The sequence below is a fragment of the Methylobacterium sp. JK268 genome, from assembly GCF_054052225.1.
On sequence record NZ_JBSVZN010000012.1, the window covers coordinates 168893 to 217127 of the forward strand.

At 72.2% G+C, this 48235-nt stretch carries 50 protein-coding genes and 1 pseudogene (1 of these 51 only partly in view); 43 read left to right on the forward strand and 8 right to left on the reverse strand.

The window, feature by feature from the left end:
• The 4 genes in view from ACW9J6_RS15365 to ACW9J6_RS15380 are tightly spaced (at most 60 nt apart) and all read left to right on the forward strand, a layout consistent with a single transcriptional unit that may run on beyond the window.
• Nucleotides 1–13: the end of a DMT family transporter gene (locus tag ACW9J6_RS15365; RefSeq protein ID WP_457117352.1), read on the forward strand. 845 nt of this gene lie to the left of the window's left edge; 13 of the gene's 858 nt are visible here — the last part of the coding sequence; the start codon falls outside the window, past its left edge; the stop codon is at nucleotides 11–13.
• Between the two features lie 60 nt (nucleotides 14–73).
• Entirely contained in the window at nucleotides 74–964 is an 891-nt protein-coding gene (locus ACW9J6_RS15370; protein WP_457117353.1) for a 2OG-Fe(II)-dependent halogenase WelO5 family protein, read from the forward strand.
• On the forward strand, nucleotides 961–1731 hold the full coding sequence (locus ACW9J6_RS15375) for a 2OG-Fe dioxygenase family protein (protein ID WP_457117354.1): 771 nt from the start codon (nucleotides 961–963) through the stop codon (nucleotides 1729–1731). The genes ACW9J6_RS15370 and ACW9J6_RS15375 overlap by 4 nt, the downstream gene beginning before the upstream one ends.
• Complete coding sequence (locus tag ACW9J6_RS15380) at nucleotides 1728–2465, forward strand: SDR family NAD(P)-dependent oxidoreductase (protein WP_457117355.1); 738 nt, start codon at nucleotides 1728–1730, stop codon at nucleotides 2463–2465. Before ACW9J6_RS15375 ends, ACW9J6_RS15380 begins: the two co-directional genes overlap by 4 nt.
• A gap of 170 nt (nucleotides 2466–2635) precedes the next feature.
• On the opposite strand, the gene ACW9J6_RS15385 is transcribed toward ACW9J6_RS15380, so the two are convergent.
• On the reverse strand, nucleotides 2636–3136 hold the full coding sequence (locus tag ACW9J6_RS15385) for a CinA family protein (RefSeq protein WP_457117356.1): 501 nt from the start codon (nucleotides 3134–3136) through the stop codon (nucleotides 2636–2638).
• Between the two features lie 12 nt (nucleotides 3137–3148).
• Nucleotides 3149–4450, reverse strand: a complete 1302-nt coding sequence (gene ispD / locus ACW9J6_RS15390; RefSeq protein ID WP_457117357.1) for a 2-C-methyl-D-erythritol 4-phosphate cytidylyltransferase — start codon at nucleotides 4448–4450, stop codon at nucleotides 3149–3151.
• A 208-nt stretch (nucleotides 4451–4658) separates the two neighbouring features.
• Here ispD and dusB point away from each other — a divergent pair, with 208 nt between their 5' ends.
• The 4 genes from dusB to ACW9J6_RS15410 all read left to right on the forward strand — a co-directional run bounded on the left by dusB (nucleotide 4659) and on the right by ACW9J6_RS15410 (nucleotide 9542).
• Nucleotides 4659–5717, forward strand: coding sequence for a tRNA dihydrouridine synthase DusB (gene dusB, locus ACW9J6_RS15395; protein ID WP_457117358.1), 1059 nt, complete (start codon nucleotides 4659–4661; stop codon nucleotides 5715–5717).
• Nucleotides 5714–6817 (forward strand): two-component system sensor histidine kinase NtrB, encoded by a 1104-nt coding sequence (locus tag ACW9J6_RS15400; RefSeq protein ID WP_457117359.1) that lies wholly within the window; start codon nucleotides 5714–5716, stop codon nucleotides 6815–6817. Before dusB ends, ACW9J6_RS15400 begins: the two co-directional genes overlap by 4 nt.
• Before the next feature lie 4 nt (nucleotides 6818–6821).
• Entirely contained in the window at nucleotides 6822–8282 is a 1461-nt protein-coding gene (gene ntrC, locus ACW9J6_RS15405) for a nitrogen regulation protein NR(I) (protein WP_457117360.1), read from the forward strand.
• A gap of 822 nt (nucleotides 8283–9104) precedes the next feature.
• A complete protein-coding gene (locus ACW9J6_RS15410) occupies nucleotides 9105–9542 on the forward strand; it encodes a MucR family transcriptional regulator (protein WP_457117361.1) in 438 nt (145 codons plus the stop codon).
• 136 nt (nucleotides 9543–9678) lie between these two features.
• On the opposite strand, the gene ACW9J6_RS15415 is transcribed toward ACW9J6_RS15410, so the two are convergent.
• Nucleotides 9679–9813 (reverse strand): hypothetical protein, encoded by a 135-nt coding sequence (locus tag ACW9J6_RS15415; protein ID WP_457117362.1) that lies wholly within the window; start codon nucleotides 9811–9813, stop codon nucleotides 9679–9681.
• Nucleotides 9814–11006: 1193 nt separating this feature from the next.
• Between ACW9J6_RS15415 and ACW9J6_RS15420 the strand changes: the two genes are divergently transcribed.
• The 8 genes from ACW9J6_RS15420 to ACW9J6_RS15455 all read left to right on the forward strand — a co-directional run bounded on the left by ACW9J6_RS15420 (nucleotide 11007) and on the right by ACW9J6_RS15455 (nucleotide 20148).
• Nucleotides 11007–13277 carry an ATP-binding protein gene (locus tag ACW9J6_RS15420; protein WP_457117363.1) on the forward strand — a complete coding sequence of 757 codons (2271 nt, stop codon included), beginning with the start codon at nucleotides 11007–11009 and terminating at the stop codon, nucleotides 13275–13277.
• A 101-nt stretch (nucleotides 13278–13378) separates the two neighbouring features.
• The gene (ntrX, locus tag ACW9J6_RS15425; protein ID WP_457117364.1) at nucleotides 13379–14749 is read left to right on the forward strand and encodes a nitrogen assimilation response regulator NtrX; all 1371 of its coding nucleotides are present in this window, start codon (nucleotides 13379–13381) and stop codon (nucleotides 14747–14749) included.
• A 148-nt stretch (nucleotides 14750–14897) separates the two neighbouring features.
• Nucleotides 14898–15140, forward strand: a complete 243-nt coding sequence (locus ACW9J6_RS15430; RefSeq protein ID WP_457117365.1) for a type II toxin-antitoxin system Phd/YefM family antitoxin — start codon at nucleotides 14898–14900, stop codon at nucleotides 15138–15140.
• Nucleotides 15140–15628 carry a PIN domain-containing protein gene (locus ACW9J6_RS15435; RefSeq protein WP_457117366.1) on the forward strand — a complete coding sequence of 163 codons (489 nt, stop codon included), beginning with the start codon at nucleotides 15140–15142 and terminating at the stop codon, nucleotides 15626–15628. Before ACW9J6_RS15430 ends, ACW9J6_RS15435 begins: the two co-directional genes overlap by 1 nt.
• 252 nt (nucleotides 15629–15880) lie before the next feature.
• On the forward strand, nucleotides 15881–16135 hold the full coding sequence (gene hfq, locus ACW9J6_RS15440) for an RNA chaperone Hfq (protein ID WP_203158300.1): 255 nt from the start codon (nucleotides 15881–15883) through the stop codon (nucleotides 16133–16135).
• Nucleotides 16136–16279: 144 nt separating this feature from the next.
• Entirely contained in the window at nucleotides 16280–17719 is a 1440-nt protein-coding gene (hflX, locus tag ACW9J6_RS15445; RefSeq protein ID WP_457117367.1) for a GTPase HflX, read from the forward strand.
• Nucleotides 17720–17896: 177 nt separating this feature from the next.
• On the forward strand, nucleotides 17897–18937 hold the full coding sequence (locus ACW9J6_RS15450; protein ID WP_457117368.1) for a hypothetical protein: 1041 nt from the start codon (nucleotides 17897–17899) through the stop codon (nucleotides 18935–18937).
• Nucleotides 18938–19044: 107 nt separating this feature from the next.
• The gene (locus tag ACW9J6_RS15455) at nucleotides 19045–20148 is read left to right on the forward strand and encodes a glycosyltransferase family 61 protein (protein WP_457117369.1); all 1104 of its coding nucleotides are present in this window, start codon (nucleotides 19045–19047) and stop codon (nucleotides 20146–20148) included.
• A gap of 199 nt (nucleotides 20149–20347) precedes the next feature.
• Here ACW9J6_RS15455 and ACW9J6_RS15460 read toward each other — a convergent pair whose 3' ends face one another.
• Nucleotides 20348–21340, reverse strand: a complete 993-nt coding sequence (locus ACW9J6_RS15460; protein WP_457117370.1) for a catalase family peroxidase — start codon at nucleotides 21338–21340, stop codon at nucleotides 20348–20350.
• An 87-nt stretch (nucleotides 21341–21427) separates the two neighbouring features.
• Nucleotides 21428–22276: a nucleoside triphosphate pyrophosphohydrolase gene (mazG, locus tag ACW9J6_RS15465; RefSeq protein ID WP_457117371.1), complete on the reverse strand. Its 849-nt coding sequence runs from the start codon at nucleotides 22274–22276 to the stop codon at nucleotides 21428–21430.
• 829 nt (nucleotides 22277–23105) lie between these two features.
• Here mazG and ACW9J6_RS15470 point away from each other — a divergent pair.
• A complete protein-coding gene (locus ACW9J6_RS15470; RefSeq protein ID WP_457117372.1) occupies nucleotides 23106–24185 on the forward strand; it encodes a replication protein RepA in 1080 nt (359 codons plus the stop codon).
• 232 nt (nucleotides 24186–24417) lie between these two features.
• Nucleotides 24418–24852 carry a winged helix-turn-helix domain-containing protein gene (locus ACW9J6_RS15475; protein ID WP_457117373.1) on the forward strand — a complete coding sequence of 145 codons (435 nt, stop codon included), beginning with the start codon at nucleotides 24418–24420 and terminating at the stop codon, nucleotides 24850–24852.
• Between the two features lie 6 nt (nucleotides 24853–24858).
• On the opposite strand, the gene ACW9J6_RS15480 is transcribed toward ACW9J6_RS15475, so the two are convergent.
• Nucleotides 24859–25542, reverse strand: a complete 684-nt coding sequence (locus ACW9J6_RS15480; RefSeq protein WP_457117374.1) for a S24 family peptidase — start codon at nucleotides 25540–25542, stop codon at nucleotides 24859–24861.
• 246 nt (nucleotides 25543–25788) lie between these two features.
• Between ACW9J6_RS15480 and ACW9J6_RS15485 the strand changes: the two genes are divergently transcribed.
• Nucleotides 25789–25932, forward strand: coding sequence for a hypothetical protein (locus tag ACW9J6_RS15485; protein WP_457117375.1), 144 nt, complete (start codon nucleotides 25789–25791; stop codon nucleotides 25930–25932).
• 22 nt (nucleotides 25933–25954) lie between these two features.
• Nucleotides 25955–26608 (forward strand): transcription termination/antitermination protein NusG, encoded by a 654-nt coding sequence (gene nusG / locus ACW9J6_RS15490; RefSeq protein WP_457117376.1) that lies wholly within the window; start codon nucleotides 25955–25957, stop codon nucleotides 26606–26608.
• A 31-nt stretch (nucleotides 26609–26639) separates the two neighbouring features.
• Here the strand turns inward: nusG and ACW9J6_RS15495 are convergent, their stop codons facing one another.
• Nucleotides 26640–27173, reverse strand: a complete 534-nt coding sequence (locus ACW9J6_RS15495) for a helix-turn-helix domain-containing protein (protein WP_457117377.1) — start codon at nucleotides 27171–27173, stop codon at nucleotides 26640–26642.
• Between the two features lie 94 nt (nucleotides 27174–27267).
• Here ACW9J6_RS15495 and ACW9J6_RS15500 point away from each other — a divergent pair, with 94 nt between their 5' ends.
• The 18 genes from ACW9J6_RS15500 to ACW9J6_RS15585 all read left to right on the forward strand — a co-directional run bounded on the left by ACW9J6_RS15500 (nucleotide 27268) and on the right by ACW9J6_RS15585 (nucleotide 40155).
• Nucleotides 27268–28002 carry a glutamine amidotransferase gene (locus tag ACW9J6_RS15500; protein ID WP_457117378.1) on the forward strand — a complete coding sequence of 245 codons (735 nt, stop codon included), beginning with the start codon at nucleotides 27268–27270 and terminating at the stop codon, nucleotides 28000–28002.
• Nucleotides 27951–28694 carry an MOSC domain-containing protein gene (locus tag ACW9J6_RS15505; RefSeq protein ID WP_457117379.1) on the forward strand — a complete coding sequence of 248 codons (744 nt, stop codon included), beginning with the start codon at nucleotides 27951–27953 and terminating at the stop codon, nucleotides 28692–28694. The genes ACW9J6_RS15500 and ACW9J6_RS15505 overlap by 52 nt, the downstream gene beginning before the upstream one ends.
• A 219-nt stretch (nucleotides 28695–28913) precedes the next feature.
• Nucleotides 28914–29465 carry a helix-turn-helix domain-containing protein gene (locus ACW9J6_RS15510; protein ID WP_457117380.1) on the forward strand — a complete coding sequence of 184 codons (552 nt, stop codon included), beginning with the start codon at nucleotides 28914–28916 and terminating at the stop codon, nucleotides 29463–29465.
• A complete protein-coding gene (gene terL / locus ACW9J6_RS15515; protein ID WP_457117381.1) occupies nucleotides 29437–30858 on the forward strand; it encodes a phage terminase large subunit in 1422 nt (473 codons plus the stop codon). Before ACW9J6_RS15510 ends, terL begins: the two co-directional genes overlap by 29 nt.
• A complete protein-coding gene (locus ACW9J6_RS15520) occupies nucleotides 30858–32117 on the forward strand; it encodes a DUF1073 domain-containing protein (protein ID WP_457117382.1) in 1260 nt (419 codons plus the stop codon). The genes terL and ACW9J6_RS15520 overlap by 1 nt, the downstream gene beginning before the upstream one ends.
• A 271-nt stretch (nucleotides 32118–32388) precedes the next feature.
• The gene (locus ACW9J6_RS15525; protein ID WP_457117383.1) at nucleotides 32389–33321 is read left to right on the forward strand and encodes a DUF2213 domain-containing protein; all 933 of its coding nucleotides are present in this window, start codon (nucleotides 32389–32391) and stop codon (nucleotides 33319–33321) included.
• Complete coding sequence (locus tag ACW9J6_RS15530; protein ID WP_457117384.1) at nucleotides 33321–33758, forward strand: structural cement protein Gp24; 438 nt, start codon at nucleotides 33321–33323, stop codon at nucleotides 33756–33758. Before ACW9J6_RS15525 ends, ACW9J6_RS15530 begins: the two co-directional genes overlap by 1 nt.
• Nucleotides 33759–33769: 11 nt before the next feature.
• Entirely contained in the window at nucleotides 33770–34717 is a 948-nt protein-coding gene (locus ACW9J6_RS15535; protein ID WP_457117385.1) for a DUF2184 domain-containing protein, read from the forward strand.
• Between the two features lie 4 nt (nucleotides 34718–34721).
• Entirely contained in the window at nucleotides 34722–34973 is a 252-nt protein-coding gene (locus ACW9J6_RS15540; protein ID WP_457117386.1) for a hypothetical protein, read from the forward strand.
• Between the two features lies 1 nt (nucleotide 34974).
• Nucleotides 34975–35328 (forward strand): DUF4054 domain-containing protein, encoded by a 354-nt coding sequence (locus tag ACW9J6_RS15545; RefSeq protein WP_457117387.1) that lies wholly within the window; start codon nucleotides 34975–34977, stop codon nucleotides 35326–35328.
• The gene (locus ACW9J6_RS15550; RefSeq protein WP_457117388.1) at nucleotides 35328–35648 is read left to right on the forward strand and encodes a hypothetical protein; all 321 of its coding nucleotides are present in this window, start codon (nucleotides 35328–35330) and stop codon (nucleotides 35646–35648) included. The genes ACW9J6_RS15545 and ACW9J6_RS15550 overlap by 1 nt, the downstream gene beginning before the upstream one ends.
• Before the next feature lie 247 nt (nucleotides 35649–35895).
• Nucleotides 35896–36195, forward strand: a complete 300-nt coding sequence (locus ACW9J6_RS15555; protein ID WP_457117389.1) for a hypothetical protein — start codon at nucleotides 35896–35898, stop codon at nucleotides 36193–36195.
• Nucleotide 36196: 1 nt separating this feature from the next.
• Nucleotides 36197–36610, forward strand: coding sequence for a DUF3168 domain-containing protein (locus tag ACW9J6_RS15560; RefSeq protein WP_457117390.1), 414 nt, complete (start codon nucleotides 36197–36199; stop codon nucleotides 36608–36610).
• Nucleotides 36611–36633: 23 nt separating this feature from the next.
• The gene (locus tag ACW9J6_RS15565; protein WP_457117391.1) at nucleotides 36634–37080 is read left to right on the forward strand and encodes a phage tail tube protein; all 447 of its coding nucleotides are present in this window, start codon (nucleotides 36634–36636) and stop codon (nucleotides 37078–37080) included.
• An 8-nt stretch (nucleotides 37081–37088) separates the two neighbouring features.
• On the forward strand, nucleotides 37089–37658 hold the full coding sequence (locus ACW9J6_RS15570; RefSeq protein ID WP_457117392.1) for a gene transfer agent family protein: 570 nt from the start codon (nucleotides 37089–37091) through the stop codon (nucleotides 37656–37658).
• On the forward strand, nucleotides 37642–38634 hold the full coding sequence (locus ACW9J6_RS15575; protein ID WP_457117393.1) for a hypothetical protein: 993 nt from the start codon (nucleotides 37642–37644) through the stop codon (nucleotides 38632–38634). Before ACW9J6_RS15570 ends, ACW9J6_RS15575 begins: the two co-directional genes overlap by 17 nt.
• Before the next feature lies 1 nt (nucleotide 38635).
• Nucleotides 38636–39271 (forward strand): phage distal tail protein, Rcc01695 family, encoded by a 636-nt coding sequence (locus ACW9J6_RS15580; RefSeq protein WP_457117394.1) that lies wholly within the window; start codon nucleotides 38636–38638, stop codon nucleotides 39269–39271.
• Nucleotides 39268–40155, forward strand: a complete 888-nt coding sequence (locus ACW9J6_RS15585) for a DUF2163 domain-containing protein (protein WP_457117395.1) — start codon at nucleotides 39268–39270, stop codon at nucleotides 40153–40155. Before ACW9J6_RS15580 ends, ACW9J6_RS15585 begins: the two co-directional genes overlap by 4 nt.
• Before the next feature lie 75 nt (nucleotides 40156–40230).
• On the opposite strand, the gene ACW9J6_RS15590 is transcribed toward ACW9J6_RS15585, so the two are convergent.
• On the reverse strand, nucleotides 40231–41223 hold the full coding sequence (locus ACW9J6_RS15590; protein WP_457117396.1) for an ABC transporter substrate-binding protein: 993 nt from the start codon (nucleotides 41221–41223) through the stop codon (nucleotides 40231–40233).
• 152 nt (nucleotides 41224–41375) lie between these two features.
• Between ACW9J6_RS15590 and ACW9J6_RS15595 the strand changes: the two genes are divergently transcribed.
• From ACW9J6_RS15595 to ACW9J6_RS15615, 5 genes and pseudogenes are all read left to right on the forward strand, one after another.
• Entirely contained in the window at nucleotides 41376–41858 is a 483-nt protein-coding gene (locus ACW9J6_RS15595) for an NlpC/P60 family protein (RefSeq protein WP_457117397.1), read from the forward strand.
• Nucleotides 41855–45766 (forward strand): baseplate multidomain protein megatron, encoded by a 3912-nt coding sequence (locus tag ACW9J6_RS15600; protein WP_457115759.1) that lies wholly within the window; start codon nucleotides 41855–41857, stop codon nucleotides 45764–45766. Before ACW9J6_RS15595 ends, ACW9J6_RS15600 begins: the two co-directional genes overlap by 4 nt.
• Complete coding sequence (locus ACW9J6_RS15605; protein ID WP_457115758.1) at nucleotides 45759–47399, forward strand: DUF2793 domain-containing protein; 1641 nt, start codon at nucleotides 45759–45761, stop codon at nucleotides 47397–47399. Before ACW9J6_RS15600 ends, ACW9J6_RS15605 begins: the two co-directional genes overlap by 8 nt.
• A gap of 7 nt (nucleotides 47400–47406) precedes the next feature.
• Nucleotides 47407–47766, forward strand: a complete 360-nt coding sequence (locus tag ACW9J6_RS15610) for a hypothetical protein (protein ID WP_457117398.1) — start codon at nucleotides 47407–47409, stop codon at nucleotides 47764–47766.
• A 139-nt stretch (nucleotides 47767–47905) separates the two neighbouring features.
• Nucleotides 47906–48235, forward strand: a pseudogene (locus ACW9J6_RS15615) (hypothetical protein); the annotation flags it as partial.

Consider the following 48235-nt stretch of genomic DNA (forward strand, 5'->3'; position numbering starts at 1 on the left):
GGCAAACTCGTAGTTCTTCGTGGAGCGATCCGCTCCGCATCACCCAACTGGTCCCCTCGACGAGGAGTTCACGATGCTCACAATCCCGAGTCCAACCCCTGCCGCATGGCCAAGGCCGAGCGGACGCCGCATCCCATCAGGGTTCGGCTACCTGGAATCGTCCCGCTTCGACGCTGAAATCGTCAAGGATCTCCTGACGGATGGGCATCGGGACGGCAAGGTACTGTACATCCTGCGCGATCGGCTGAGCACGAGCCTGTGCGACCGGGTGATTCGAGCCTTTCACGTCATCGCGGACTCCGGAAGGAACTCCCGCCCCGATGATGGTTACGTCAAAGCGCAGCAATTTGGAGCAACGCAATTTGCTAAGACGGGCCGCGACTACATCTTGGACGTGTCGGCGAATGTTCCCGTCATCCTCTCCCTGCTTGACGCCCTGACCCATGACGAAGCCCTGGCACTGCTTCTGACGCGTGACCTGGAAGAGGGCCTCCTGGCGCATGGTCTCCATTTCGGCCCGGCGCAACACAAAGGATGTTTCGCGGCCTCCGCGACGTTCCGCCAATGGCTCGACAACGGCAAGATGTCGCTGATGCCCCACGACGACGTCGCACAATTGGCCGTTGCCCGACGCGATGGTTTCGAGATCGGGACCGTCCGGACTGTTCTGGCTTACAACGCCTGCCTGCGGGCGACCGGGGAGGGCGGCGCTCTGACGGTGTGGAATCTCGAACCGAATGATGGCGACAGGGCGGCATTCGGGGTCGAAGAGACGGGCTATCCCTACCCGCCGGAGCAACTCGGGGACGTCGCGCAGTTCTCCGTGACACTCAACGCGGGCGACGTTTACTTCCTCAATGCCAGTTTTCTCCACGGCGTCGAGACCGTCAGGAACGGCGAGCGCGTCACCGCGGGCCGCTTCATGGGACTGTCTCGCCGCGAGAAAGTGGTGCACTGGACATGAACGCGATCACGGACGCCGCCAAGCGACTGGCCGCCCAGGGCTACGCCGTCATTCGGGGAGACCATCTGCTGCACGCCGTCGAGGAACGACTGCGCACGACCGGCGCACCGATGCCTGCGGCCGCGGCGGCCCCCGGACTTTCCCGGCTTCAGCCATATTTCGCGTATCTTGAGGAGGATCCATATTCACCGGGCCGTCGGTTCCGCGCTTACGCCCAGTGCAGGAAAATCAAGGGTTCGCAGATCACATATGGCCATTTCGAAGACTATATGCAGACACCTGACTACAATCCCGATACCGGTGGGATTGTCCGCTCCTACCCGCTCATCGACGCCCGCGTGACCTCAGATCCGGTTTTCAATGCGCTCATCGAGGCGGATGCGGCCCTGGTCGATGCTTACGGCCGGGTGGGCGATCCCTGGCAACTGACCGTGGGCGTTCACCTGTTCCGGTACGGAGCGAGCCCCGATCGCCCCGCCTACAGTTCGCCGGTCTGGCTTCATCGCGACGACGAGGATGTTGTCTTCGTTCACCTGATCAACCGGTCGGCAAACATCATCGGTGGCGACAGCATCATCGCGACGGATGCGCGATCGATCGAGAGGGTTCTGACGCTGCGGGCCATCGGAGACACCCTGGTCGTCGATCATCAGAAATTTCATGCCGTGACGCCGATAGGGTGCGAGGCTCCGGAGCACAACGGCCAGGATGCCAGCAGTTTCCGCGATATCATACTTGTTACTTTTCAGCGCAGGAGAGATTCTTGACTGCTGATACGGCCGGTGTTGCGATCGTGACGGGCAGCAGCGGCGGCATCGGCCGAGAGATCTGCCGCGCGTTCCTGAACAGGGGATACCGCACGGTCGGATTGGACATTGAGGAGAGCACGCCCGGGACCGACCTCGGGCACTATTTCTCTAGAGCCGTGGACCTGTCGGATCCGCAGCGGGTCCAGCACGCCCTCGACGGGATCGCGTTGGCCCCTCACAATGTGCTGGTGAACTGCGCTGGCATCAGAGAAATTTGCAATCTAGAGGATCTCACTCTGGATTTATGGCAGAGAGTCATGACGGTCAACGTGACCGCGCCATTCCTGCTCTCGAAAGAATTCTTCCGGCGGCTTACGATGGACGGCAAGACGGGCAACATCGTGAACATCGCCTCTGTCTCCGGCCTGCTCGGTGAGCCGAAGCGGACGGCCTATGTCTCGTCCAAACATGCCTTGATCGGGCTGACGAAGCAACTCGCCATTGAGTTCGGAAGGGCCGGCATACGCGTGAATGCCGTCTCGCCAGGCATCGTCAGAACCCCTCTGACAGAGGCATATTACTCCGATGCCGAGACGATGAGAAAGATCAAATCGGGGCAATTTCTATCAATGGATGGCCATCCCGCCGATGTGGCATCGGCCGTGATGTTCCTTGCCGAGAGCAGCTCGCGCTTCATCACGGGAGCGACGCTGTGCGTGGACGGTGGTTGGACGATCGGCAAGCAGCTGTGACGCGGCTCCGCCGCCGCCACACGGGCCCAGCCTTCGAAGCGGGCCTCTCCCCGTCATGGGCCATACCGATGCCGTCTCGAGCACCTTGTCCGATCGGACCGGGCGGCCCCCGCCTCCGGATGCGCCGTCCGCCCGGGGGATCCCGCTACGGGGCCCCGTGACGCCCCCCCTCACACCTCGGTCAGCGCCGTCTCCAGCAGTCCCAGCGCATCCTCGACGGCCCGGCGGCGGACCTCCGCCCGGCCGAGATCGCCGTAGCGGCGCTCCAGGTGGTGGGCGGTGCGCCCGGCCGTGACGAGGCCGAAATGCACGAGGCCCACCGGCTTCGTCGCGGTCGCGCCGGAGGGACCGGCGATGCCCGTAATGGCGAGCGCCACGTCGGCGCGGGAATGGGCCAGCGCCCCGTCCGCCATCGCGCGCGCCACCGGCTCGCTCACCGCGCCGTGCTCCGAGATGAGGCCGAAATCGACGCCCAGCACCTCGGCCTTGGCCTCGTTCGAGTAGGTGACGAAGCCGCGCTCCACCACCGCGGAGGACCCTGCCACCTCGGTGAGCAGGGCCGCCAGCAGGCCGCCGGTGCAGGATTCGGCCGTGACGATGCGGGAGCGGCGCTCCCGGTAGGCGGCGATGATCACGCCCGCACGGGCGATGAGGCCGGAATCGGTGATCACGGGGGGCCCTCCTCAGGCGGCGGGCAGGCGGAGCGTTGCGGCGGCCTGGGCCGCGAGCCCCTCGGCGCGCCCCACGAAGCCGAGCCTCTCCGTCGTCGTCGCCTTGATGGAGACGGCGCCCACGGGCACACGGGCGATCTCGGCGATGCGGGCGCGGATCGCCTCCCGGTGCGGGCCGATCCGGGGCTGCTCGCACAGGACCGTCACGTCGAGGTGGTCGATCACTCCGCCGCGCGCCGCCACCCGGGCCACCGCATCGGCCAGGAATTGGTCCGAGGAGGCGCCGCGCCAGCGCGGGTCGCTCGGCGGGAAGTGCACGCCGATGTCGCCGTCCGCCAGCGCGCCCAGGATCGCGTCGGTCAGCGCGTGCAGCACCACGTCGCCGTCCGAATGGGCGAGCACGCCGCGATCCGCGGGGATCCGCACGCCGCCGAGCCACACGCCGTCGCCCTCCGTGAAGGCGTGCACGTCGAAGCCGGTCCCGAGGCGGGTGACGAGGGTCATGGAATCTCCTGGTACGCGCGAAACCGTGCGCGATGATGCCTCGGCGCCGGGCAGTGCGGCACTCCCCGAAACTGCATCGGCCCCTTGAGCCTGACGCGGGGGAGCGTCAGCCCCCGCGAAGGCCCGGTCCGCCTCGTCGAGGTCGGAGGCCTGCGTGATCTTGCGGTTGCGCAGGTCGCCGGGGAAGACCGCCACGGGCAGCCCCGCCCATTCGGCGAGCGCACCGTCGTCCGTGAAGGCGTCGAGCCCCTGCGCGGCGGCGCGGCGATGGGCGTCGCGCAGGACCGCGAAGGCGAAGGCCTGCGGCGTCTGCACGGCCCGCAGGCGCTCCCGCGGCGGCGTTTCCCGCACCACCTCCTGCGCGTCCACCACCTTGATCGTGTCCGTGACCGGGATGCCCGGCACCGCGGCGCCGTGGGCGCGGGCCGCCGCGACGGCCCGGTCGATCAGCGCCGCGTCCACGAAGGGGCGGGCGGCGTCGTGCACGAGGACGATGGCCGGCGCCCCCGCCCGGTCCAGGGCCTCGAGCCCCGCCCGCACGGAATCCTGGCGGGTCGCCCCGCCCGGCACCGGCGGGAGGAGGCGGGCAGCCTCCTCCGGCGCGAGCTCGGCGCGGCACGTCTCGTAGAAGGCGGTCGCGTCGGGGGCGATCACCACCTGGATGCGGGCGAGGTCGGGGTGGCGGGCCAGGGCCGCGAGCGTCCGGGTCAGCACCGCCTGCCCGCCGACGCGGCGATACTGCTTGGGCGTGTCGCCGCCGACGCGGATGCCGCGGCCGGCGGCGACGACGACCGCGGCGATGTCGGACATGACCTGGATCCTCTCGAGGACGGGACCGCACGGCCCGACGGAATGCGCGTCTCCTAGAGCATTTGCCGAGGAAGAGGAAACCGGCGCGGGCGGACGGGGCCGACAGGGCCGGCGCCCTGCGGTATGATGTGCGCCGCAGCATGAAATCGGCGCTCCGCCCAGCTTCTCCGCTTGCGCGCGGCCGGCTTTTGGCTACTTGTTGTGCAGAATGAAGATTGACCATTCTTTGAGCGGCCGGGGGGCCGGGAACCGGGTGCCAGCGCTGCCGACGGAACCGGGAATCGGCCCGGGGGTGCTGCTGGCTCCCCTGTCGGGCGTGACCGACCTTCACCTGCGCCGGATCGCGCGCCGGCTCGGCGCCACGGCCGTGGTCTCCGAGATGGTGGCGGCGGAGGATTTCGCGCGCGGCACCGCCGAGGCGCGCCTGCGCGCGGAGGGGGAGGGGGTGCTGCCGCATGTCGTGCAGCTCGCCGGCTGCGACCCGGGCTGGATGGCCGAGGGCGCCCGGCTCGCCGAGGCGAGCGGCGCCGACGTGATTGACGTGAACATGGGCTGCCCGGCCAAGACGGTGACGGGCGGGGAGGCGGGTTCGGCGCTGATGCGCGACCTCGACCACGCGGCGCGGCTGCTCGCCGCGGTGCGGGGGGCGGTCTCGGTGCCGGTCACGGTCAAGATGCGCCTCGGCTGGGACCGTGCCTCGCTGAACGCCCCGGAGCTGGCGCGCCGGGCCGAGGCGCTGGGGCTCGCCGCCGTCACGGTGCACGGCCGCACCCGCCAGGACTTCTACACCGGCCGGGCCGACTGGGCGGCGATCCGCGCCACGGCCGAGGCGGTGGCGATCCCGGTGGTGGCGAACGGCGACGTGGGCGGCCTCGACGAGGCCCGCGCCTGCCTCGCCGCCTCAGGGGCGGACGCGGTGATGATCGGGCGGGCGGCGGTCGGCCGGCCCTGGCTCGTGGGCGCGGTGGCGGCCGGCCTGCGCGGCGAGGCGGCGCCCGAGCCGGCCCCGGAGGAGAAGGCGGACCTCGCCGCCGAGCACTACGAGGGCCTGCTCGCCCTCTACGGGCGGGCGATGGGGGTGCGCCACGCCCGCAAGCACCTCGCGGCCTACGCGGACCACGCCGGGGGTCTCACGCCGCCCGAGCGGGCGCGGCTCGTCACCACCACCGATCCGGCGGAGGCCCTCGTCCTGCTGCGGCGGGCCTTCCTCGCCCCGGCGGCACCGGTTGCGGAGCAGGCCGCACGGGTTGCGGAGCAGGCCGCATGAGTGCCCCCACCAGCGACGCGGTCATCAACGCGCTGCCGCTCCCGGTGCTCACCATCGGGCCGGACGAGCGCATCCTCCAGGTCAACATGGCCGCGGAGCACTTCTTCGACTACTCGCGCCGGCTGATGCAGCGCCAGCGCCTGCGCGACATCATCCCGTTCTCCTCGCCGATCATCGCGCTAGTCAACGAGGTGCGGCGGCGGCGCTCCAGCGTCAGCGAGTACCGGGTGGAACTGGGCTCGCCCCGCTCCGGGACCGAGCGCAGCGTCGACGTCTTCGCGACCTATCTCGACGACGAGATGGTGGTCCTGATGCTGCAGGAGCGCACGATCGCCGACAAGATGAACCGCCAGCTCACCCACCGGCAGGCGGCCCGCTCGATGGTGGCGCTCGGCGCCATGCTGGCCCACGAGATCAAGAACCCGCTCGCGGGCATCCGCGGCGCCGCCCAGCTCCTGGAGCAGTCGGCGGGCGAGGACGACCGCTTGCTGACGCGGCTGATCTGCGACGAATCCGACCGCATCGTGCGCCTCGTCGAGCGCATGGAGCTGTTCGGGGACGAGCGCCCGGTGGAGCGCGGGCCGGTCAACGTCCACGGCGTGCTCGATCAGGTGAAGCGCTCGGCCCAGTCGGGCTTCGCCCGTCACATCCGCTTCGTGGAGAATTACGACCCGTCGCTGCCGCCGGTGCTCGGCAACCGCGACCAGCTGATCCAGGTGATCCTCAACCTCGTGAAGAACGCCGCCGAGGCGATCGGGGCGGACGCGGTGGACGGGGAGATCACCCTCTCGACGGCTTTCCGCACCGGCCTGCGCCTGCAGGTGCCGGGCTCCCGCGAGCGGGTGAGCCTGCCCATCGAGGTGGCGGTGCGCGACAACGGGCCGGGGGTCAGCGCCGACCTCCTCCCCGACCTGTTCGACCCCTTCGTCACCACCAAGGCGCAGGGCTCGGGGCTCGGCCTCGCCCTCGTCGCCAAGATCGTCGGGGACCACGGCGGCATCGTCGAGTGCGATCCCGTCCCCCGCCGGACCACCTTCCGCGTTCTCCTGCCGATGTCCCACGCCCGCGACGGGCGCGAATCGGCGCCGGATGTCGAGTGAATCCATGCCCAACGGTCACATCATCGTGGCGGACGACGACGCCGCCATCCGCACCGTGCTCAACCAGGCGCTGTCGCGCGCCGGCTACGAGGTGCGCTCGACCGGCAACGCCGCCACCCTGTGGCGCTGGGTGGCGCAGGGGGACGGCGACCTCGTCATCACCGACGTGGTGATGCCCGACGAGAACGCCTTCGACCTGCTGCCGCGGATCAAGCGGGTGCGGCCGGACCTGCCGATCATCGTGATGAGCGCGCAGAACACCTTCATGACGGCGATCCGCGCCTCCGAGCGCGGCGCCTACGAGTACCTGCCCAAGCCCTTCGACCTGAAGGAACTCACCGCCATCGTCGGGCGCGCCCTGTCGCGGCCCCGCGGGGCCGCCGCCCCGGGCGCCCCGCCGGAGAACGAGGACATCCCCCTGGTCGGCCGCTCGCCGGCCATGCAGGAGATCTACCGCGCGCTCGCCCGCCTGATGCCCACCGACCTCACCGTGATGATCACGGGCGAGTCCGGCACCGGCAAGGAGCTGGTCGCCCGCGCGCTGCACGATTACGGGCGCCGCCGCGCCGGGCCCTTCGTGCCGGTCAACATGGCGGCGATTCCCCGCGACCTGATCGAATCCGAGCTGTTCGGCCACGAGAAGGGGGCCTTCACGGGCGCCACCGCCCGCTCGGCCGGGCGCTTCGAGCAGGCCGAGGGCGGCACGCTGTTCCTCGACGAGATCGGCGACATGCCGATGGAGGCCCAGACCCGCCTGCTGCGCGTGCTGCAGCAGGGCGAGTACACCACCGTCGGCGGGCGCGTGCCGATCAAGACCAACGTGCGCATCATCGCGGCGACCAACAAGGACCTGCGGGTCTCGATCCAGCAGGGGATTTTTCGCGAGGACCTGTTCTTCCGCCTGAACGTGGTACCCCTGCGGCTCCCGGCCCTGCGCGAGCGCACCGAGGACGTGCCCGACCTCGTCCGCCACTTCTTCACGCTGGTCGAGCGCGAGGGCCTGAGCCGCAAGCAGCTCGACGGCGAGGCGATGGAGCGCCTCAAGCGCTACCGCTGGCCGGGCAACGTGCGCGAGCTCGAGAACCTCGTGCGCCGCCTCGCGGCCCTGTACCCCCAGGAGACGATCACCGGCCCGGTGATCGAGGCGGAGCTCGACACCCTGCCGCTGGCGCCGCCCGCCGCCGGGAACGGCCCGGCCCGCAAGGGCGCCCCGGAGGCCGAGGGGCTCTCCGCGGCGGTGGAGCGCCACCTCGCCGACTATTTCTCGGGCTTCCGGGACACGCTGCCGCCGCCCGGGCTCTATCACCGCGTGCTGCGGGAGATCGAGGGGCCGCTGATCGGGGCGGCGCTGGCGGCCACCCGCGGCAACCAGATCCGGGCCGCCGAGCTGCTCGGGGTCAACCGCAACACCCTGCGCAAGAAGGTCCGCGACCTCGACCTGCAGGTCTTCCGCACGCCGCGCTGAACCGCGAGCCGGCGCCGCAGCCGCGCCGTGCCGTGCCGCACTTATCCGTGCGGCATCTCGTCACAGGTAGTCGGACCGCGCAGGGGCCCGACGCCGGGACGGTTTCGATCAGGCACAGGGCAGGGCGGTCTCGTCCCGACCGTTCGGAACACAATACAGGCGCTTGCGGAATTGATTCCGCGCGTTGTCGTTCGCCGCGGATCTGGGTTCACGATGGTACTCATCCGCGATCTCGCCGGCCGTGATCAGTCGACGCCGCATCCGAGAGGCGACGGGCACCGCATTGACCACTTTTCGCTCACGCATCCTCTTGGGACGGCGGATGGGCTGCTCGCCCTTGCGCTTTGACATCTTCGAAACGTCCCCCGACCACGGCATCTCTCACGCGGGCCGACGGTTCTCCGGTTGGTCCGGATGATTCCGCCGCGGATCCCGCGGTTCCGACCCTTGAGACGGTAGACCGGAATCCTGCGCAAAGTCCGGCGACATTTCGCCTTTTCCCAATCTTCCCCGGTCTGCGGCGGCGCCGCCACATGGCCCGATGGAACTAATCCTCTGGCGATCCAGCTTAATCCTTTAGGATTATATCAAACCGTTGAGCAGGAGACCGTTTTTCGCTCTCCGGCGGGCGGCCGGGACAATCCGGCAAGGCCGACCGTGCAGCACTGGTGCAGAGCATCCGAACGGCCTCACTGACGTTACGAAAGGCTCGCCGGCACAAACATATCTCATCAGTTTCCGCCGCCGCAGACCTTGAACTTCAGCGCATCTCGCGTAACATCCGAGCCACTGGATGGGGCAACCCGTTTCAAGAGGATCCTGATGAACTCCGACGACCAGATTGAGGCGCCGCCTACGATTGAGCTCGTGTCCGACATCGTGTCGGCCTACGTTGCGAACAATTCGGTGCCCGTGGGTGAACTCGCCAGCCTGATCCGCAGCGTGCACGATGCGGTGGCGCAACTGAGCGCCCCGCCCGCCCCCGCGGCCGAGAAGCTGGTGCCACCGGTGCCGATCAAGAAGACGGTGACCCCGGACTATCTCATCAGCCTGGAAGACGGCCGTCGCTACCGCACGCTCAAGCGCCACCTCGCGGGCCGGGGCCTGACGCCCGAGCAGTACCGGGCCAAGTGGGGCCTCCCTCCGGACTACCCCATGGTCGCGGCGAATTATGCCGCCCAGCGCTCGGAACTCGCCAAGAGCATTGGGCTCGGCCAGAAGCCGGTCGCCCGCCGCTCGCGGACGAATCAGGCGGCCTGATCCGCCGGCCGTCCCGGCCGGCTCGAACCGAAGTCGCGCCCGCGGCGGCCCACGCCCCGCGGGCGTTCGTCGTGGATGGGTCAGGGACGCGGCCAGCGGAAAGCCGCACCGGCCCGCGGTCGTCTCCCGCCGGCGATCACCGGATCTCCGCGGGCGGGCGCGGCGCCTGAAGGAAGGCGCGGACGCGCGCGAAGGCGTCGGCCCGGGCCTCCTCGCTGGTTCCGACGAGCGGCGCCCAGTTGCCCCGTCGGTAGGCGTCGATGGCGCGCATCGGGCTGGCCGATGCATTGAAGCCATGCACCACACCCGCGTCGGTCCGGACCGTGACCGGAGCGCCACGGTCTCGCGCGCCGCGCAGAAAGGCTTCGCAGGGCGCGGCAGGCGTCCCGTTGTCGGTCCCTCCACGAGGACGAGGTGCGGGATGTCGGTGGTCCACCTTCGCGGAGCTGCGTCGACGAAGGGACGGGACTGCAGGGTCTCGCCGCAAGCGCCGGAGTAGAGCGCGAACGCGCTCGCGACCTCGTGGGCGGGCGGTGAATCGGGCCGTCCGCTGCGCGCGGCCGACGGCGAGGAGCACGACGCCTCCGCCCTGGGATCAGCCCGCGAGGCTGATGCGGGCGGGATCGACGAATGCGTGGGCCTGCAGGAAGGCGAGGGCCGCGGCGGCGTCCGACGGTCGTTCGGCCCACAGGCGTCGGTGGACTTCGCCGGGCGGCATGCCTGGCCGAAACCGCGCGAGGACGCGCTATCGACCATCCGGACGGCGAGGCCCGCCTCGAGGAAGGCATCCCGCCCGTCGCGAGAGAGGGGCGCCGGACGCCCATCGCGGACGAGCCCGCTGCATCCGTGGAGCATGACGACGGCCGGCGCGGGACCCTCCGTGGCCGGGCGGGAGAGGGAGGCGGTGACCGAGAGATCGCGCGGGGGGTTGCGGAATCGGACCCATTCGTCCGCCCGCGACGGAACGGCCGCAACCAGGACGGCAGCACCCGCCAGCCCGCGCAGAGATGCGCGGGCATGCCGGACGGCTCGGATTGCGATCATCCCCGCACCTCGGCGGCTGTTACGGCGCGGAGACCAGGTGTTGCGTCGCTTACGCGATCCTGCGGGCTGTCCAGGGTTGGGCGACGCAATACCTTCAGGGCCATGACGGCCTCTTAGAGCATTTTCCGACGAAGTGGATACTGCTCGTCGCAGAAAATGCTTAAAAAGCAAAGACATAGAGCAGTGTCAGATTGCAACGTGATCGGATACTGCTCTAGCCGGAGGCATGCCGATGGGCGACATCGGACTCCGGCGACGGCGTCCATGCGCGTTCGGGCGTGGTGGGTCCGTTGGGGGCGTCTGCCTCCCGCGACACCGCTCCGGCGGCTGGGCGGATGGCCGGACCTGCACCGGACCTCTCGCCGAAATCGCCCCACCCGCGTATTAGTTTCGCCACACTGTAGTGGCCATGCATCAGGCATGTTCTTGTCGCGCCGCGTTCACGCTCCCGGGACTTCCCTCGCCGGCGTTCCGCCGGAAGCCGCCCCGCGGGGCCCGGGCCTGCTCGGGGCCCTGGTCGTCGGCGTGGCCCTGGCGCTGGCGCTCGCCACCTTCCTGATCCTGGTCGGCGCCACCGCGATCGCGCCCACCCACGACGTCGTCGTCGCCTTGCTGCTGGGCAACGTCGCCCTGGTGCTCGGCCTCGTCGTGGTGATCGCCTGGGAGGCGCGGGTCTTCCTGCGGGCGCGGCGGGCGAATGCCCGGGTGGCGCGGCTGCACACCCGCATCGTCGGGCTGTTCAGCCTCATCGCCACCCTGCCGACGATCCTGCTCGCCGTCGTCGCCTCCATCACCCTGGAGCGGGGTCTCTCGCCCTGGTTCTCGGACCGGATGCGCAACGTCGTGCTGATGTCCGTCGACGTCGCCGATGCCTACCTGACCAACCAGTGCCAGAGCCTCGCCCGCGAGGCCCGCATCCTCTCGGACGACCTCACCCGCGCGCGGCCCGCTTTCGAGGTCGAGCGCGCGTGGTTCGAGAGCTTCCTCACCGCCCGGGCGAGTTCCCTGGGGCTGCCGATCGCCCGCATCATGCGCTCGGCGGACGAGACCGTGGCGCGCGCCAACATCGACATCCTCAAGAACGCACCGCTGCCCTCCGCCACCGATTTCGAGGAGGCCGCCAAGTCGGCCGACCCGACCTGCCTGCTCCCGCGGGAGGGCCGCGTCTTCGGGGCGCTGATGAAGCTGCCCGCCTACGGGGATGCCTACCTGCTGATCGAGCGGGAGGTGACGCGACTCGCCGTCGAGTTCCCGGGCGTGTCGCGGGCCGCCGCGACCGAGTTCCTGACCATCGATGCCGGGCGCCGCAGCGTCCAGATCGCCTTCGCCAGCATGTTCGCGCTGATCGCCCTGATCGCGCTCCTCTCGGCGGTGTGGTTCGGGCTCAACTTCGCCAACCGGTTCGTGGCGCCGATCCGCCGCCTGATCAACGCCGCCGACCAGGTCGCCTCCGGCAACTTCTACGCCCAGGTGCCCTTCCGCAAGACGGAGGGCGACCTCCAGCACCTCGGCGAGAGCTTCAACAAGATGACCCAGGAGCTGCGCCGCCAGCATGACGGGCTGGTGGAGGCCAGCGACCAGATCGACCGCCGCCGCCGCTTCACCGAGGCGGTGCTCGCCGGCGTGCCGGCCGGCGTGCTCGGGGTCGATTCCAGCGGGATCATCACCATCGCGAACCCCTCGACCGAGCGGATGCTGGGGCTGCCCGCCGAGGCCCTGGTCGGCACGCCCCTGCGCCAGGCGGTGCCGGAACTCGCCGACCTCCTGGGCGACCCCGGCGAGGCGCGCCGCCCGCTCCAGCAGCAGATCCAGATCAGCCGCAACGGCCGCGAGCGCACCATCGACGTGCGGGTGACGAGCGAGCAGGCGCCGGGCATCGACCGGGGCTTCGTCGTCACCCTCGACGACATCACCGACCTCGTGACCGCCCAGCGCACCTCCGCCTGGGCGGACGTCGCCCGGCGCATCGCCCACGAGATCAAGAACCCGCTCACCCCCATCCAGCTCTCGGCCGAGCGCATCCGTCGCAAGTACGGCAAGGTCATCACCGCCGATAAGGACGTGTTCGAGCAGTGCACCGACACGATCGTGCGCCAGGTCGACGACATCAAGCGGATGGTCGACGAGTTCTCGTCGTTCGCCCGGATGCCCAAGCCGGCCATCGCCCGCAACGACCTGACCGAGATCGTGAAGCAGAACCTGTTCATGATGCGGGTGGCGCATCCCGACATGGACTTCGCGATCGAGGGCGAGGGCGGCCGGATCAGCGCCGCCTTCGACACCCGCCTCCTCGCCCAGGCGATCACCAACATCCTCAAGAACGCCGTCGAGGCGATTCAAGCGGTGCCGGAGGCGGAGCGCGGCCGAGGCCGCATCGCGGTGCGTCTCCGCGAGCAGGGGGAGGGAGTCGCGATCGAGATCACCGACAACGGCAAGGGCTTCCCGGCCGAAGGGCGCCAGCGCCTGCTCGAACCCTATATGACGACCCGCGAGGGGGGGACCGGCCTCGGGCTGGCGATCGTGAGCAAGGTGTTGGAAGAGCACGGCGGCGGCATCGACCTGGAGGACAATCCGGAGGGGCGCGGCGGCCAGGTGCGGATGCGCCTGCTGCGCGAGGTGCGGCGCGACGCTCCGGCGGCTTCCGGGCCGGCGGGTGGGCCCGTCGGCACCCGGGCGGGCGCGGCCTCGTGAGGTCCCATCCCGGCCGGGCGGGGTCCGGCCCCATCACCATGACGACACACAAGGGTGCGGCGCTGCAGCCGCGCATCCGCAGCGCGGGGAGGCCGTGACCGATGAGCACCGACATCCTGATCGTCGATGACGAGGCCGATATCCGCGACCTCGTGGCGGGCATCCTCGACGACGAGGGCCACCGCACCCGCACGGCCGGGTCCTCCGACGAGGCGCTGGCGGCGATCGAGCAGCGGCGGCCCCACCTCGTCTTCCTGGACATCTGGCTCCAGGGTTCGCGCCTCGACGGGCTCCAACTCCTCGACGTGATCATGGCCCAGGCGCCGGACCTGCCCGTCGTCATGATCTCGGGCCACGGCAACATCGAGACCGCGGTCTCGGCCATCAAGGCGGGCGCCTACGACTTCATCGAGAAGCCCTTCAAGGCGGACCGGCTGATCCTGGTGGCCGAGCGCGCCCTCGAAGCCTCGCGGCTCAAGCGCGAGGTGCGCGACCTCAAGGCCCGCTCAGGGCAGGCGAGCCGCATCGTCGGCGGCTCGGTCGCCGTCAACCAGCTCCGCCAGACCATCGAGCGGGTCGCGCCCACCAACGCCCGGGTGATGATCTCGGGAGCGCCGGGCTCGGGCAAGGAACTCTCGGCCCGCACGCTCCACGCCGCCTCCGGCCGGGCGAGCGGCCCCTTCGTGGTGATCAACGCGGCGACGATCACGCCCGAGACCATGGAGGCGGAGCTGTTCGGGGTCGAGGCCGCGGACGGGCGCCCGCGCCGGGTCGGGGCGCTGGAGGAGGCCCATGGCGGCACTCTCTACATCGACGAGGTCGCGGACATGCCCCGCGAGACCCAGAACCGCATCCTGCGCGTCCTCGTCGACCAGAACTTCCAGCGGGTCGGCGGCACCACGCGGGTCCACGTGGACGTGCGCATCATCTCCTCCTCCTCGCGCGACCTCGCCGAGGAGATCGCCGGCGGGCGCTTCCGCGAGGACCTGTTCCACCGCCTCAGCGTGGTGCCGATCCGGGTGCCGCCGCTCGCCGAGCGGCGCGAGGACGTGCCGGAACTGATCGGTTTCTTCATGGAGCAGATCTCCCTGGCGACCGGTCTGCCCCAGCGCCGGATCGCCGCCGACGCCATGGCGGTGCTGCAGTCGCACGACTGGCCTGGCAACGTCCGCCAGCTGCGCAACAACGTCGAGCGGCTGATGATCCTCACGCAGGGGGATCCCGAGACCGAGGTCACCACCGAGATGCTGCCGAGCGAGGTCGGCGCCCTCGTCCCCACCACCCCGAGCGGGGCCGGCGGCGAGAAGCTGATGAGCCTCGCGCTGCGCGAGGCCCGCGAGATCTTCGAGCGCGAGTACCTGATCGCCCAGATCGCCCGCTTCTCCGGCAACATCTCCCGCACCGCCGAGTTCATCGGCATGGAGCGCTCGGCCCTGCACCGGAAATTGAAGTCGCTCGGCATCGGCGCCTGACCGGGGCGGGCGCGGGAGCCGCGGCGCCATGGATTCAGGGCATGGTGGACGAACGGGGGGCGGTCCATGGAGGCCGCCCCTCTCGCATGCGTTGACCCGGATGCTCGCGATGCCTGTTTATGACGACAGTCGTCGCAGGAAGAGGCCCATGCGGGAGATCCAGCTGCGGGATGCCAAGGCAACCCTCTCGGCCGTCGTCGACGATGCCGTGCGCGGCGAGCCGAGCGTCATCACGCGCCACGGGCGACCGGCGGCGGTCGTCATCGGTTTCGCCGAATGGCAACGGCTCTCGACGGTGCCGAGTTTCGGGAAGCTTCTCGGCGCATCGGGCCTGCGCGACGGCGACCTGCCGGCCCGTGACGGGACCTCGCTGCGCGACATCGACCTCTGATGGACGTGCTCGACACGACCATCCTGTCGGAGGCGGCGCCCACGAAGGACCGGGCGCACACCTTCGCCGAACTCCGTGATGGGCTGGAGGCCGCCACGGATCACCTCTGGCTCTCGGTCGTGTCGGTGGCCGAGATCGCGGCCGGGGCCGAGGAAGCGGATCTCAGGGGCCACCGTCAGAAGGCGATCCGGCTCCGCGCATGGTTGGAGACGGCGGAACACCTGTACGGCAACCGCGTCCTCCCCCTGGATCGCGAGACCGCCCGTCTGGCGGGCAAGCTGTCCGCGCATGCGAAGATGTCGGGAGCTTCGCCGGGCTTCGCGGACGCGGCGATCGCGGCGACCGCCGAGGTGCATGGCCTTCGGCTGATGACGCGCAACACCAAGGACTTCATTCCACTCGGCGTCGCGTGCATCGATCCCGACCGGGACGGGCTGCCGCCGATCCCCGGAACGCTCGGCTCGGGCGGCGCACCGTCCGGGCGCTGAGCGGAACGACGCGGACAGAGTCGTTCCGCGCCCGCATTTGCGAATGCGATCCCGCCGGGACCTTGCTATGAGGACCTTGGCTGCCTCGGCCGGTTCCGCAGGACCGTTCCGTCGCGGCCGGTTGCCCCTTGCGCCGGAGCGAGCTTCGCCGTGTAATGGGCGCCAGGTCCGGGACCGCGCGGCGCGGTCCCCAACAAGCAACGAAGCGACCCGTCCACCGGAGCCGGCAGCGGGTTCACAAGGACAAGAAAAATGGCGGGCGAGCGCGCTCAGAATCTGCAGGACACGTTTCTCAACCACGTCCGCAAGAACAAGATCCCCCTCACGATCTTCCTGGTGAACGGGGTCAAGCTGCAGGGCGTCGTGACCTGGTTCGACAATTTCTGCGTGCTGCTGCGCCGGGACGGACACTCGCAGCTCGTGTACAAGCACGCGATCTCGACGATCATGCCCGGCCATCCGGTGCAGCTCTTCGAGCAGGGCGAGGAGGGCGCCGAGAAGCCCTGAGGCACGGCCGCGCGGGAGGCCGGCGGGCGAATCCCGCCGCCAACGGCTTGATCGCGGCCGCTCCTCATCCAATCTGTCACCGATCGCCGGGCAGCGGACAGGGCCGCCGGCCTGCGGCGGGCCCCTGGTTGAGATCGGTACTTCATGGAATCACGGAATCGGGGCGAGGCGCTGGGCGCCGACGCCCCGCGCGAGACCCTTCGCGAAACTCCCGGCGAAGTCCGGCTGCGGCAGCGGGCCGAGCCCGAGGGTGAGATCGCGGCCGCGACCCGCACCCTGGTGATCGGTCCCTATCCGGCCCGCCGCGGGGATGCCCGCGCGGTGGGGCGACCGCCCGAGGCGCGGCTCGACGAGGCGGTGGGTCTCGCGGCGGCCATCGATCTCGCGGTGGCCGACCGGCTGCTCCTTCCCGTCCAGGCGATCCGGCCCTCGACCTATCTGGGCAAGGGCCGCGTCGAGGAGATCGCCGGGCGCATCGCCGCCGAGGAGGTCCGCCTCGTGGTGATGGATTGCGCGCTCTCGCCGGTGCAGCAGCGCAACCTGGAGAAGGCCTGGGGCGTCAAGGTCATCGACCGGACCGGGCTGATCCTGGAGATCTTCGGCCGGCGCGCCTCGACCCGCGAGGGCACGCTGCAGGTCGAGCACGCGCATCTCGCCTATCAGCGAAGTCGCCTCGTCCGGTCCTGGACCCACCTGGAGCGCCAGCGCGGCGGCTTCGGCTTCCTGGGCGGTCCCGGCGAGACCCAGATCGAGGCCGACCGCCGCCTGATCCAGGAGCGCATGACCCGCATCGAGCGCGAGCTCGAGACCGTCACCCGCACCCGCGGCCTCCACCGGCAGAGCCGGCGCCGGGTGCCCTATCCGGTCGTGGCGCTGGTCGGCTACACGAATGCGGGCAAGTCGACCCTGTTCAACCGGCTGACCCGGGCCGAGGTGCGGGCCGAGGACATGCTGTTCGCAACCCTCGACCCCACCGCCCGGGCGATCAAGCTGCCACACGGCGAGACCGCGATCCTCTCCGACACGGTCGGCTTCATCTCGGACCTGCCGACCATGCTGATCGCCGCCTTCCGGGCGACCCTGGAGGACGTGATCGAGGCCGACATCCTGCTCCACGTTCGCGACATGGCCCACGAGGACGCCTCGGCCCAAGGGGAGGACGTGCAGGCGGTGCTCGCCGAACTCGGCATCGCCCCGGAGGCCGGCCGGATCATCGAGGTCTGGAACAAGGCCGACCTGCTCGCCCCCGACGAGCGCGAGCGCCTGCTCAACCTCAGCCGGCAGACCGGCACGCGGCCGGTCCTGATCTCGGCGCTGACCGGGGAGGGGACGGACGCGCTCCTCGCCCGCGTCGAGGCCCGCATCGCCGAGAGCCGCGCGAGCTTCGCCCTCGTCCTCGACCCCGCCGAGGGCGCGGCGCTGCACTGGCTCTACGAGAATGCCGAGGTGCTCGACCGCCGGGAGGATGCGGGCGGGCGGCTCCACCTGGTGGTGCGCCTCGCCCCCGAGAAGGAGTTGCGCTTCCTCCACCGCTTCGGCACCGCGCGCCGCCTGCGCGCCGCCGGCGAGGCGGCGCCGGCCTGAGATGGGACCGGGCGCGGTCCGCCCTGCCGCGTCGCGTCCGCGTGCGCCGCGACTCCTGGAAGGCGCCGCCCCTCTGCGCTATCCCGCCCTCTCCTCCCCGCCGGGCTGGCGTCCCGGCGGGCAACCGATCGCTCGGGCAGGCCGCGCCGGCGGCCGGTCTTCCGCGGGACAGGACCCATGCTGTTCGGATTGCACGTCCACGACGACTCGCACATCTCGCTCTGGATCGCCCCCGACGACCAGCGCGTCGTGCCACGGATCAAGCTCACCCTCGACGAGACCACGGCGGTGGTCACCGCCGACGTCCATGACGTCAACGTCAAGAACTGGGGCTGGCATTCCACTGGCCTGTGCGGCTTCGCCATCACCGAGGCCGCCTATGCGGGCATGGCGCAGGCCGGCACCCTCGAGATCCGCGACTACGAGACGAACATCCTGCTCTATCGCAAGAGCCGCCTCCTCGGTGCCACCCAGCGCCGTCTCTTCTTCCTCGATCACACCCTGGCGCAGTCGAACCCCCTGCGCGACCTGTTGTTTCCTCACTTCCAGATCTCGCATCTGACTCTCAGGAACCTGAGTCAGTCCGTTCTGAACTGCCTCATCGGCAATCCGTCCCTCACCTCTCAGCTGTGCTGCGGCGCAATCTGTTATCCTGCCTTTGAATCCTACTTCGTCGAGCAAAATTTTCTCAAGATATTTCTCGCACATGATCCGTATATCGAGTTGGCGAGCCGAATTTTGTGGTTGAGGAAAGCGTCCGAGCTCGCGCTCAGCACCACGAATCACTGGCAGATCGAGGAACTGCTCGATCCCTGCTACTTCGCCTCCTCGCTCGAACTCGACAAGCCGCCGCTGCTCAGGAAGGCGTTCAAGGCGCTCGACCCGAGCACCACCAAGTTCCTCTCGAATCCGATGACCCGGTATCTCGGCGCCCGGGACGACCGCGAATGGCTGCATCCCGGTCATTGGTCGACCGCGATCCAGAACCTGTCGCGGTTCGACATCGTCGGGCACGACGACTACCCGGAGGAATTCACCGCCTCGGTGCTGCAGGCCCTCGGGCTGCCGCCGCAATCGGCGCCGCGCCCGGTCGTCCCGGCTTCCGTCCGGGATCTCGCCGCGCAGCTGCGATCCCTCAAGGCCGTGATCCCGCTCGTCGAGATGGATCTCGACCTCAGCGACCGCATCCGCTCCCTCGTCGAGAAGTTCTGGAAGTAGGGGCGAGGCTCCGACCCGGCCCGACGTCGGTCCGGCCGCTTGGCCCCGGCCGGGAAGTTTGCCACAAGCCCGCGAGCCTGGAGGCGGCGGGAGAGGGCGGCGCGGACATGCTGAACGGCGAGGAGGCGCAGGCCCTCCTGGGAAGCACGGCGCGCTTCACCGCATCGCTCGCAGCCTCCTTCGGCTACGTCGAGGAGCGGCCGGTGACGCTGCGGCCGATCCAGCGGGCCCTGATCACGCCGGCCACCTTCCCGGAGCCCACGCGGTTCACGGGCGCCGTCTACGACGGCGACCTGCGCCTCGTGCCCTCGTCGCAGCGCCGCGACCCCGCGGCCCCGCAGCCGGCGGATGCCGAGATCCTGGAGGCGGGGGCACGGGAGGGCGCGCTCCATCTGCCGCGCGCGATCTACGGCGGCATTCTGTTCCTGGTCCTCGGGCATTTCCTGTTCGAGACGGCCGCGCGTCTCTGGGTCCAGGTCGATCTCGGCGGGCCGGCCGCGCCTCGGGATGCGCGCCTTCCGGTGGTGTTCCATCCCTGCGACGGGTTCGAGATGTGGGCCTTCCGGCACCACCCCTTCCTGGTGCGCAGTCTCGCCGCCCTCGGGGTCGATGAGGACAACCTCGTCCTGGCGACGCAGGCGATCTCGGTCGATCTGCTCTACTACCCCGAGACGTTGTCCATCTACCACGAATACGTCCACCCCCTGATGGCCCGGGTGCTCGACCACATCGGCGACCGGCTGGAGGAGGAGGGACGCTTCGCCCGCCTGCGGCCGCGCCGGGCGCCATCGTGCCGGCGGGTCTTCCTCTCCCGCGCCCGCTGGACCCTGAACGTCCGCATCGACAACGAGGCCGAGATCGAGGAGGTCTTCCGCGCGCAGGGCTTCACGATCCTGCATCCCGAGGAGATGACGCCGCGGGCCGTCGTGCGGGCGATGCGGGAGGCGGAGTACCTCGCGTCGAGCGACGGGTCGCACGCCCATCTGGCGGCCTTCGCGCGGCCCGGCACCCGCTGCCTCCACCTCGACACCCGGCCGGTCCCGACCCAGGCGGCGATCGAGCGCCTGCGCGGCCTGCGTGCCGTGCACGTCCCGCTCTTCGAGAATCCTGCCGGCCTGTGGGACGCGTCGAGTCGGCGCGTCGACCCCGCGAAGCTCGCCTCCCTGCTGGCGCTCCTCCTCGCCGAGGTCCCGGGGGAGACCTCCGGTTGACTCGCGCCCAAGGGGGGCGGAGGGCATCTCGTCCGACATCCGGTCGATCGCGTCATGATGCGGATGTCGCCTGCGCTCACGCGTGCGGAGGCACGCGTCCCGCTCGGGCCGGCTGATCGGCCACCCGCTGCGATCAAGCGGATGGCGTATCGCACCCCATCTGCGCGGATCGGCTTCGCCCGTCGGGCGCGGTCTCCGCCTATTGCGAGCGGCGGCTGAACGAGATCGCGTAGGACTGCACGCGGGCGTCGATCAGCGGGTCGTCCGAGACCTCGATCCCGTCCGGCAGCGCGTTCGGCATGAACAGCAGCGCCTTCTGGGCCTCGTCGCTGTTGGGCACCGCCTTGGTCAGGGTCAGGGTCCCCATCTCGACGAGGCGCCGGTCCTCTGGCCAGGGCTGCGAGGCGTCCTTGGTGGAATCGCCGGGATTCGCGAGCTGGGCCAGCACCCGGAACCGCACCGGCTCCTTGACGAGGCGCGCCGGGATCTCGCTCATCAGGAAGTTCGGGTCGCGCTTGGCCGCCTCCGCTTCGTCCAGGTACTCGGTGCCCTCGACCGGGACGAAGCGGTACCGGAAGGGCGTGCGCTTGCCGGCCGCATCCACGAACACGAAGGCGTTGACCCCGTTATAGACCTGCCGGGCGAGGCTCGTCGGGGTTCCGATCACCGCGCCCGCCTGGCCCGCCGCCGGATGCGTCGCCACGAAGGTCTCGATCGGGGTCGGGTGGGGCGCGTCCTTGCCGCTCGCCTGGGCGGCCTTGAGCAGCGCCAGGAACTCCTCGGGCGTCGCCACGGGGAAGAACTTCAGCGAGTTCACCACCACGTCCATGTCGCCGCCCTCGGCGAGGGCGAATTTCAGCGCCAGGCCGTGGGGCTTGGCGTCCGCGTCCCCGTCCGGGATGGTCGGCACGCCCGTCGCGTCCGAGAAGCGCGCCGTCACGGGCACGGCCGGGCCGGCGAAGACCGAGGCCTTGCTCAGGGTGGCGGCGTCCCGGCTCGGCGTGAAGGAGCCCTGCACCACGACGCCCTTGGCGTGGTTGGCGCGGTAGCCCGCGTGCTTGCCGAACAGACCGTTCATCACGTCGATGAGCTGCTCGGGAACCGGCGCGTCTTCCGCGCGGGCGAGTTGCACGGTGCCGAGCATCAGCCCGAGGCCGGTGGCGAGCGCGCGCCCGATCTTGTCGTACGCCATGTCCATCACCTTCGGTTGCGGCCGTTCCAGCTTGCGACCGGGGCGACCATGGCCCGGTCCGATGCCGCTGCGCAAGACCGATTGTGCTCAATCTTTCGCGCGGTCGGGTCGGTTCCCGGCCGGGGAGGATCCGGGGAGGGGAGGGGTCCGCTCCGCTTGCTTCACCGCCGCCCACGCCTCCTCCATGGCGGCGAGCCCGGCCTTCGGGAGAGATCGGCCTCCGGTCAGGAGGCAGGCCTCCATGGCCTCGAAGCGGCGCTGGAACTTCGCGTTCGCCCGCCGCAACGCCTCCTCGGGATCGACCTGGGCGTGCCGGGCGAGGTTGGCCACCGCGAAGAGCAGGTCGCCGATCTCCTCCGCGAGCGCCTCTGGGTGCCCCTGCCCCAGAGCCTCGGCCACCTCGTCGGTCTCCTCGCGGATCTTCGCCAGGACCTGCGCGGCGTCGGGCCAATCGAACCCGACCGCGGCGGCCTTGCGGGAGATCTTCTCGGCCCGGGTCAGGGCGGGCAGCGCCAGAGGCACCCCATCGAGCGTCCCCTGCGGGGTCTCGTTCTTGCGGGCGCGCTCCTGCGCCTTGATGCGCTCCCACTGCGCTCCCACTGCCGCCGGGTCGAGGTCGCGGGCTTCGCCAAAGATGTGGGGATGGCGTCTCACCATCTTGTCGGCGATGGCGGTCGCCACATCGTCGAACGCGAAGGCCCCCTCCTCCTCGGCGAGCCGGGACTGGAACACGACCTGGAACAGGAGGTCGCCGAGTTCGTCGCGCAGATCCTCGCTGTCGCCCCGCTCCACGGCATCGGCCACCTCGTAGGCCTCCTCGATCGTGTGAGGGACGATCGACGCGAAGGTCTGCGCCAGGTCCCACGGGCAGCCGGTCTCCGGATCGCGCAGGCGCGCCATGATCGCAAGGAGTCGCTCGATCGGAGTCGTGGTCATGCCGGGGCTCGCGGGCTGGCGCGCCGCAACGGCGCGGGTTCCCCCGGCTCATAGGCGCCCACGCCGCGGGGCGGAAGGCGCGCCAGGATCTCCTCGGAGTGGAATATTCCTTTTATTCTGAGACCGCCGCTCCCGCTCCCGCCGGTCCGGTCGGCTTGCATCCTTTGCATGCCTTCGTTCTTCAAATCGAACAAGTCATCGGTCCTATACGAAGTCCTATCGGACTCACGGTTTCAGAGAGTCAGTTCTGTGAATTATATGGAGAGGCGAATTTCCATTTTACGGCAATGGTTTGACCCGGTATCGCGCATCGCATTCTGCGCGTTCCCGCATGGAAGTCTGCGCGGATGCGTATCGGACTCTGCGCGGATCGGGCCTCATCGCGCATGGGATTCTGCGCGACCGCGCATGGGATTCGGCGGGGGGCCGGTGCCAAGCGCCTCGGAATCCGGCCGGTTTCGGGACCCGGGGGCGTATCGAACTCTGCGCGGGCGCGAAACCTCCGGATCCGGGCGTATGAGACTCTGCGCACCGGGCGGGCCGGAGCCCACCGGCGATCCTCCGCCAGTCCACCGGGTCGACGACGGATCGTCCCCAGACTCCTCCCCAGCCTGTCCACCGACGATCGGCCCCGTCCGGCCAGGTCATCGGGGCATTCGGAAGGGCGCACCGATCCGGGGCCGAGGACGCGGGCCTGCAGGGATCTGGGGACGACTCGCCCGAATCTTGGGATAACCCCGGCCTCCCCCGAGACTCCGCGGCAGCCGAACCGGCAATCAGGCGTTTGGCCGATGCGGTGCGGGCGGCGCCGCCGGCGGGTGTGGGGATCATGAGCGTCGAGGCCAAGATCGCGTCCATCCGCGACGCCGACCTCAAGGCGGAGCTCGAGGCGGCCCGCGGCGGCTTCCTGTTCGCGGTGATCGCCGAGACGATCGCGCACCGCCAGGCCCAGCGCGACGCGGAGCGTGCGGAGGCGGATCGCGCCGCCGAGGCCCGGGCCGGCATGGGCCGCGACCAGCGCCGCCGCGACGCGGTGCGGCTGGTGATCGAGACCGAGCCGGTCGGGCCGGAGAACATCCAGCACATCCACTCGGTGCTGGCGCTCTGCGGCCTGCCCTACCGCGACCCGGGCGAGACCCGGGAGTTCTTCCGCGAGTACGGGCGCAACACGCTGAGCATCCTGGCCGGCCGCATCAAGAACCCGGTGAGCGGCCAGATGGAGCTGCAGGGCCTGCCCTACGGCCCCAAGGCGCGCCTCGTCCTCCTCCACCTCTGCACCGAGGCGGTGCGGCAGCGCAGCCCCACCATCGAGGTGGCCGACAGCCTCTCGGGCTTCATGCGCGAGATGGGCTTCGCGGTGACCGGCGGTGAGCGCGGGACCATCCGGCAGTTCAAGGAGCAGCTCAATCGCCTCGCCGCCTGCACCCTGCAGATCGGCCTCTGGGACGGGCAGTCGCGCTCCTCGACCCTGACCATGCCGCCCTTCCGCAAGCTCGACCTCTGGCGGCCGGAGGGGCAGGGCGTAGCCTGGTCGAAGACCGTGCAGTTCCACCAGGATTTCTACGAGAACCTCGTCAAGCACGCGCTGCCCGTCGACATCCGGGCCGCCCGGGCCTTCGCGGGCTCGGCGCGCAAGCTCGACCTGCTGTTCTGGGTCGGCTACCGCCTGCGCGCCCTGCAGCGGCCGCTGCGCCTGTCCTGGGACAGCCTCCACAAGCAGTTCGGGGGCGAGAACGGCGCCCTGCGCAGCTTCCGCCAGGCCTTCCGGGCCGACGTGGCGCATCTCTGCGAGGTCTTCCCGAAGCTGCCGATCAGCCTCGACGAGGCTGGGATGCAACTCCAACCGGCCGATCCCGGCGCGCTGCTGGTGCCCCCCAAGCCCGCCCGGAAGAAGGCCGCCGCCGGCTGAAACCCCCCTCGGCGGCGGAGGGTGGCCTGCGGAACAGGCGCAGCGGGACGTCCGACCCGCCGAGAGGGGCGGGCGCCCTTCCCCCGCCTCAGACATCTCCGGCGTTGCGGTTCCCGTTTCTCGCGGAGGAGGGGGCGTTTACGGAATAATTCCGCCTTGCGGGATGCCGTGGAAAATGTAATATTCTTTGTCGGCATCGACGCGGCGAATAGGAATATTCCCAGGCAAGACCATGATCCTGTCGGAATCGGAGGCGCGGGCGCGCCTGGAGGAGCTGCGGGGGCAGCGCGCCGCCCTCGACCGCGCCATCGCCGAGCTCGAACTCTACCTGGAACTCGGCCGCCGCCTGACGGGGGATCCGGTGGCCGCCCCGGCGCCCGCTTCCCCTCCGGCGGTTCAGGCCACGCCGAGCCCGCCGTCAGCTCCGCCCGCCGTCGGCCGGCCGGAGGGCCGCCGGATCATCGAGGCGGCCTTCGCGGTGCTCGCCGAGGCCGGGCGGCCGATGCACGCGGCCGAGATCTGGGAGGCGCTGGCGGCGCGGGGCCTCGCCCTGCCGGGCCACGATCCCGTGGCGGCCCTCAACACCCGCCTGTGGAAGCGCGCTCAGGGCAAGACGGCCCTGCGCCGCCTCGGCGACGGAGTCTACGCGCTCGACGCGGCCGGGTGAGGCGCCTCAGCGCGCGAGCCCGAAGCGCCGCCAATGCTGCGCGTGGACCGTGCTGATGATCCCCGAGGCCCAGACCAAGCGCCGGTCGGGCATCAGGGGCGCGTTGTGGCTCTCCAGGTGGAAGCTGCCCCGCCGCGAGCCGCGCAGGATCTTCTTCAGGAAGCGGTTGCCGTCCTGGGTGGCGACGGCCGCGTAGCAGCCGACCAGCCGCTCCGGTGCCTCGCCGCCCTGCGCGCACAGCACGATGTCGTCGGGCTCGTATTTCGGGTGCATCGAACTCCCGGCCACCCGGAAGGCGATCGTCCCGGCCGGGACCGGGAAGGGCACGGTGACCTCGAACAGGTTGCCGCTGGGGTCCGGCTGCTCGTCCCCGGTGGCGATCGTCCCGCCCGCGCTGATCACGCCGCGCACCCCCACCAGCTGCGCCCCATCGCCCCGCGCCTCGGGGGCCTCGTCGTTCCCGAACAGCAGGCCCTGGGCGGTCACCTCCACCCCGTCGCGGCGGAACCGCGCCGCGTAGCGCTCCGCGTCGTCCTGCCCGATCGTGCGCGTGCCCGCCTCGTGCGCCCGGTAGCTGCTCTCCGGCCAGCCGTTGCGCAGCGCGGCGTCGCGGGCCGAGCGGTAGCCCGCCGCCAGCCGCGCGAGGCGCAGGCGCTCCCCCTGGTCGATCCGGATCCGGCTCTCATTCATGCTGTCCACACCCTTGAGTGGGAAATCGCCACTTCACGTGTTGATCGCCGTCATTACATCATGTAGCCATTCTCCAGGCAAGCGGCCCGCCTTCGCGCGCCCGCCGCCCGCTCTTCCCCAACGGCAGGAGATGCCTCATGACCCGGCGCCGATCCGCGTCGCGCGCCCGCCTGCGCGCGCAGCCTCCCGCCCCCGCCGCACCGGGACGGGCTTCCCTCGCGCGGGGCGTCCGGGTAGGGAGCCCGCATGAAGGCCGCCCTGATCGTGCTCTGGACCCTCGCCGCGGGCGTGCTGCTGTTCCTGATGGTGCGCCGCCGGATCGACCAGGCGCTGCGGGACCTCGACCGGACCCCGACCGACGGGACGCGGGACGACGCGGAGACGCCCTGACGGGTGATCGCCGGAGGTGGGTATGAGCGGCGCGACGAAGAAGCGCCGCATCGCCCGCCGCCGCCGGGCCGCACTCGCCCACGCACGGCCATCCGAGGCGCGGCCGGAGGCGATCCGCCGCCGGCGTCGTCGGGTGCGTCCCCCGCGCGTGCTGATCGATCCCGCCCGGGTCTGGCTCGTTGCGCGCACCCATCCGCGCTGGTCCGCGCGCTTCGCCCGCGACCTCGCCGAGGCGGGTCTCGCGAGCTTCGAGCCCCGCGAGGAGGTGGAGCGCGTCGAGCGAACCGGGCGCCGGCACCGCGTGTCGGTTCCGCTCCTGCGCCACCTCGTCTTCCTGGGGCTGCGGGACGATGCGGATCTCGCCCGCGCGGAGGCGCATCCGGGCTTCGCGGGCCTGCTCCACCGGGACGGCCGGCCCGTCACGGTGCCGGCGAGCGCCCTGCAGGTCTTCGCGGACGCGCTGGGCGGATACGGCCGGGACGGAGAGGACACCGTGGTAGAGGACCTGCTCCTCGCGCTCGGCGCCGCCGTGCGCGTGACGGAGGGACCGCTCGCGCCGCTGACCGGCACCATCGAGGCGGTCGACCCGGCGCGCCGCCGCTACCGGGTCGCGGTCTCGCTCTTCGGCCGTGTCACGCCGGTCGTCCTCGGGGCGGATCAGGTCGAGCCGGGCTGAGACCGGCGGTCATCGGAAATGCCCGCCGGTCTCAGCCAGCGACGATCACGAGCGCGCGGGCAGGAGCCGCGCCACGGCGGCGCAGGCGGTGCGGCAAGCCCGCATCGTAGGCCGCGCAGTCGCCCGGCCCGAGGACGAGAAGGCGGTCCGCCACCGCGAGGTCGATCTCGCCCTCCAGCACGTAGAGAAGCTCCTGGCCGCCATGGCTCGGCAGGTCCCGGGTCAGGAAGGCCTCCCCGGGCTCCACGACGTAGAGGGACGCGGCCCGTCCGGGCGCGGCCGGCAGCAGCGCCTGGACCGCGTAGGCGCCGTCCCGCACCTCGGCGCGGTCGGCCCGGCGCACCACCACGACGTCACCCTCGCCCGCTGTTTCCCCGAACAGCTCCGCCATCGGCGCACCGAGCACCCCGGCGAGCGCCTCCAGGGTCGCCAAGGAGGGCGCCTTCTGGCCGCGCTCGATCCGCGACAGGTGTCCCTTGTGCACCCCCACCGCCGCCGCCAGTGCCTCCACGGTCAGGCCCCGGCGGCGGCGTAGGGCGCGGATGCGCTGCGCCAGAACCGACATCGCCCAACCCTGCCGCTTGCCCGGCGGTCAGGCAACTGCTAGGCAATCTGGACAACATGTTGTCCAGATTGCCAAGGGCCGAGAGGAAGCCGGCATGGCCGCACGCACCGCACTGGTGGTCCGTCACGTGGCGTTCGAGGATCTCGGGGCCTTCGCGGATCCCCTGGCCGGGGCCGGCTACGCCATGTCCTTGCACGAGGCCGGCCTCGCCCCGTTCCCGGCCGAGGAGGCCCGCACCGCCGATCTGCTGATCGTGCTCGGGGGACCGATCGGGGCCTGCGACACCGAGGCCTACCCGTTCCTGGCGGCGACGCATGCGGGGGTGGGCCAGCGGCTCGCGGCCGGCCTGCCGGTGCTGGGCATCTGTCTGGGCGCCCAGATCATGGCCGCGGCGCTCGGAGCCCGCGTGGCGCCCGGCCCGGCCCGGGAGATCGGCTGGGCGCCCGTCACCCTCACCCCGGAGGGCCGGACCGGTCCCCTGAGGCATCTCGACGGTGTCCCGGTCCTGCACTGGCACGGCGACGTCTTCGCGATCCCTCCGGAAGGCATGCGGCTCGCCGCGACGGCGCTCTGCCCGAACCAGGCCTTCGCGATCGGCCGCCACGCCCTCGGGCTCCAGTTCCACCCGGAGGCGGACGGGCAGGACTTCGAGCGCTGGCTGATCGGCCACGCCGCCGAGATCGCCGCGACGCCGGGCCTCTCGGTCGCGACCCTGCGCGAAGAAGCGCGCCGCTTCGGCCCGGCCGCCGGGGAGGCGGGCCGGCGCTGCCTTGCGGAATGGCTCAGCGGCCTCGCCGGGACGGACGGTCATCCGGAGGAGGAGCCGTGACGGCGATCCCCCTCGACGCCGTCCTGGTCGGGCGCTGCGCTCCCCTCGGCCCGGCGGGCGTCCCGAGCGGAATCGCCAAGCAGCCGGTCACGCACCCGGTGGCGGTCGGTCCCCTCGGCCTCGACGGGGACGAACAGGGCGACCGCCGCCATCATGGCGGCCCCGAGAAGGCCGTGCACCACTATCCGGGCGACCATCATTACGCCACGTGGCGCCGCGAACTCCCGGGCCCGCCGCCGGTCCTGGAGGCGCCGGGCGCCTTCGGGGAGAATCTCGCGACCCACGGCCTCACCGAGGCGACGGTCTGCCTCGGCGACCTCTGGCGGGCAGGCACGGCGCTGCTCCAGGTCTCACAGGCCCGTCAGCCCTGCTGGAAGCTCGATCACCGCTTCGCCGTGCCCGGCATGGCGCGCCGGGTCCAGGCGAGCGGCCGGACGGGCTGGTACTACCGCGTCGTCGCGCCCGGCCGGGTTGGACCGGGCGACACCCTGGCCTTGGTGGAGCGCCCGCTGCCGGACTGGCCGCTGACGCGGCTCCTGCGCGCGCTCTACGTCGACCGCCTGGACCGGACGGCCCTCGCCGAGATCGCCGGTCTCACCCTGCTCGCGCCCTCCTGGCGCAGCCTCGCGGCGCGGCGGCTGGAGCACGGCCGGGTGGAGGACTGGACGGCCCGCCTCGACGGGAATCCGTAACGGCAACCGAAAAGAACATTTGACGAACAAAACGGGATCGGCTACCAAGGGTGCAGGTTATCCAGGTCTGCGGCCTGCCCTCGAGGACAGTGGCCGCTCGACTGCCCCGGGACGCGGTCACGCGCGCCGGGGATGTGTCCCTGGACCCGGCCCACGGCATCACCGAGGCGCCGGGGGGCTCGTGCCTTCCGGACGAACCCCGCCGGGAACGCGACGCGCATGACATCGAGATCCTTCGACTGGGCGGCGATCAGGGCCGCGTGGTGCGCGGGCGAATCCGCCCACGCCCTGGCGCAGCGCTTCGGCGTCGCGCACAGCACCATCCTGAGGCGCGTGCGCCGGGAGACCTGGCTGCGGAGCCTGCCGCGCGTCACTGCGGCGCGGCCCGACCAGGACCGCGTGCTGGCCGCCCACCGGGTCGTCATCCAGCAGGGCCAGGTGCTGACGCTGCGCCTCCTGGAGGAGGTGCAGGCGGCTTGTGCGCAACTCGACGCCCTCGCGGACGAGCCGGGACCCGAGCGCGCCGCGGCGCTGGCCAAGCGCAGCGCGGCGCTCCGCGACCTCGCCCAGGCGGCCCGCCTGTGGATCGCCCTCGAACGCCAGGCCTGGGGCCTGAAGGACCAGCCGGGTGACGACGCGCCGCGACACGACCTCGACGCCGCCCTCGCGTGCCTCGCGCCCGGGGACCGCGCCGAACTCCGGCGCATCGCCGAGATCGCTGCTGGCCGACCCGCCGGCCCTGTTGCGGAGCCTCGACCGGATCGAGGCTGAGGAGAGCCTGATCGGCTTCCTGCGCCGGGCCTGGGCGACCGTCGAACCCGGCACCCCCTACTGCCACGGCTGGCCGATCGAGGCGATCTGCGCGCATCTGGAGGCGGTGAGCCGCGGCGAGATCACCCGGCTCCTCATCAACGTACCGCCCGGCCTGTCGAAGAGTCTCTGCGTCGGCGTGTTCTGGCCGGCCTGGGAATGGGGACCGGCGAACCGGCCGTCCCTGCGCACGCTCGCGGTCTCGCACCGCCGGGCGCTCGCCGTCCGGGACAACCTGCGCACCCGCCGCCTCGTGACCTCGCCCTGGTACCGCGCCCTCTGGGGGGACCGCGTCCGCCTGCGCCGCGACCAGAACCGCAAGGAGCGCTTCGAGACCGAGGCGGGGGGCCTGCGCGAGGCGCTGGCGGCCGGCGCCATCACGGGTGCCCGCGGCGACCGCGTCGTCCTGGACGATCCCCTCTCGGCCGAGGACGCCAATTCCGAGCGCGTCCGGGAGACGGTCGGGCGCTGGTTCCTCGAAGCCGTGCCGACCCGCCTCAACGACCCCGCCCGCTCCGCCATCGTGGTGATCATGCAGCGCCTGCACGAACGCGACCTCTCCGGCCTGATCCTGTCCCGGGACCTCGGCTACGAGCACCTGATGCTGCCGATGGAGTTCGAGGCGGAGCGGGCCTGCGCCACCCGGATCGGCTTTCGCGACCCGCGCCGGGAGGAGGGGGACCTCCTGTTCCCGGCCCGCTTCCCCCGGGCGGTGGTGGAGCGCGACAAGGCCGTGATGGGCGCCTATGCCAGCGCCGGCCAGTTCCAGCAGCGCCCCGCCCCCCGCGAGGGCGGCCTGTTCCGGCGCCACTGGTTCACCCCCGTGCGGGCGCTCCCCGCCGGCTGCCGGCTGGTGCGGGCTTGGGACCTCGCCGCGAGCCTGCCGCGGCCCGGCCGCAGCCCCGCCTACACAGCCGGGGTCAAGCTCGCGCGGGCGCCGGACGGCACCTTCATCGTGACGGATGTCCGCCGCGCGCAACTCACCCCGGGTGGGGTCGTGCGCCTGATCCGCGCCACTGCGGCCGAGGACGGGCCCGCCTGCCGCATCGCCCTGCCGCAGGATCCCGGTCAGGCCGGCAAGGCCCAGGCCCAGGACCTCATCCGCGGGCTCGCCGGCTTCGACGCCCGCGCCACCCCCGAGAGCGGCGACAAGCTCACCCGCGCCACCCCGGTCTCGGCCCAGGCCGAGGCCGGCAACCTCCACCTCCTCGACGGGGCCTGGAACGCGGCCTTCCTCGACGAGGTCGCGTCCTTCCCCAACGGCGCCCATCTCGACCAGGTCGACGCCCTCTCGCGGGCCTTCCTGACCCTGAACGGGCCGGGCCGCCCCTACGGCATGCTGGAGGTGCTCTGATGTGGCTCGCCGATCGCCTCGCCCACCTCGTCACCGGCCTCGGCGGCCCCCGCGACAAGGGCGCGGGCCACCGCCACGTCCACGTGCCGCGGTCGCGCCAGGACCTCGACGCCGCCTACCGGGACAACTGGCTTGCCCGCAAGATCGTCGACATCGTGCCCTTCGACATGCTGCGCGAGTGGCGGGCCTGGCAGGCCGCCCCCGCGGAGGTCGCTGCCCTCGAGGCCGCCGAGACCCGGCTGCGCCTGCGCGAGTGCCTACTCAAGGCCCTGCGCCTCGCCCGGCTGCACGGCGGCGCCGCGCTCCTGATCGGCGACGGCGCCCAGGACCCGTCCCGGCCGCTGCACCCCGAGACGGTGGGGCGCGGAGGCCTGCGCTACCTCCACGTCCTCTCTCGCGACGCCCTGCAGGCGGGGGCGGTCTCGACCGACCCGCTCTCGCCCTGGTTCGGCGAGCCGGCCGCCTACACCCTGCCCGGCGGGCAGGTCGTGCATCCCTCGCGGATCGTCCGGCTGATCGGCGCCGCCCTGCCGGTCGACACCGGAGAGGCCTTCGGCGACAGCGTGTTGCAGGCCCTCCTCGACGCGGTCGACCAAGCCACCGCGGCCGCCGCCCACATCGCCGCCATGCTGCCCGAGGCCAAGCAGGACGTGATCTCGGTGCCGGGCCTGTCCCAGGCGCTCGCCAGCGAGGAGGGCACCCGCCGCCTCACCGAGCGCTTCGGCTACGCCGCCGCCATGAAGTCGATGTTCGGCCTGCTGCTCCTGGAGGGCGACGGCCGCTCGCCCGAGGGCGAGCGCTACCAGCAGAAGCAGCTCTCCTTCGCGGGACTGCCCGAGGTCGCCCGGCTCTTCCTCCAGACCGCGGCCGGCGCCGCCGACATCCCGGTGACCCGGCTGCTCGGCCAGTCGCCCGCCGGGCTGGACGCCACGGGCGATTCCGACCTGCGCAACTACTACGACCACGTCGCCGCCCGCCAGGCCGTGGAACTGACGCCGGCGCTAGCGCGCCTCGACGCGCTCCTGCTGCGCGACGCGCTCGGACGGAGCGCCCCGGAGGTCTGGTACGCGTGGCGCCCGCTCCTGCGGGACTCCGAGCGCGAGAAGGCCGAGATCGGCCGCCTGCGCGCCGAGACCGCCGCGACGCTCGCCCGCGAGGCCCTGGCGCCCCGGGACGTGCTCGCCGCCGGCGTCGAGGGCTGGCTCGTCAATGCCGACCTGTTCCCGGGCATCGAGGCCGCGTACCGCGCCGCGCGGTAGAGAGGCGGTCGGGTTTGCTCCGGCCTGTGCTCAGTCGATCTGAATATCAATCCCCGGTGATGGCCATAACCTCCGCTCCTCATGCTGAGGCGCGAGCTTGAGCGAGCCTCGAAGCACAGCAGAACGATCTGTCCGAGATCACTTTGTCTTGGGTCAACGCTCTGCGGTGCTTCGAGGCCTACTTCGCGGGCAGCTCAGCATGAGGAATGGCGCGTTCTCCACGAACGTACAGCCGGGGCTCTGCTCCGAATCCACCAGCGAGACCACATCCATGCAGATCTTCGACACCGTCACCCTCGGCCCCCCGGCCGGGATCGCCGACGCGCGCGTCCTGCGGGGCGGCGCCCGGGTCGTCGAGGCCCGCGCCGCCCGGGCCGGCAACGTGCAGGTCTACGAGGGCGCCGAATTGGAGCGGCCCGGCCACGGACCCGTGCGGGTCTACCGCGACCCCGAGGAGATCTTCCGGGCCGAATCCCTCGCGAGCTTCGCCCACAAGCCCGTCACCCTCGACCACCCGCCCGAGGCGGTCACGCCCGCGACCTGGCGGGCGGTCGCCCGGGGGCATGTCGGCGGCGAGGTGCTGCGCGACGGCGACTTCGTGCGCATCCCGCTGCTGCTGGCCGATGCCGAGATCATCGCGGCCGTCGAGGCCGGGACCCGCGAGATCTCGGTCGGCTACACCTGCGCCCTCGACTGGAAAGCCGGCACCACCCCGGCCGGCGAAGCCTACGACGCCCGCCAGACCGGGATCGTCGTCGACCACGTCGCGATCGTGGCGCGGGGCCGCGCCGGGCCGGAATGCCGGCTGGGCGACGCGGCGGCTTTGCGCCGGGCCCTCGCGGAACGGGAGCGCGAACTCGCGGCCCTGCGGGCGCCCGGTGCCCTCGACGCCCTGGCGGAGGCCCGCGCCGGCCTCCTCGCGGCCGCCCGCCGCCTGCTGGGCGATGCCTTCGACCCCGCCGGCCTCGACGCTCCGGCGATCCGCCGCGCCGCCGTCGCGGCCCGCCTGGGCGAGGCCGCCGCCGCCATGGACGAGGCCGAGATCGCCGGCGCCTTCCGGGCGCTCACCGCCCTGAGCCCCGATTCCTCACCCGATCCTCTGCGCGCGGCGCTCGCCCGCCCCGCCGATGCCCTCACCCCGGCGGCCTCCCACGCCGCCATGGTCGAGACCCTCCGCCACGCCTGGAGACAAGGAGCCCGCTGATGCCCGTCCAGACCACCTATTCCCCGCTTCCCGCCGCCGGCTACGAGGGCATGGTCGCCTTCGAGGAGCCGAGCCTCACGGTCAGCCGCATCGTCGAGACCGCGGGCGGCATCGGCTTCGGCAAGCCCGCCTTCCAGGGCACCCGCGACGACGGGATCGTCACGCAGGGCGGCGCCTTCCGGGGCGTGACGCTCGCCGACCGCAACGTCAGCCCCCGCAACGGCGGCGACCTCTTCGCCCAGGGCGACACCGTTCCGGTGATGATCAAGGGCACGGTCTTCGTCGCCGTCGCGGGGACGGTCGCGGCCGGCAATGCCGCCTACCTCACCCCGGCCGGGACCTTCACGGCCGCCGCCAGCGGCAACGTCCCGATCCCCAACGCCCTGTTCGATTCCTCCGCCCCGGCGGGCGGGATCGCGCGCCTGCGCCTCAACTGAAGGGTCTCTCCATGACCGCCGCCCTCGTCACCGACGCGCCCCGCGCCCTCGCCTTCCTGGTGAGCCAGCAAGCCTATATCGAGCCCGAGGTCTACCGGGTGCAGTACCCGGCGATCCGCTACCTGCGGCTGATCCCGGTCGATACCGGCGCTCCCGAATGGGTGCCGACCGTGACCTACTTCTCCTCCGACCGGGTCGGCCAGGCGGGCTGGCTGCACGGCGCCGCCGCGGACGTGCCCAAGGCCGAGGTGCTGCGCCGCCAGACCGAGACCACGGTCGCCATGGCGGGGATCGGCTACGGCTACGACCTGGAGGAACTGGGCAAGGCCCAGCTCATCGGCATGAATCTCGGCACCGAGAAGGCCGAGGCCGCGCGGCTCGCCTCGGAGGAGTTCATCGACCGAATCGCGCTTTTCGGCGACGCGGCGAAGGGCTTCTCCGGCCTCCTCACCCACCCGGCGGTGACCACCGGCACCGCCGCCGCCACCGGCGAGGGCAGCGCCACCGCCTTCGCCCACAAGAGCGCCGAGCAGATCCTCGCGGACGTCAACGGCCAGCTCGTCGGCCTCTTCACCGCCTCCCAGACCGTCGAGATCGCCGACACCGTGCTGCTGCCCTACGAGCAGATGCTGGCGCTGGGTCTGCGCCGCATCGATGCGGTCACCCCCGTCACCATCCTCGACTGGATCCGCCGCCACAACGTCTACACGCTGGAGACCGGCCAGGACCTCACGATCCTGGGCGTGCGCGGCCTGGAGAGTGCCGGCACCGGCGGCACCGCCCGCATGGTCGCCTATCGCCGCGACCCCTCGGTGCTGAAGCTCTGGCTGCCGATGCCTTTCCGGTTCTTCCCGGCTTGGCAGAGCGGCCCCTGGCGCTTCGAGGTGCCGGGCGCCTTCCGCCTCGGCGGGCTCGACATCCGCCGGCCGGGCGCCTTCCGCTATCTCGACGGGATCTGACGCGATGGTGCAGGTGACGAACCGCGCCCGCGGCGCGCGGCTGTTCTGGGTGCGCGGCGAGGCCGCGCCCCGCCGCCTCGGCCCCGGCGAGAGCGCCGACCTCGACCTCCTCGATCCCCACGACCCGCTGCTGCGGGCCTGGATGCGGGCGGGCGAGGTCGAGATCGCGGCGGAGCCGGGCTCCGCGGGAGAGCGCAGCGCCGCCCCGGAGCGCCCCCCGCGTCGGCTCCGCGGCGCCGGCCCCGGGGGGACGTGAGATGACGGATCCGACTCCCACCGACCTCAAGGCCCGCTTCCCGGCCTTCGCGTCCGTGCCGGACGCGGCCCTGGCGGGCGCCCTGGCGGAGGCGCGGGCGCGCATCGACGCTGGGACGGGGGGCGACCTCGCCCGCCTGCTCTACGCCGCCCACGTCCTCACCCTCGACGGGTTCGGCGGAGCGGAGGGGGCGTGGCAGCGGGCGGGCCGCCCGCTTCTCCTGCGCAGCGGCACCCTGGAGGTCCGCCGCCGGGACGACGGCCCCGATCCCTCGGACAGCCTCGGCGAGACCTCGTACGGGCGGCGCCTGCGCGACCTCCTCGGCCACCTCTCGCCCGGCATCGCGGTGGTGTGATGGACCTCCTCGACGCGCTCGCGGCCCTCCTCGGGGTCGCGGCCGACCCCCTGTTCGGCGACGGCATTCTGCACCGGGCGGACGCGGCGGGCGGCTTCGCGGATGTCCCGATCCGCTGCCGCACCGAGAGCCTCGACGCGGGCGAGGAGGGCGGCCTGCCGGGCCGGCGCCTCACCCTGACGGTGCTGCTCGCGGGCCTCGATCCGGCCCCGACCTGCGACGACGAGGTCAGCGTGCCGGACGGCCGCTGGCGGATCGTCGCCGTCGCCCGCGACCCCGCCGGCAGCCACTGCGTCCTGCAGGCAAGGCCGGCGCAGTAAGGGGCTGCCGTCTCCCCATCCTCCCCTTTTCCGGACGACGGAATCGAAGTGGAAGGAGATCCGGAAACCAGCACAAGACTCCGCGAAGCGTCCGTTCCTTGCCCTGTTGCTGGCATTCGGAGCCGCTGCGCGGCTCAGTCTCTGCGCGGGATCCCGGATCTCCTTCCGCTGACGCTGCTCTCGTGCAGGCCCGAACGGGCCCGGAAGGGGGAACGGACAAGGCACCCTCCGCAGCGATCGGACCTCCATGACGACCCGTATCCGCCGGCTCCCTCACCTGAGGAGCCGCCTCGCGCTCCTCCGGCGTGCCGGCCGCGCCCGCGCGCAGGATCGCCTCGCCGCCGCCGCAGCGGCGATCCACGCGGACCTGCCCGACGATGTCGCGGCCACCGAGACCCCGACGCCCTCCGGCCTCGCCGTGACCCTGCGGGCGCCAGACCTCGTCGCCCGGGAACTCGGCACCGCCGCCGCTCCGGCCCGGCCGGTAGTCGCTCCCGTCCTCGCCGGCCTCGCGCGGCCATCCCGCACCCCGGACCCGGAGCCCTGACATGGCGAGCCTCGATCTCGGCGAACCCCTCGGCCACGCGGTCCTTGCCCGCCTCGCCGCCGATCCCGATCTCCACGCTCTCGTCCACGGCCGCGTGCGCGACTACGTGCGGGCGGCCGAGGACTGGCCCTTCCTGCGCCTCGATCCCGTCGAGACCAGCCCCTACGAGGCGGAAGGATGGGTCGGCTGCACCGGCCGCATCACCCTCCACGCCTTCGCCCGCGGCGAGCGCGGCATCGCCGCCATCCAGCGCCTCGCGGCCGCCACCGTCGCGGCCCTCGACGAGGCCGACCTCGTCCTGTCCCGCGGCACGCTGCTGTGGATCGCCCACGAGCGCAGCCTCTACGTGCCCGAACCCCAGGGCCCCGCCTCCTGGCACGCGGTCCTGCGCTTCTCCGCCGTCGCCGCCGCCTGACCCCCAGACCGGGAGAATCCCCCATGACCGAAGCCGCCACGCTGCCCTTCTCGGGCGTCTCCGTGAAGCTCGAGAGCCTGACGCAGGCCGGGAGCTTCGAGGCCCCGGTCGGGCTCACGGAGCGCTCCGTCACCTTCACCAAGGAGACGAACAGCGTCGCCGTCCCGGATGCCGTCGACGAGGATGCGGCGCCCTTCGTGGCCCGCGACGTGGTCTCCAAATCCGTGTCAATCGCCGGCAAGGGCGTGATGGCCCGCCAGAGCCTCGGCCGCTGGCGCGCCGCCTTCGAGGCGGACGCTCCCGTGCGGGCCCGGGTCGACGTCGCGGGCGCCGCGTCCGGCGGGGCCGGGCGCTGGGAGGGGAGTTTCCACCTCACGAGCTTCGAGATCGGGGCGATCCGCGGCGAGCGCTGCACCGTGACGGTCGCCCTGCAATCGAGCGGCCCGGTGCCGTTCACCGCCGCGTCCTGAGGCCGCCCGTGAGCCGCGACGGCCATGTCGACCTCGCGCTCGGGGGCGCGGTCCGACGCCTGCGCCTCGCCCTCGGCGACCTCGAAGCGCTCCAGGAGGCGACCGGGCTCGGCCCCGCCGACCTCCTGGGACGGATCCGCGACGGGCGGGCCTACCGCTTCCGGGACCTCGCCCACGTGCTGCGCGCCGCCCTGATCGGCGGCGGCGCGGGCGTCGCCGAGGCCCACGCGCTCGCCGCGCGCCTCGACGGGCTGCCCTGCCTCGCCGTCATCGCGGCGGCCACGCTCGCCCTCGGGGCGGGGCTCGACGGGGTGCCGGACGAGGCGGTCGGGCGCGGCGCATCCCCGGCGCCCGACCGCCCGGACGGCCGCATGGCCTTCGCGCCCTTCTACGAGGCCGCCGCCGCCATGGGCCTGCCCGCCGCCGACCTGCGCCGCATGAGCCTCTGGCAGTTCGCCGCCTATCTCGACGGCTTCAACCGCGCGCGGGGCGGGGCCGAGGCGCCGACGCCCCAGGAGGAGGACGCCCTCTGGGCCTGGATCGAACCGGAGGGCGCCGCGCATGCCGACCGAGCTTGACCGTCTCACCGTCGCCCTCGACGTCGATCTCGACGGCTACGCGCGCGACCTCGACCGCGCCGCGCCGCTGGCCGAGCGCGCCCTCGGCGAGACCGAGAAGACCGTCGCGGCGAGCGCCGCCCGCATGCAGGCCGCCATGGCCAAGGCCGGGGAGGGGGTCCGCGCCGAGATCGCCCGGATGGGGGCGGCGGGGGCCGGCCCGGCCTCTCCCGGTGCCGCCGGCCCGGCTTCGGCCTCGCCCTCCACCGTCTCCGACGACGCCTTCGGCAGCGAGGTCGCGCGCCTGACCAAGCGCGCCGGCCTCCTGCGGGTCGAGGCCGAGACGATCGACCAATCCGCGGGGGCCGCCGCAAAGGCCGAGGCCGCCTTCCGCCTGCTCGACGCGGCCAAGCAGGCGGACCTCGCGCTCACGCCCGAACTCGCCGCAAAGGTCGAGACGGTCGCGGCGGCCTACGGCGCGGCCGCCGAGCAGGCCGAGACCGCCGAGCGGGCGCAGCGCGCCTTCCAGCAGGCCGCCCGCGACCTCGGCGCCTCCCTGTCCGACGCGCTCAAGGGCGCCCTCCTCAACGGCGAGAGGCTCGGCACCGTGCTGTCGCGCCTCGCCACCTCGCTCGCGGGGCGCAGCATCGACCGCTCCGTGGAGGCGGTGTTCGGCCGGGACGGGGTGGCGGGCGACCTCCTCGGGCAGGCCGCCAAGGGCCTCGGCCTCGACCTCAACCCGACCGGCCGCGCCGCGGGCGGCCCGGTGGCGCCGGGCGTCGCCTACACGGTCGGCGAGCGGGGCCGCGAAACCTTCGTGCCCCTCCAGCCCGGCCGCATCCTGCCGGCCGCGGGTGCCGCCCCGGCTCCGGCCGCGCGGCCGGTCCAGGTGAGCGTGGTGGTGCAGACGCAAGACGCCCCGAGCTTCGCCCGCGCCGAGGCGCAGGTCACGGCGGCCCTCGCCCGCGCGGTTCAGCGCGGCCTGAAGGGGGCGTGACGTGGCCGCCCCCTTCCACGAGGTGCGCTTCCCGCTCGCCCTCTCCTACGGCTCCCGCGGCGGACCCGAGCGGCGCACCGAGATCGTCACGCTCGGCTCCGGCGACGAGGAGCGGAACAGCCTCTGGCGCCATTCCCGCCGCGCCTACAATGCCGGCCCGGCACTCCGCCGCGCCGAGGACATCGCGACGCTCATCGCCTTCTTCGAGGAGCGCCGCGGCCCCCTCTACGGCTTCCGCTGGCGCGACACCTTCGACCATTCCTCCGGTCCCTTCGGCCGCGACCCCGCCGCCACCGACCAGATCCTCGGCACCGGCGACGGCACCACCACGGTCTTCCCGCTCGCCAAGACCTACGGGGCCGCCTTCGCGCCGTACCTGCGCCCGATCGTCAAGCCGGTCGCCGGCTCGGTGCGGGTCGCGGTGGCGGGGGCCGAACTCCCGCCCTCCGGCTTTTCCGTCGACCCCACCACCGGCCGCGTCACGCTCGCTCGGGCGCCGGCTTCGGGGGCGGCGGTGACGGCGGGGTTCCTGTTCGACGTGCCGGTGCGCTTCGCCACCGACCGCCTGGAGATCGACCACCAGGCGGTGCTCGCCGGCATCGTCGCCGACATTCCGATCCTGGAGCTGCGCCGGTGAGACCGCTTTCCCCCGCGCTGGCCGCGCGCCTCGCCTCGGGCGTCACGACCCTGTGCCGCTGCTGGATCCTGACCCGCGCCGACGGGGTGCGACTCGGCTTCACCGACCACGACGAGGACGTCCCATGCGACGGCGTGCTCTGCGCCGCCGGGACCGGCGCCACCGGTTCGGCCCTGGAGCAGAATGCCGGGCTCAGCCCGGACTCGGGTGAGATCATGGGGGCGCTGACCTCCGGGCGGCTGGCGGAGGGCGATCTGGCGCGGGGTCTCTACGACGGGGCGGCGGTGGCGGTGTGGTGGGTGGACTGGTCGGCACCGGCGGACGCGGTCCTGGTGCTGTCGGGCCACCTCGGCGAGGTCTCACGCGGGGCGTCGGGCTTCACCGCGGAGGTGCGGGGCCTCGCCGACCGCCTCGGCCAGCCGACCGGGCGGCTCTATCAGCGCAGCTGCGACGCGCTGTTCGGGGATGCCCGCTGCGGGATCGACGCCACCGCGCCGGCCTGCCGGGGCAGCGGGACGGTGGCGGCTGTGCGCTCCGCCCGCACGGTCCTCGCCATCGGGCTCGACACCTACGCGCCCGGCTGGTTCACCGCCGGACGGCTGGTCTGGACGGGTGGCGCCAATGCGGGGGCCGCGGTGGAGGTGCGGGCGCACGCGCGGACGGCGGGCGGCGCGCTCCTCGACCTGTGGGAGCCGGCGACGGCCGCGATGGCGGCGGGCGACGCGTTCACGGTGACGGCGGGCTGCGACCGGGCGCTGCCGACCTGCCGGGACAAGTTCGGCAACGTCGTCAACTTCCGCGGCTTCCCGGACCTGCCGGGCAACGACTACGCGGTGTCCTACAGCCGCGACGAGGCCGGCAACGACGGCGGGCGGCGCGGGTAGGGACGATGCCGGATCCACTTGCCCGCGGAACGGACCGCTATGGGTGGAAATTCGACTTGTGTAGTGGAATAGTGATTAGATTTGCTCGATTACTTCGTCCGCGCGGGCGAGCATCGCTAGCGGTACGATAAGGTCGATTGATTTTGCTGTTTTGGCGTTGATGATCAATTCCACCTTCGTCGGCCCCTGCACCGGAAGGTCTCCCGGTTTTTCGCCCTTCAGGATACGATCGACGTAAGTGGCCGAGTTGCGATAGAGGTCAGCTGTATCCGGACCATACGACATCAGACCGCCCGCAGCCACATGGGAACGGCTCCAGTAGATCGCGGGCAATTTACGATTTTTTGCCAGATTTATGATCAGATCTCGATGTACAGTCGAGAAAGTTGCGGCTGTAATGATCAATCCACCGCTGCCTTCATCGGTAAAAGAACCGACGCCGCGCTCGATGTCTTCTGCGCCGTGAACGGCGATCGAACTCGGTTCAATCGACAGCGACTGTGCGGTCGCTTCGAATGACCGCTTGAATCCCTTGAAGTTGTGATTGACGGGATCGCCCAGCATCGCAACACGTGTCAGACGCGGCGACATTTCCTTGAGCAAACCGAGCCACTTTCCTCCGATATCGTACTCAAAGGGCGTAAAGCCGGTCATATTACCCGACGGTTGTGCCAGACTGGTGACCAGACCTCCGGCGACAGGATCCGTGACGTTGATGAAGACGACTGGTACTGTCGCGGTTGTGTCGCGTAAGGCCAGCGCCGGCTCCGTCCCGATTGCCAAGATCAACGCCGGGGAAATGCTGACAAGCTCTTTCGCCAGGGACCGCGCCCGCTCGATGTTCCCCCGTGCCCATCGATAATCGATCTCGATGTTTTTCCCTTCGATCCAGCCGAGTTGCTGGAGTCCGGCGCTAAACGCTCCGGCGTGTTTTGTGACCTGGATGTCCCCCTCGGTACCTCCGAACAGGACGCCGATCCGGCGCATCCGTCCGTCCGTCTGTGCTTTTGCGATGAGCGGCCATGCGGCCGCACCGTTGGCAAGGGCCAAAAACTCACGTCGCCGCATTCCAGTCTCCACAAACGGTATACGGGATTCTAACCGTCCAAACCTTGCACTTGGAAGACGTCGGACGCGGCAGCCTGGGATTCATCGGTGCCGCCGATGCCACACTTCATGCTCCGCTTTGTGTCGAAGCGGCCTCCTGAGATGACGCACGAATGGGAAGGTGTCTTCTGACGACCGGCATCGTCGCGCTCGCGCGCGGCTGGCTCGGCACGCCCTACCATCACCAGGCGGCCCTCAAGGGCGTCGGCTGCGACTGCCTCGGCCTCGTGCGCGGCGTCTACGCCGAACTCACCGGCCGTACGCCCGAGGCGCCGCCCCCGTATCGCCCGGGATGGGCCGAGGAGGGGGGCGGCGAGGCGTTGCGCGACGCCGCCCGCCGCCACCTCGCCGAGATCCCGCCCCGCGAGGCGCTGGCCGGCGACGTCCTGCTGTTCCGCTGGCGCGACGGCCTGCCCGCCAAGCACTGCGCCATCCTCACCGCGCCGCTCGCCGGACCCCGGCCCCGCATGATCCACGCCTATGACGGCCACGCCGTCCTGGAATGCGCCGTCCCGCCCGCTTGGGCGCGCCGCGTCGCCCACGCCTTCCGCTTCCCCAATCCCTCGCCGGACTCGCCGCCACCGCCAGCCCCATGAGCACCCTCGTCCTCTCCACCGCCGGCAAGGCTGCCGGCGCCGCTTTGGGCGGACCCCTCGGCGGGCTCCTCAGCGGCGTGGTCGGCGCGGGCCTCGGCGGCGTCCTCGACCGCGCCCTGTTCGGCGCCCGCCCCAAGCCGCAGGTCAACACCGGGCCGCGCCTCGCCGACCTCTACGTCACCGCCTCCACCGAGGGCGCCGCCATCGCGCGCGTCTACGGCCGCGTCCGCGTCGCCGGGCAGATCATCTGGGCCACCCGGCTCAAGGAGGAGCAGCACGTCGAGAAGGTGAGGACCAAGGGCGGCAAGGGTGCGCCCACGCAGAAGACCTACAATGTCACCTACACCTACTCGGTCAGCCTCGCCGTCGCCCTCTGCGAGGGGCCGATCACGGCGCTCGGCACCGTCTACGCCGACGGCAAGCCCATCCGCCTCTCCGACCACAATGTCCGCGTCTATCTCGGCGACGAGGCGCAGGGGCCCGACCCGAAGATCGAGGCGATCGAGGGCACCGGCAACGCCCCGGCCTACCGCGGGCTCGCCTACCTCGTCTTCGAGGACCTGGCCCTCACCGCCTTCGGCAACCGCGTGCCGGTCATCACCGCCGAGGTCACCCGCCGCCCGCCCCGCGCCGACGCCCGCCCGGCGCTCGAAGACCTCGTCACCGCCGTCACCCTGATCCCGGGCATGGGCGAGTTCGTCTACGCCACCGCCCCCGTGAAGGCCAACGACCGCGGCAGCCTCACCGGCCAGAACACCGTCTCCGGCGGGGTCGACCTGCTCAGGGCCCTCGACCAACTCCAGGAGCAGGCGCCCGCCTGCCGGCACGTCTCGCTGGTCGTGGCCTGGCACGGCACCGACCTGCGCCTCGGCTCCTGCCGCATCCTCCCCAAGGTCGAGACCCGGGCCAAGACCACCGACATCCCCTGGAGCGCCGGCGGCCTCACCCGGGCGCAGGCCGAGCTGGTCAGCCGCGACGCGCAGGGCCACCCGCTCGTCGGCGGGGCGCCCTCCGACCTCTCGGTGGTGCAGGCGATCGGCGAGTTGAAGCGGCGGGGGTTCGAGGTCACCCTCTACCCGTTCCTGATGATGGACGTGCCCGCCGGCAACGGCCTGCCCGACCCCTACGGCGGGGCGGAGCAGGCCGCCTTTCCCTGGCGGGGACGGATGACCTGCTTCCCGGCGATCGGCCGCCCGGGCAGCCCGGACAAGACCCCGGCCGCCGCCGACCAGGTCGCCGCCTTCTTCGGCAGCGTCACCCCGGCCGATCTCGCCTGGACCGGCAGCTCGGTCACCTGCGCCAAGCCGGAATGGAGCTTCCGCCGCTTCATCCTGCACTGCGCCCGGCTCGCGGCGGCGGCGGGCGGGGTGGACGCCTTCCTGATCGGCTCGGAGCTGGTCGGGCTGACCACGCTGCGCTCCGGCCCCGCCAGCTTCCCGGCCGTGGCGCAGCTGCGGGCGCTCGCGGCCGACGCCCGGGCGATCCTCGGGCCCGGCCCGGCGATCGGCTACGGGGCGGACTGGACCGAGTACGCCAACTACCGCCCGGCGGACGGCACCGGCGACGTGTTCTTCCCCCTCGACCCGCTCTGGGCGGATGCGAATATCGGCTTCGTCGGGATCGACAACTACATGCCGCTCGCCGACTGGCGCGACGGGCTCAATCACGCGGACGCGCAGCGTTACGCGAGCCCGTACGACCCGGCCTACCTCGCCGGGAACGTGGCGGGGGGCGAGCTCTACGACTGGTTCTACCCGACGCAGGCCGACCGCGACGCGCAGAACCGGGTGCCGATCCGCGACACCGCCCACGGCGAGGACTGGATCTTCCGCCTCAAGGACCTGCGCGGCTGGTGGGCGAACCCCCACCACGACCGGCCGGGCGGCGTGCGCCAGGCCGCCGCCACGGCCTGGGTGCCGCAGTCGAAGCCGATCCGCTTCACCGAGCTCGGCTGCCCGGCCGTCGACAAGGGCGCCAACCAGCCCAACGTCTTCGTCGACCCCAAGTCGTCGGAGTCCTTCCTGCCGTACTCCTCCACCGGCCGGCAGGATCTCGCCATGCAGCGCGCCTTCCTGGAAGCGGCGCTCGCCTATTGGAAGACATCGGACGGCAACCCGGTCTCGGCTGTGTACGGCACCCGGATGGTCGATCCGGAGCGGATCTTCCTGTGGACCTGGGACGCGCGGCCCTATCCCGAGTTCCCGCGCCAGTCGGGCGTGTGGAGCGACGCGCCCAACTACGCCCTCGGCCACTGGCTCAACGGCCGGCTCGGCCTGGCCAGCCTGCCCGACGTGGTGGCGGAGATCTGCCGGGAGGCCGGCGCGCCGGTGGACGTCTCGGAGCTGCGCGGCGTGGTCTCGGGCTACGCGCTCACCGAGGTCCAGGCCCCGCGCGACAGCCTCGCGCCCCTGCGCACCGCCTTCTTCTTCGACGGGGTCGAGAGCGGCGGGGCGCTCCGCTTCCTCCCGCTCGCCCGCGCGCCGGTGGCCCGCTTCACGGAGGCCGACCTCGTGGCGGCCGGGCAGGGGGCGGATTTCCGGCGCACGCGCAGCGAGGAGACCGCGCTGCCGGGCAGCGTGGCGCTCACCTACCTCGACCCGGCCCGCGCCTACCAGGGCGCCGCGGTCGAGGCGCGCCGGCTCTCCGGCCGGGCGGCCTCCGTGTCGCGGGTGAGCCTGCCGCTGTGCCTGGAGGAGGGGGCGGCGCGCGGGATCGCGCAGGCGCTGCTCTACCAGGCGCTGGTCGAGCGCGAGAGCGTCACCGCCAGCCTGCCGCCCTCGGCGCTGGCGCTGGAGGTCGGGGGCATTCTGACGCTCGACCTCGCCGGAGCGGAGGTCGAGGTGCGCCTCACCCGCCTCGGGCTGGAGGCGGGCCGGCCGTTCAGCGCGGTGCGGGCGGATGCGGGCGTGTTCGCCTACCGGGACGGCACCGCCACCGGCCGCGCGCCGGAGCCGCCGCCGACGCTGGGCGTGGGGCTGTTCCGCATCCTCGACCTGCCGCTGCTGAGTTCCCAGGCGGTGCCGCACGCGCCGTACTTCGCGGCCTACACGCTGCCCTGGTCGCCCGTGAGCGTGCTGCGGGCGCTCGCGGGCGGGGCGCCGGAGGCGGACGCGCTGGTCCAAGCCCGCTCGGTCATCGGCGCGCTCACCGCCGACCTCTATCCCGGCCCGACCGGCCGCTGGGACCGGGTCAACGCCGTGTACGTCCAGGTGCCGCCCGGGGCGGAACTGGTCTCGGCCTCGGAGCTCGACGTGCTGAACGGCGCCAACGCGGCCGCGCTGCTGACCCCCTCGGGGGAGTGGGAGGTGCTGCAGTGGAGCACCGCCACCCTGCTCGGGGCGGGCCGCTACCGGCTGACCGGGCTGCTGCGCGGCCAGCTCGGCACCGAGTTCGCCATGGGCGCGCCCACGCCCGCCGGGGCTCCCTTCGTGGTGCTCTCCGACGCGCTGGTGCAGTCGGGCATGCCGGCCTCGGCCCGGGCGCTGCCGCAGGTGTTCACCTGGGGCCCGGCCGCCCGCCCGCCGGAGGATCCCGCCTACGCTTCCGCCGCCGTGACGGTGGTGGGGATGGGCCTGCGCCCCTACGCGCCCGTGCAGCCCCGGCTGCGGCGGCAGGACAACGGCGACCTGGTGCTGAGCTGGATCCGCCGCACGCGGGTCGACGGCGACGCCTGGGAACAGGCCGAGGTGCCGCTCGCCGAGGAGGCGGAGGCCTACGCGGTCGACATCCTGGCCGCGGACGGCCGGGTGCTCCGCACGATCCAGGTGGCGAGCCCGCGCCTCACCTACGCGGCGGCCGACCAGGCGGCGGATCTCGGCGGCCCGGCGGTGCGGCTGTCGGTGGCGATCCACCAGCTCTCGCCGGCCTACGGCCGCGGCACCCCCCTGAGGACCACGCTCGATGTCTGACGCCACCCCCAACCTGGCGCTGCCGCTGCTGGCGGCCGCCCAGGCGCAGAAGCACGTCACCCACAACGAGGCGCTGACCGCGCTCGACACGCTGGTGCAGCTCGCGGTGCTGGACAAGGACCTCACGGGCCCGCCCGCCGCGGCGGCCGAGGGCGACCGCTACCTGATCGCCGGGGCAAGCCCGACCGGGGCCTGGAGCGGCTGGGCCGGGCGGGTGGTGCGCCGCCAGGACGGGCAGTGGGTCTCGGTCGTCCCCAGGCCCGGCTGGCTGGCCTACGTGCTCGACGAGGCCGACCTCTACGTCTACGCCGCCGGGTCCGGCACGGCCGGTGCCTGGGTGAGCCTGCGCAGCACGCTGACCGCGCTGCAGAACCTCGCCCGGCTCGGGATCGGGACCACGGCCGACGCCGCCACCCCCTTCGCGGCCAAGCTCAACGCGGCGCTCTGGGCGGCCCTGACCAAGGCCGAGGGCGGCAGCGGGGATCTCCGGTATACGCTCAACAAGGAGGCCTCCGGCAACACGCTCTCCCTGTTGTTCCAGACCGGCTGGTCGGGCCGGGCGGAGATCGGGCTCACCGGCGACGACGACCTGCACCTGAAGGTCTCGGCCGACGGCAGCGCCTGGACGGAGGCCCTGCGCCTCGACCGGGCGACCGGCGGGGCCGATTGGCGGGTCGCGGAGGTGAGTGCGGCCGCGGCCGCGACGGTGGACCTCGGGGCGCTGAACGCGCTGGCCGTGACGCTCACCGGCACGACCGCGATCACCAGCTTCGGGACGGCGCCGCGGCGGCTGCGGCTGCTGCGCTTCGCCTCGGCGCTCACGCTCACCCACGATCCGGGGACCCTGATCCTGCCGGGCGGGGCGAACCTCGTCACCGCGGCGGGCGACACGGCGCTCGTCACCTCGGACGCCTCGGGCGTCTGGACGGTGCGGGCCTATCAGCGCGCCTCCGGCAAGCCGCTCATCGGCCCGGCCGCGGCCGAGATCACCGACGGCACGACGACCGGCCGGGCGGTGCTCACGGCGGCCAGCGCGGCGGCGGGCGCGACGGCGCTGGGACTCGGCACCGGCAACAGCCCGACCTTCGCCGGGGCGGTCCTCGGCCCGACCACGGCCGCTTCCGGCGCCGCGGCCTCGGGCAGCAGCGCCGGCGCCCTCGTCCCCGCTGCTCTGCGCCTGTCCTCGGCCTACTCGGTCGGTGCCGGCTACCAGACGATCCTGTCCGCCCTCGCGCCCAACATGGCGACGGGCGAAGTCCTCAACTACCTGTTCGGCCAGGGATTGGGGGCCTACAATTCCGGATATCTCGGCTATGCCTACGGCGGCACCAATTCCCCCAACAGCTACGTGACGATCGGGCTCTACGCGAGCGACCGCATCCTCAACGTCGTCGCGAACGGCCGGGTGGGGATCGGCACGACCTCACCCGGGACGGTGCTCGACGTGGCCGGCCCGGTGCGGCCGGGCAGCTACACGGTGGCGACGGTGCCGGTCGGGGTGGCGGGGGCGCTGATCCACGTGAGCAACGCCCGCAAGGTGGGCGAGGCGGCGGGCGCCGGCACGGGGGTGCCGGCCTACTTCGCGGGCAATTCCTGGCGGCGGCTGTCGGATGACAGCCCGGTCGCGGCGTGAGGGCGTGATGAGCGAGACCTTCCTGTACGAGTTCCTGTATCGCGGGCGCGGCCCGGGCGCGGCGGAGCCGCCGGGCTGGCACGTGGTGCTGGCGCAGAGCGTGGCGCCGCCGGGCGGGGGTGCAGCGCAGACCGTGCTGAGCGGGGCGCTGACGCCCGCGCAGGCGGAGGCGGCGGGGTTCGGGCTGCCGGCGCTGCTCTCCGCGATCAACGCCGGCGTGATGGCCGAGCGCGACGCCAAGGCGGCGGCGCTCGCCGCAGCGGAGGCGGAGCGGGAGAGCCTGCGCCGGCAGCTGGCCACCGTGACGGCGGAACGCGACGCGCTGCGGGCGCCCGCGCCCGCCTCATCCGAGACCCCGGCGGCCTGACGCCCCGGCCTCCCGCCGCGGCGGGGACTGCCCGCGGCGCGGCCGATCGCACCGCCGTCCCGCGCGTCGCCCCGGGCCATCGCCCCGGCGGCCGGGCGGCGCGGCGCCATTCCCGACGTCCCCCACACCGGAGATCCGCATGGCACCGGCGCTCGATCGCGCGGGGTTCTTCGCGCGCGTCCGCACCGCCCCTTTCCCGGGGCACCTCACCGGCCCGCAGGTGGCCGGGCTCACCGCGCTCCTCGACGCGGCCCCGGCCGGGCTCTCGGCCGAGGCGCAGGCCTACGTGCTGGCGACCGCCTATCACGAGACGGCTGCCACGCTGCAGCCGGTCGAGGAGATCGGCCGGGGCCGGGGCAGGCCCTACGGCCTGACCGACCCGGCGACCGGGCAGGTCTATTACGGCCGCGGCTACGTGCAGCTGACCTGGAAGGCGAACTACGCCAAGGCGCAGGCCGCGCTGGGGCAG

Coding starts and splice junctions, on each gene's coding strand:
- ACW9J6_RS15370 (WP_457117353.1), top strand. CDS start 74: ATGCTCACAATCCCGAGTCCAACCCCTGCCGCATGGCCAAGGCCGAGC.
- ACW9J6_RS15375 (WP_457117354.1), top strand. CDS start 961: ATGAACGCGATCACGGACGCCGCCAAGCGACTGGCCGCCCAGGGCTAC.
- ispD (WP_457117357.1), bottom strand. CDS start 4,450: ATGTCCGACATCGCCGCGGTCGTCGTCGCCGCCGGCCGCGGCATCCGC.
- dusB (WP_457117358.1), top strand. CDS start 4,659: ATGAAGATTGACCATTCTTTGAGCGGCCGGGGGGCCGGGAACCGGGTG.
- ACW9J6_RS15400 (WP_457117359.1), top strand. CDS start 5,714: ATGAGTGCCCCCACCAGCGACGCGGTCATCAACGCGCTGCCGCTCCCG.
- ntrC (WP_457117360.1), top strand. CDS start 6,822: ATGCCCAACGGTCACATCATCGTGGCGGACGACGACGCCGCCATCCGC.
- ACW9J6_RS15410 (WP_457117361.1), top strand. CDS start 9,105: ATGAACTCCGACGACCAGATTGAGGCGCCGCCTACGATTGAGCTCGTG.
- ACW9J6_RS15415 (WP_457117362.1), bottom strand. CDS start 9,813: ATGCGCGCCATCGACGCCTACCGACGGGGCAACTGGGCGCCGCTCGTC.
- ACW9J6_RS15420 (WP_457117363.1), top strand. CDS start 11,007: ATGTTCTTGTCGCGCCGCGTTCACGCTCCCGGGACTTCCCTCGCCGGC.
- ntrX (WP_457117364.1), top strand. CDS start 13,379: ATGAGCACCGACATCCTGATCGTCGATGACGAGGCCGATATCCGCGAC.
- ACW9J6_RS15430 (WP_457117365.1), top strand. CDS start 14,898: ATGCGGGAGATCCAGCTGCGGGATGCCAAGGCAACCCTCTCGGCCGTC.
- ACW9J6_RS15435 (WP_457117366.1), top strand. CDS start 15,140: ATGGACGTGCTCGACACGACCATCCTGTCGGAGGCGGCGCCCACGAAG.
- hfq (WP_203158300.1), top strand. CDS start 15,881: ATGGCGGGCGAGCGCGCTCAGAATCTGCAGGACACGTTTCTCAACCAC.
- hflX (WP_457117367.1), top strand. CDS start 16,280: ATGGAATCACGGAATCGGGGCGAGGCGCTGGGCGCCGACGCCCCGCGC.
- ACW9J6_RS15450 (WP_457117368.1), top strand. CDS start 17,897: ATGCTGTTCGGATTGCACGTCCACGACGACTCGCACATCTCGCTCTGG.
- ACW9J6_RS15455 (WP_457117369.1), top strand. CDS start 19,045: ATGCTGAACGGCGAGGAGGCGCAGGCCCTCCTGGGAAGCACGGCGCGC.
- ACW9J6_RS15460 (WP_457117370.1), bottom strand. CDS start 21,340: ATGGCGTACGACAAGATCGGGCGCGCGCTCGCCACCGGCCTCGGGCTG.
- mazG (WP_457117371.1), bottom strand. CDS start 22,276: ATGACCACGACTCCGATCGAGCGACTCCTTGCGATCATGGCGCGCCTG.
- ACW9J6_RS15470 (WP_457117372.1), top strand. CDS start 23,106: ATGAGCGTCGAGGCCAAGATCGCGTCCATCCGCGACGCCGACCTCAAG.
- ACW9J6_RS15475 (WP_457117373.1), top strand. CDS start 24,418: ATGATCCTGTCGGAATCGGAGGCGCGGGCGCGCCTGGAGGAGCTGCGG.
- ACW9J6_RS15480 (WP_457117374.1), bottom strand. CDS start 25,542: ATGAATGAGAGCCGGATCCGGATCGACCAGGGGGAGCGCCTGCGCCTC.
- ACW9J6_RS15485 (WP_457117375.1), top strand. CDS start 25,789: ATGAAGGCCGCCCTGATCGTGCTCTGGACCCTCGCCGCGGGCGTGCTG.
- nusG (WP_457117376.1), top strand. CDS start 25,955: ATGAGCGGCGCGACGAAGAAGCGCCGCATCGCCCGCCGCCGCCGGGCC.
- ACW9J6_RS15495 (WP_457117377.1), bottom strand. CDS start 27,173: ATGTCGGTTCTGGCGCAGCGCATCCGCGCCCTACGCCGCCGCCGGGGC.
- ACW9J6_RS15500 (WP_457117378.1), top strand. CDS start 27,268: ATGGCCGCACGCACCGCACTGGTGGTCCGTCACGTGGCGTTCGAGGAT.
- ACW9J6_RS15505 (WP_457117379.1), top strand. CDS start 27,951: ATGGCTCAGCGGCCTCGCCGGGACGGACGGTCATCCGGAGGAGGAGCC.
- ACW9J6_RS15510 (WP_457117380.1), top strand. CDS start 28,914: ATGACATCGAGATCCTTCGACTGGGCGGCGATCAGGGCCGCGTGGTGC.
- ACW9J6_RS15520 (WP_457117382.1), top strand. CDS start 30,858: ATGTGGCTCGCCGATCGCCTCGCCCACCTCGTCACCGGCCTCGGCGGC.
- ACW9J6_RS15525 (WP_457117383.1), top strand. CDS start 32,389: ATGCAGATCTTCGACACCGTCACCCTCGGCCCCCCGGCCGGGATCGCC.
- ACW9J6_RS15530 (WP_457117384.1), top strand. CDS start 33,321: ATGCCCGTCCAGACCACCTATTCCCCGCTTCCCGCCGCCGGCTACGAG.
- ACW9J6_RS15535 (WP_457117385.1), top strand. CDS start 33,770: ATGACCGCCGCCCTCGTCACCGACGCGCCCCGCGCCCTCGCCTTCCTG.
- ACW9J6_RS15540 (WP_457117386.1), top strand. CDS start 34,722: ATGGTGCAGGTGACGAACCGCGCCCGCGGCGCGCGGCTGTTCTGGGTG.
- ACW9J6_RS15545 (WP_457117387.1), top strand. CDS start 34,975: ATGACGGATCCGACTCCCACCGACCTCAAGGCCCGCTTCCCGGCCTTC.
- ACW9J6_RS15550 (WP_457117388.1), top strand. CDS start 35,328: ATGGACCTCCTCGACGCGCTCGCGGCCCTCCTCGGGGTCGCGGCCGAC.
- ACW9J6_RS15555 (WP_457117389.1), top strand. CDS start 35,896: ATGACGACCCGTATCCGCCGGCTCCCTCACCTGAGGAGCCGCCTCGCG.
- ACW9J6_RS15560 (WP_457117390.1), top strand. CDS start 36,197: ATGGCGAGCCTCGATCTCGGCGAACCCCTCGGCCACGCGGTCCTTGCC.
- ACW9J6_RS15565 (WP_457117391.1), top strand. CDS start 36,634: ATGACCGAAGCCGCCACGCTGCCCTTCTCGGGCGTCTCCGTGAAGCTC.
- ACW9J6_RS15575 (WP_457117393.1), top strand. CDS start 37,642: ATGCCGACCGAGCTTGACCGTCTCACCGTCGCCCTCGACGTCGATCTC.
- ACW9J6_RS15590 (WP_457117396.1), bottom strand. CDS start 41,223: ATGCGGCGACGTGAGTTTTTGGCCCTTGCCAACGGTGCGGCCGCATGG.
- ACW9J6_RS15595 (WP_457117397.1), top strand. CDS start 41,376: ATGGGAAGGTGTCTTCTGACGACCGGCATCGTCGCGCTCGCGCGCGGC.
- ACW9J6_RS15600 (WP_457115759.1), top strand. CDS start 41,855: ATGAGCACCCTCGTCCTCTCCACCGCCGGCAAGGCTGCCGGCGCCGCT.
- ACW9J6_RS15605 (WP_457115758.1), top strand. CDS start 45,759: ATGTCTGACGCCACCCCCAACCTGGCGCTGCCGCTGCTGGCGGCCGCC.
- ACW9J6_RS15610 (WP_457117398.1), top strand. CDS start 47,407: ATGAGCGAGACCTTCCTGTACGAGTTCCTGTATCGCGGGCGCGGCCCG.